Genomic DNA, 57,671 nt, shown 5'->3' on the forward strand with positions numbered 1-57,671 from the left:
CCTTCCTGTCTCATCCGAAAGGATCTGCCTGTACGAATACAGGCTTTTTTTCTGCAGATTCTCAATGCCTGCGCACGCTGTTCAGTGTCTATGAAAAACGGATTCCCCACCCTAATCGGCAGAGAATCCGCTATTTATACTTCCTTGCTGTTTCCTTCTTCCTGCATAAGAACCAGCTGTACTTTATGGATTCGCTTGTACTTTACTTCCTTTACCTGGAATTTGATATTGTTCCAGATAACCTCACGTTCCTCTCCGTCCTCTGGTATCTGTCCTATCAGATCCAGCAGAAATCCGGATATGGTTTCATGATTGTCATTTTCAAGCTGCAGTCCAAGCTCTTCATTGATATCATCTATCGGCATGCTGCCGTCCAGCACGTACGTATGCTCATCAAGCTTTTCAATCTGCGGTTCATCATCCTCATCGTACTCATCCTCGATATCTCCCATAATTTCCTCAACAAGGTCCTCCATGGTTACGATACCGCTGAAGCCTCCATATTCATCAATCAAAATGGCGATATGCTGATGCTTGCTCTGCATCTCCCGAAACAGATCGTCAATGTTTTTGCTTTCCAGCACAAAGAACGGCTTGCGCAGAATGCGCGATATATCCACGTGCTCGAAACCGTTTTTCCTTGCCTCGACTACAAAATCCTTGATGTTCAGGATGCCGATGATATTGTCGATGGAATCCCGGTAAACCGGAATACGGCTGTAGCGCATTTCCATCAGCTCATCCAGATATTCACTCTGAGGATCATCAATATCGATACAGAATACATCCGGTCTCGGAGTCATCACCTCTTCTGCCAGAATATCGTCGAAGGCGAATACGCTGTCGATCATATCAGCTTCATCCTCATCGAAGACACCGCTCTCCTGCCCGCTTTCCACCATGGAACGAATTTCCTCACGGGAAAGAGATTCTTCAACATTTTCATCCTTCATGCCGAACAGACGGAGTACAAACCGTGTTGACCAGGATAAAATTTTGATGAAGGGCGATGCGATTTTTGAAATAATGAGAATCGGCTTTGCGCAGAACATGGAATAGGCTTCCGCATTCTGCAGAGCGATCCGCTTGGGAACAAGCTCTCCGAAAATCAATGTCACGAAGGATAACAGGATGGTAACCACCACCATGGAGATCGTTTCTCCATAAGGGATGGCCCAGGCCTCCAGAACAGCACCAAGGCGTACGGATATACCGGTTGCGGCACTGGCGGAGTTGAAGAAGCCGGCAAGAGTGATTGCCACCTGAATGGTGGATAAGAAGCTGGTAGGCTCCTGAAGAAGCTTTTCCACAAGCATTGCCTTGCGGTTTCCCTCCTCCACCTTGCGATGAATCCTGTTTTTGTTAACGGATACGATGGCCATTTCACTCGCCGCGAAATAGGCGTTGATCAGTGTCAGTATGACAATCAGCAGCAGCTGCAGTGTAATGGAAGATTGCGCGGGGTCTGCGTCCATAAAATAATATCTCTCCTTTTCTGTTATGAATTTGATTGCTATTGTATCAGAGGTTGTGGCATATGTAAAGAGCCAGCACCAGATGGAATTGTAAATTTTTTATAAATCCGGAATACCTGAACACAGGCTTGTCCTTTTCTGCAGGCACGGCGGAAGGAATCAAAAGCTCTCTGCGATATCTTTACTCAGCCCTTCAACAATCTGAACTGCCAGTTCAACAGCATGCTCATAGTCCTGATAAGCCAGAATCCCATAGGAGGAATGTGCATAGCGAACCGGTACACCGATGACGATTGTTGGAATGCCGAATTGTGCCGTATGTGTAATACCGCCATTGGTACCTCCCCCTTTTCGTACACTCTCCTGAACCGGAATGTCATTTGCATGGGCAAGCTCTAAAGCAAAGCGTTGAAATCTTGGGGATGTAATCATGGAACGGTCGAAATGCCGCAGCATCGGTCCCTTTTTCAAGGCACTTTGAATCATATATTCCTCTTCGAAGCTGTCATCTGCAGGGCATCCTTCAAAACAAATCACAACATCCGGCTTCACGTTGTTCATCACACAGGTCATACCGCGTTCGCCAACCTCCTCCTGGGAGGACAGGGTTGCACTGACGGTATTCGTGAGTGTACGTCCATGCAGTCGACAGAGTGTTTCCACAACGGCGGCACATCCGATACGATTATCAAATGCCTTTCCCATAAACGTTTGATGCTCTTCGTCATAGGTACAGGTAACATCAGGAACGATCGGTGCACCAATACCGATGCGGAAGGATTCCTGTACCTCCTGTGCACTCGTCGCACCGACATCAATCAATACATCGGCAAAATCCAGAGCCTTTCCCTGCTCGGAAGCATTCATAAAGTGTACCGGCTTGCTGCAGACAATCCCCGGAATCAGTTTGCCGTCTCTGTTTTTAATGAGCACCTTATTCGCAATGATGTTCTTCACATCCCAGCCGCCCAGCGGCAGAAACCGCAGGAGCCCGTTGCTTTTCACCGCCTGAACGATGAACCCTACCTCATCACTGTGCGCATCCAGCATGATGTTTACACCACCCTGACTGTTTCCCTTCAAATTCATATACAGATTGCGCATATGGTCCTCTTTACATGTACAGATTTCACGTACCTCTTCCTGCGCATACGCAACTACAGCATCTTCAAAACCGCTGGGTCCAAAGGCATCCGAAAATTTTCTGATTCTATCAATTTGTTTCATATCGTATTCTCATCCTCTTTTCTATTCCCTATTATAGCAGAGAATGCGAAAGAGTTCATCCGGAACTCCTATTCTTCTTCAGCTTCTTCTGTCTCCAGACCAAATGATTTCGGATAGAAAGGCAGCTGCAGAGCCTTGCAGACAGCCATCGCCCATTCCCGGAACCACCAGCCGTTCGCGGTTATAACATTCCCGTCCTGCACATAGCCGTGAAGCTCGGGATGCTTTTTCTGCTCCTTCATATCAAGCAATCCCTTCATCTGCTCAGCACTGAGCTCCACCGAGGTACAGGCACCGCCTGCCATGAAGCATTCCCGATCAACGGAAGCAACATAGCGCCGTTCCTTCATAATGCCGGCATTCACCAGAATCATGGGAGCACAGGAAATCGCCGCAATCAGCTTCCCTGCTTTATCAAAGGAGCGAATCAAAGATAACAGCTCCTCGTCTGCCAGAATCCAGTCACTGCTGTCATCCTTTGCTCCGATACCGGTTAAAACCAGCACATCATAATCCTCCGCACAAATCGTTCCCCAGGTATATTCGCCAAGAGCGAGGAAGCCCTCCTCCGCACGCACCGGTTTCAATGTCTTGGCTATGTAGTCGATCTGACAATCGGCCAAAGCAAGGGATTCCAGCAAAACACTAAATTCGAAATTACAAAAACCGTCGTATAAACAAACTGCTGCTTTCATATACAGTCCTCCTATAAAAAAACCTTCTGCACCTATTCAAACAGGATTCGAAGGCTCTATAAATTCACACGAAAAAAGCTATGGAAAAAATTTGGCAACGTCATGTGAAAAAGAGTCTGTAATCCATTGGTGAACAGGCGTACATCTGTATGTCTGATTCAAAAATCCGTCTGGATTATTTGCTCACTTCACATCACCTCTTGCGTTCATTATACAGAAGGAGAACGCAAATCGCAAGCGCTCACAGTAAAACACCGCTCAGCGCCAATGAAACAAATCACATAGAATGCATTGCACGCAACGTGTTGCTTCATCCATCGAACAGCGTCAACTGCATGGTAATCCGCGGCGATACTGTCTATTCGTTGATTGATTTTCCAAGCTCTTAGTATAACGCATCCGCTGCATATCGTACGTCAAAACGAACGTCAGCATGTTCCTGAAAATAAAAAAACCCCGATATCTACGGGGTTACCTGTTATCATGGCGCCTTAAACAGGACTTGAACCTGTGACCTGCCGGTTAACAGCCGGATGCTCTACCAACTGAGCTATTAAGGCGTTTCTTAAGTGCTTAAATATAATATCATAAGATTTTGTGTTTGGCAAGAAAAAATAGCAAATTTTTTAGGATTTTTTTAGGATTTTTTATGGTTTTATTTCTGTCCACAGCCATGCGGATGAAAGCGGAAGCCCTGCCATGGCAAGTTATCCTGAATTTAGATTATATTTATAACCGAATGATTCCGGCTACTGTATCCGCATCCTCCTATGAAAAGCAATTTAGAGAAGCAGCTTCCAAAGGATTCAGCGTTCTTCAAATAGCAAAAAACAGCGGTTTCCCGCTGTTAATATCCACCGTCACTGGTTTCTTTCTGCATCAGCTTCACACCGGCACTTGTACCGATACGATCTGCTCCGGCTTCCACCATTTTCTCCATATCCTCATAGCAGCGTACTCCTCCGGCTGCTTTCACCAGACAACGCCCCTTCACGGTATCCTTCATCAGCTTGACATCCTCAGGTGTGGCTCCGCTTGTTGAGAATCCGGTTGATGTTTTAACAAATGCAGCACCGGCTTCCACACAAAGCTCGCATGCTTTTACGATTTCTTCCTTTGTCAGCAGACAGTTTTCCAGAATGACCTTGACACAGTTACCTTCAGCTGCTTCCACAACAGCTTTTACATCAGCGCGTACCGCATCGTAATGTCCGGCCTTCATTTCTCCGATATTCAAAACCATATCGATTTCCTTAGCACCGTCTGCAATAGCAGCAGCTGTTTCAAAAGCCTTGGCTTTGGTACTCATAGCTCCCAGCGGGAAGCCTACCACGGTACAAACCTTAACGTCTGTTCCCTTCAGCAGCTCTGCACATGCTGATACCCAGTAGCTGTTAACACATACGCTTGCAAAATCATATTCCTTCGCTTCTGCACACAGTGTTTCAATTTTGTCATACGTAGCATCTGCTTTCAGCAGTGTATGATCGATATACTTGTTCATTTCCATAAAATAACCTCCTGCATTATCTTTCCAATGTACTTTTAGTATATCATGGAACCCATAGAATATGAAGTTCATTTCTCTTCATCACTAGTTACAATTCCTGGTCTTCCTGAATGCCTTCATGATATCTGCGCATCCAATAGACGCGAACAAAGGGGTCCTTCAGAAAATACTGCAGCAGACGATACAGCAAAAGGTAGCGCAGCAGCTCCGTTACAATAAGGATTCCCCAGGAAAGCAGCTGATAGTTCTGCGTCTGAAACACATCGGCAAGCTGTGGAAGGGTGAAAAGCAGCCGCAGCAGCTCCGTCCCCCACATAACGGGTATAATCCATCGGCTCCATGGCTTATAGAGAAACAGTGATACCGCCGGAAGAGACCAGATCAAGGCGGAAAACAGGGAAGCCAGCAGCAAGGTTCGCTGCATAAACTGCATCCCTTCATGATCGCTGCTGTAATATCGGAAAACAAACATGAGAAGATACAGCAGAACCAGCATACCATACTGATATAGAAGCAAGGCAACAGAGCAGGCGCGGATACGGTTTCTTGCCCGTATATCCAGCCGGTGATCATGCTGTATATGCTCCTTCTGTGAAAAATTGACCGTGTTCATCGCTTCTTCCTGCATTTCATTGTCCGCTGCCGTGCTATGCGGTTTCCATATGTAGATTATCTGCGGATTTCTTTGCAGGCTCCACGACATGTACAATGCCAAAGCTGTTTTCCCCGCCACCATAAGGGCAAATACGATTCGCAGAAGGTAATTCTCCTTTGCGATATCAATTCGAAACAGCGCAGGCAGCTCATACAGCGTATAGAGATTTGCAAGAGACAGCACCTGAAATAACAGCCTCCCCAGTCTGCGACAGCTCCACAGCATACGAATCACCGCAAGCCATACCAGCAATGCGACACTGTGAAACAGGAAATTGCGCAGAAAAGCTATATGAACATCCTCCAGCATCAGCTTCAGCAGAAAATAGGAAAACACCATATAAGCAATTAAAAATATAGAAAACAGCACCAGTAGCATTCGCAGACGGCGAACACAGGCTCTGCGCCGCTTTTTACGTTCCCGCAGATTTTCTTCTCTCATCGATATCATCACCTGTCCTTATTATACAGGAAAAGCATATCATTTGCACAGCACGTAAGCAATGTGCCGTACACAAGCTCTAAAGGGATGAAAAGGCTGCTGTCATCTATACCAATATAACCTTTTGTGTAATCTTTCAAAATATAAAAAAAAGCAGGATATCCCTGCAAAGCAATCGGGATGCACCTGCTGTTTGTTTTCAACATATAGCCAGATTTCGTAAACGTATTTTTGTATCGTAAGAGCTTATTTTTTAAACGGGAAGTCCTCGATATCCGAAGGATTCACAAAGGTTGGATTCGGTTTGTCAAAATAATTGGATGTATCCAGATCCCAGGCATTATGGGTGTCCCCTTCTCCAAAATCCTTCATTTCCGTGTGTGTCGTTAGAATATGCAGCAGATTCCGTAAGGTATCCATCGCTTTTTTCGCACTGTCCAGCAGATAGGAAAAGGCTTCATCCGCCCCATCATCCTGAATATAGCGGATCAGCTCCTCATATATATGAATCTGTTCTTCCTCATACTGCATATCCCGCATCACTGCAGCAGTTAAATCATTGTTCACATGGTGCTGTTCCTCTTCTGATTCCGACTGACAGCTACAGTGCTCCTCCTGCGTATGGCACGGCTTGATAAATTCAAAAACAGGTGTATCATCGTTGGATTCGTCATAATAACGGTCATCCTCCCCATGCATTTGATGAATAATACAGCTGAGTACCTCCATATCACTGATCTGTCGTGCACCCAGTCGCATAAAAATATCATGGAAGGTCGGATTGTTGATCATGAAGCTCTGTCGTATATAGACTGCCGCCTGCTTCAAACCGCTGCTGCAGCCCTTCAGCTGGCGATCCAGCAAAAGGTAGTATTTCATATCCGGTCGCGTAATCCGCACCTCAAAGGGCAGTTTTGTGTCATAAATAAACATATGCATACCTCCAATTTCTACCGTTAGTATGGAAGCTTTTCCCTGGATTATGCTATAATATGAAGTATAAAAAGGAAGGTACGTTTATGAAAGAAATCAAATTGCATACAAAGCTAACCAAAAAGATCACAGTGGAAGAAAGCATGCTGGCCTCCCATGTTGGCAGCGGAATTGTAGATGTCTATGCGACACCGATGATGATTGCGCTTATGGAGAATACCGCTGCAGCCTGTCTGAATCAGTTTCTGGAGGAAGGAGAAACCAGCGTCGGCGTTATGATGCGGACAACTCACGATGCAGCAACTCCTGCTGGTATGACGGTAACGGCTGAAGTGGAAATCACAGCTGTAGACCGCAAAAAGGTTTCCTTTCACATCATTGCTAGAGATGAGAGGGATTTGATCGGTACAGCAGACCACGATCGCTTCATAGTAAAAAAAGAAGCCTTTGAAGCAAAGGCGCTAAGCAAGCTGGAGAATTCATAAATACATGTGCAGCCGCCGTTCAAGATTCTTTCCCGTTTGTGGGTAAGCTTAAAACAGGGAGACTTCAACTCGATTGTATTCATCAATAGAAGTTGAAGTCTCCCTTTTGCATACCCCCTAACGTAAGGAGGACCCCCGTTAAAGCAGCTGCTTTTTCTATATCTGCCTGCCGTTGTGATGATGGTATTGACACAGGCAGCCCCTTCCTGAACAGCAAACCCTGTGAACGGGATACAGAACCATATGTACATGTATGAATAAGCGAATGCAGATGATTTTGAAGGCACTGTTTTGGGCTTTCGCTTATCGTCAGTAAACGCCGGACAATTTCTTCCTGCATGCCTCAGTGCACATACAAGTCTGTATCAGCCAATTGCTCTAAGATAGAGAAGCTTCCACCGTTTCCTGAGAGGAGATGAATGCAGCAGCTTTCCTGCCTGCTTTTGCGCGTAGCCGTAAACAAGCTCTGCCTCCTGCCTTGTCATCACATGCGGAGAATATAAGGCTTTTTCACACAGGGCGTGTATCGTCTGCGGCAGGCTTTCATCCTCCATAAAGCTGAGCAGATAACGATAGCTGTAATAAACCGCCTTTTTTGCATCCCGCTGCAGACACTGTCTTTCTCTGTAGGCAATACGCAGTCGTCGTTGAAGCACACAAATCAACACCGGCAAAGCTATCAGTAAGGCTGCAAGACCGGCCTTGGCAAAGCCTGCAGGCGTATCGCCTTGCTCTTTTTCGATTTGTTGATTCTTTGCAGCGTTCCCCGTCTTCCTGTCTGTCTGCTCTTTTGGTGTTTCCGTCTTTGCTGTCGTCGTACCACCCTGCTCCTGTCCCTGCACAGTTGTTTGGGAGGACGGCTTGCTTTCACTCTCAAAGCCCGGTGTCACCTCAACCGGAATCCACCCTTTTTCCGAATCGAAGATTTCCACCCATGCATGTGCACTTTCATCCGGTACCTCCATACTGCCGCCACTCATAGCTTGGGCCTGAAAGGAAAAGCCTTCCGCATAACGTGCAGGTATCCCCATATAACGAAACAGCATAACTGCCGTGGTTGCATAATGCACGCAATAGCCCTTCTTATTCTCAGTCAGAAAAAATTCTACAAAATCCCGGTCATCCGGGGTTCTTCCAGGCTTCAGTGTATAGCTGGTCGTTTCTCTTAAGTATTCCTGAATGGTTGTCTGAATATCATATGTCAGATGTTCACCCGTTAGGGAGGTCAGCTTTTTAAAAGGCTTACGTTCATCAAACAGCCTTTTTAGATTGGCAGGAATCTGGAGATAGTGCTCCTTGACAAAGGCGGGATATGCATCTGCTTTCACAGTGGAATCACCATTTATGGTCGTACTGGATAATGCATAGGCAGTATAACGCATGGTATCATCATGCTCCAGACGATAAGCGTCATACCACGGTGTTGTTTCCGGCAAAGCATCTTTCATAAGATACGGTGTCAGAGCATAGCGTTTGGATGCGCGATGATCCTCTATCTCCAGATGCATCAAAGCCCCTGTTTTTTGCAAAATCTGTGTAAAGGCGGGATTTTTCTTATCAAGCCACATATCCACATCCTTCCAGTCATAGGATTTCAGAGCTGCATAGCTGGATTCCGGCAGCGACTGCCAGCGATTATCCTCATACAGCGCGCCGCTGTAGCTTTTCAGGTAGATGGTACCGCGTGCATCCTCAGATCGCACAACCAGCTGCGTTGCACCGGTGTAATACCGATTTGACGCCTTCCCCAGATCCACCTCTCCCTCATCTTCCCCGGCATGGGTTAGGAAATAGGCAAGCTCATCCACACGCTGCAGCAGCCGCTCACGAAGCGAACCGCTGGTGCTTCGCATTTCATAGGTATCCGGCAGCGAGGTAAAAAAGGTAAGCAGCACGCAGATCACGCTTAATCCGAAAGCACTCAGCCGTACATATCCCCCATGTCCGTTTGTCACTCCTTTTCGCGAGAGAAGCAGCATAAACCAGAATATGATAAGCGAAACGGCAAACAGCCAGGGAATCGGTGTCTGATAAAGCAGTGTAAAAAACACCGGGAGAAAGGAGAGCATAAATAACGCAAAATAACGACGCGTATTCCAGAAGGTCAGCATACCGCAAAACAGCCATATGCTCGCATACAGCAGCAGCCAGGTCAGCGAAAGCCGGTACAGCATGGCAGTATCGGTTACATCGTAGGGATAGAACACATAGCCGCTGGCATCGTGATACACCTCAGTAATAGTATTATAGGCGATATGAGCCCCCTCCTGCAGCAGTGAAAAGCTGAGTACCCCAAGCAGAAGCATGCCTCCTGCCAGTATCAGTATCACCTTTTTCCTGCGGCGAAGCAGCAGACGGTTATACACAACTACAGCAAAAAGCAGAATCGGTATGTACAGCATCCAGAGAACTGCATCCCAAAAAGGAAATGCGAACAGAAATACACCGAGAGAGGAAAGCATTCCCATCAAAAGCAACAGCGCGGGTATCACTTGTTTTTTCATATACCGGCCTCCTGTTCGAAAAGAGCCGCAAATGCCTCGTCCAGATACAGGGCATCCTGCGAATCGCGGGATACTTCACAAAAGCGCGGCATGGATAGCAGTTTTCGTAAAAAGCCTTCCATATCCTGAGGACCTTGCAGCTCTGCCGTCTGTCTTCCTCCTGCTGTCCGCCAGCGAATACGAACAAGATCCTGCGGACTTGCTTTCCGACAGATTCCACAGGCGATTGCCAGAAGGCGCTCACAGATTTCCTGCTCCTGTGGAAAACAAAGATGAAGCAGTACAACGGCAGATTCCTCCTTCTGAAATTCACGTACCATCGTTTTCTGCAACCGATAGCTTGCCTTATAGTGAATCCGGCGCACAGGCTCTCCCTCATGGTGCTCCTTCAGCTCATAATCACTGCTGAAAACACCGGTGAGACTCTGGCGGGCTTCCTGCAGAAGGTTTGTATACTGCACTTGCGTAACCATACAGGGCTGTGGGAAACAAAAGGTCGTTACCTCCTTGTCCCATGATTGGGTTTTGCGAAATAGTCCGAGAAGATCCCTGGTCTGGATGGAGGTCAGCTGCAGCTCATACTTTCCGCTCCCCAGCTTCGGTATTTGCAATTTCTGTTCCCTGTGCTTCACTTCCAGAGAAATCGTTTCGCTGCTTTCATAAAAGCAATTCTTCCACGATCCCTGTATTCGAATACCACTGCATACAAGCAGGGGAAGACTGGTTGGCATATGAATTACACAGCCCTTTTTACTCGTTTTCAGCTGCAGCTTCAGGAACCGGTTTCCGGCGATAAACAGAAGCAGGCTGAGTAGAGGAAGCATAAGCAGCACACGCAGCAGGAGATAATACAGATACCCGTCAATGCTTATCCATGCCAGAGCATCCAGAAGCAGCAGAAGCAGATAGGCGAGCCAGGAACGGATCATAGCCCCTTCCTTCTTGTGTGCGGTGGCTGTATATGGTGCAGGAGCTGTGTCAGCGCATCCTTTGCCGCTGCGGCATCTATGCTGTGTGATGGCTGCATGAGAATACGATGGGCGATGGTATCCACAAAGACATTCTGAATATACTCCGGTACCACATAATCACGCCCCTGCAAAAGAGCACAGGCCTTGGACATGTCAAGCAGAGCTACCCCTGCTCTTGGACTCGCTCCCCGATAAATGCGCTGATTGTTTCTTGTCGCCTGCAGCAGCTGAATGATGTAATGATAAAGGGAATCGTGTACAAACACCTCCCTGCAGGCCTTCTGCATTTCCAGAATCTGTGTGCGCTGCGCGACACACTGCACACGGTAGCTTTGCGGATTCTGCTTACGCTTGAGGATTTCAATTTCATCATGCTCCTGCGGATAACCGATTCCCAGGCGGATCATGAAACGGTCCAGCTGACTCTCCGGAAGCTGCTGTGTTCCTGCAGAGCCGAAAGGATTTTGTGTTGCAATCACCAGAAACGGCTGTTCCAGCGTCATGGTTATCCCGTCCACGCTGACACTGCCCTCTTCCATTACCTCCAGTAAGGCTGCCTGTGTACGGGAGGAGGTACGATTGATTTCATCAGCAAGAAACAGATTGGTAAAAACTGCCCCCTTGCGTATCTGTGTCTTACCCGTCTGCGGATCAATCACACTAAAGCCGGTAACATCTGCCGGTAATACATCCACTGTAAATTGCATTCTCCGGCAATCCAGCTGCATCGCATCCGCAAACGCCCGTGCGATTGTTGTTTTCCCCACCCCCGGCATATCCTCCATCAGAATATGACCATTGGCCAGTATTGCCATCAGGATTTTTTCCAGCAGCTCATCCTTTCCGATCACTGCCTTTTTCACTTCCTGTAATATTCGTTCACTCGTTCTCATCCGTTCTCCCTTCAAGTATTCAGCCATCCTGCTTTTACCTATTAAAAACACATAACTACCTTTATTGTATACAATGATGTGCACTTTAGGTCAACAAAAGATTTCTTAACTTTTTATGAAGATTGCACTTTCACTGTCCCCTGCTTCAGGGATTTAACGAAAAAAAAAGCAGCCAAGGCATTTCCATCAGGTTCCGGCTGCAAAGTTAAAGCTATTTGAATTCCCGACGCATGCACACAAGGTCTTCCTCCTGCATTCCCAGCTGACGCAGAGTGACTTCCTTTTTGTTTGGACAGGCTAACGGCTGAATCATATAGGAGCAAAGCGTACAATATCCGGATGATTCGCTACGACGGATACATGCATACCCGCATTTGCGAATACAGTTCTCATCCACCCACAGTGCCAGCTGATCCAGCGCATTGGTCGCTATGAGATTGGCTTGTTCCTGCGGTATACCCGCATCGAGGAGATAGCGGAACAGGATATCCGCATAGGTCAGAATATATTCCATGAGAAAAAAGTTTTCCGCATTGTTTTTCTGCATACGCTTCGGCCACAGAGGAAGCTTGATATGATTTCTGATATAGCGTTCCTCCTCCACATGCTTGCGCGGATTTTTCAGGCATTCATGCGGACATTCGGCACATTTATATAAAAATTCCCCCATTGTTTTCAACAGCTGAAATTTAAATGTGGCAAAATCTACCGTCACTTTAAATTCCTGCTCGATTTTAGGAAACGCATCCGCACACATAGTCAGTGCAGCATCCACGGTTTCCGCTTCAAATACACCCAGCTTTGTGATTGGCTGCGGCAAAAACATCATCAGATCCCTGCTGTTCACATATTTCATTTTTCATCACCATGCCTTATGGTACACTATTTTCAGACAAAAAGAAATACAGTTGAAATATTTTCCCTTACTTTATCGTATACCGGATAGAAGGAGGCGAAGATCATGAAATCTATGTTCCTCATATTTTATATGCTTTTAAATTCCATGGGCGGCTATCTTTTTCAACAGACAGCAGTAGAGACTGCCTACCCGGATATCGCCAGAAGGTGCCCGGATCTTACATTGCATGATACCAATGATCTCGTAGACGGAAGTGGCTGGATATCCTTTTTAAAGGGACTGGATACTGTTTCTTTATCAACGATACGCATAAAGGATGCCAGGGATTCCACGCAGGATTTTCTGATAAGCTATGATGCATTAGGAAAAAGCTATACGCTGACAAGGCAGGATGACAGCGAACATGCCGTCACCTACAGCCATTTGATTCGCATGGACGGACAGCGCATAGCGGATATGCAGCTTGACGATATGTGCATCTGTTTTGCGAATAATCCAGCAGAATACTGGTACTGGTATCTTTGTGATGATGTAAATATAAAGCCGCAGGACATCTTTCGGGAGCCGAATACAACAAAAGCGCAGTTATTGTTTACCGTGAAAAAGACCTGAGAACAAGCAATCTGCATCGTATAGGCATCCTCATTCAGATACAAGCATGCCGTGTATAATAAAAAAGGATTCCGACCGTTAGGATTGGAATCCTTCAATATGTTATCATGGTGGAGCGTATCGGGATCGAACCGATGACCCCCTGCGTGCAAAGCAGGTGCTCTCCCAGCTGAGCTAACACCCCATGTATATTGAAATTCGATGGTGGGCCTGAATGGACTTGAACCAACGACCTCACCCTTATCAGGGGTGCGCTCTAACCACCTGAGCTACAGGCCCGTTTCCATCGAATGCTCATATATAATACCACTACTTTTTTCGTGTGTCAACAAGGTTTTTATCATTTTTTCGCAAGCTATTAAGAGATTTTATATGGTAAAGACACAAAGCTGATAATTTTACGAAGCCGCAAGTTCTTATACGACTTCACTATATGAATATCATTATGTATACTCTCGGTTATTGTTTTTTATGTCTGTATCACAAACTGCGTCTAAAGATCTGCGATAAAACATTAACAGCACAGGGTAGCCGGATCAATACGTAAAGTCTGAACACACTCATATTTCCTCTTTCTGAATTATCTCGATTTCTCAAACATGATAATTCAACGCACGTGAAGTGAAAAACTTACCTGTTACAGCACTGCTCGCATGGTATATTCGTATGCCGGCAACAGGAGCTTTTGCAATCGAAGCTCCATTCCCTTTATATAAAACTCTTTACGTATTTCACTGATGATTTCTATTCCGTTATCTGCATTGGGAATAGCATAAATGAAATCAGTTATCGCATCCATATGCCTCTGTATCTGTGGAACGACACGCTTTACTGCATTATGAATATCTTTATCTTCAAGCTTCAATAGCGCACCGAACTGCAGTACCTTCCCGTCGATATTATATCCGGTGACTGTGCTGATTGCACTGCTGAGAATCCTATCTTCATTCTTCAACATGTCGTTTATTTTCTCATCGGAAATCTTCGTGGAAAAAGAAGCACCGTTATCAAATACAGGCGCCAGCGCTAAACTGCCATCGGAATATCGCAGGATACCCCAGTTTCCGCTATTGCGATCATTATTATTTATCAGCCCGTCGATCATGACACAATCCCAGAACCTCTCTGACATTCCATCAATCATATACAATAGGGAATTATAGTTCAGATGTGCCTTTACCGCGTGAAGACTTGTACTGCCAACACTGTTGCTATCTGTTACTGTATCTTCCAGAATTGCCTCCAGTTCTTTATTGTAATAGTTTTTGATTTCTCTGAATTCCTGTAATCGAACATGTGAATCCGTAAAATCTTTACATGCAACAACCAGTTTGTTATCCTTTGTCCCTAATTTGGTTTCATGTACAGGATAGCCGAGAATCTGATAAATATGACTGCCTATATACTCAGATAACGGAGAGGTTGTATAAGAAATTTCCGTTTTTCTCATTCCCTTTGTAGATTTAGGAAATTTCAGAATCCAGTCCTCCCCCTGATAAATGATTCCAAGCTTACTGCCAGCCATCCCACCATAGGCTTTGTTATTTTCCTGACACTCGTTAAAATCAATCAAATACATGTGTTTATCCTCCACGATATCTTTGACATAGGATATCCCTCTGTTTGCTGGTCATTTCTTTATTGATAACAAATTCTTTTGTAATATTCTCAATGAATCCACATCTGTCAAAGTATGACCAGTCTTCCTTCCGATCCATTTCCTCCAGCTCATCCACCAGCTCCTGAATCATGGAAGGCAAGGCAAAATCAATTTTGACTGAATCGTTGATCCAGTGATAGCTTTTATCCATTTGATCACACCCTTTTACCAACTGTATTATAGCATGCATTGTTTTCACAACGCCATACGATCATTCAGAAACGCAAAAAGTCGGTTTGTATTCCTGTAATCAGTCAAACACTCATAAAAGATCCAACCATGTATCTTCCAGTTTATCCTAACAGAGAACTGACCTTTCTAACGTAAACCTGCGATACCGATATCACCTGCCTGACTGTCATTTTCGTACAACAAATCAAGCCTGGAAGGAAGCAAAAGCTGGTCATCACGCTTTGCTATGCTTCATATTATTTATTTCAATTAGTATTTTAAAATCTTTTTATGAGCTTTGGTCAACGCAGTGAACAGTATATGCCTGAAACACGAAATGTAAACACGGATAACACGAAAATCAGAATAAAACAAAAAACAGGTTATACATCTCTCAAAGCCTTTAATTAAAGTCTTTTTTAACCGTTCGGCGAAATGTAAATAACCTGATCATGTTATATGGTGGAGCGTATCGGGATCGAACCGATGACCCCCTGCGTGCAAGGCAGGTGCTCTCCCAGCTGAGCTAACACCCCATGTATATTGAAATTCGATGGTGGGCCTGAATGGACTTGAACCAACGACCTCACCCTTATCAGGGGTGCGCTCTAACCACCTGAGCTACAGGCCCATTTCCATCGAATGCCTGTAAATAATACCACAAGCAAAACATGATGTCAACATATTTTTAATTTTTTTATCACAAAAAGCCGTCAAGCCGGAGTGCTCTCTGTTTTCCACAAGCCACATCGGTGAGATCAAAGCCGGATTTGTGCTATGATATGGTACATAACAATGATTACAGGAGGAACCAGCATGGACTATACAGAAGCATTTGAGCAGATTGATATTTTCAGAATCCATTTAATCGAGGAAGAAAAAAGTACATTGACCGTACAAAAATACATCCGGGATATTACCAGACTCTTTGCCTACCTTTCTTCCGAAAAGACTCTGACGAAGCAGTGTATTATAAAGTATAAGGAGGAGCTGATGAAATCCTATACCTCAGTAAGCATCAACAGCATGCTTGTTGCAATTAACTGTTTTTTCACCTTTATCAATCAGCCCGGATATCGGGTAAAGCTATTGAAAATACAGAAAAGAACCTGTATTGAGAAAGAGAGAGAGCTGACTAAGAAAGACTATGCCAGACTTTTAAAAGCAGCGCAGGATACCCATAATGAGCGTATGTATCTGCTGCTTCAAACCATATGCGCGACCGGAATCCGTGTATCCGAGCATCGATTCATTACTGTGGAAGCTGTAAAAAGCAGAAAGGCAGCCGTGCAGAATAAAGGTAAGCTCCGCTATATATTCTTTCCATCCAGACTGCGTAAACAGCTGCTGGCATACTGTAAAAGAAAAAAGATAACATCCGGCAGTGTTTTCGTCACGAATTCCGGAAGACCGCTGGATCGCAGCAATATCTGGAAAGCGATGAAAAAGCTGTGTCTCCATGCCAATGTCAGCAGCAACAAGGTTTTTCCGCATAATCTGCGGCATTTGTTCGCCTTCACCTTCTACAGTATGGAAAAGGATGTGGTTCGACTGGCGGATATCCTCGGGCACTCCTCCATTGAGACCACCAGGGTGTATACGATGACCAGCTTTCAGGAATATGAGAAGACACTGTCCCGCATGAATCTGGTACGCCTCTGTTGAAAAATACCACATAATATCCATTATGTGGTAGCACTGCTGTTCTGCTTACAGGTATATTTTACCATATATTCTTACATAACTGAGGAAGATATCATCAGCTATTCATCTTTCTTTTCTTAAACAGAAAATTTGCCCAGCTAACCGTTTCCCTGCCTTTGATTGCAGTCCTGCCTCCTGCACACTAAAAATGTCCTGTACTACATAATGGATATTATGTGGTACAGGGCTTTTCTGTTCACGATGTGTAACTTGATTTTTGCACAGGAAAGGAAGCACATGAGAAAAACATTTTTTTATCTGACCAAAATTATCCTTTGTACAGGACTATTTCTGCTTGTGATACATTGCCTATTCATGCGGCAAACACAGGATCTTTGCTCAGCCATTACAGTTTTCATGGAACCGCAGGGCAGACAGGAGCGTTGTCTGCTGCAGATTGAAGTACGAGGCAGCGGTACTCTGTTCGACGGCAAAGTGCACCATCGAAACAGCAGTGAACGATATGCGCTCTTTAAAGGAAAGCGAAGAACCTTTCACCTTTATGCAGATCAGAAGAACTATGCCATACAAATCCGGTTGAATAACAAAGATATAACCGATAGCATTCACAACGGGAACATCCCTATCAGGAGCTCATCCAAGGTTCAGCAGCTCATTCTGTATGTTTCATAGGATAAGCATGCAGAGTTTTCTGTACAGGCTGTAATCAAGGCAAAGTCGGCTATAAACGCATCCTACAAGCACATACGGCGCTCCTTTGCCCTGTCCTGCAGATTACGGCTGCTATGAAGCAGTCATTCTATTCGCCATGCTGTACACCCGCCTATACAGCAGCTTTTAAATCACATTCTCATTCGGTTATCGGTATTCTCACGACAGGAAATTGAAATATTCCAGTATACTGTCATACAGCGTCTGCGCCACCTTTTGCTGATATTCATCGGTAATAAGCTTCGCACGATCCTCTGCATTCGATAGAAACCCGCACTCTACAAGAGAACCGATCTTCTGCGCATTATTCAGAATATAATAATCTCCCGGCTTGCTTGTCATCTTCGTCTGCGTCAGTGCGCGGAAATGCTTCTGCACAATGTCCGCAAATACCTTGGATACCTCATTCTTGGGAGCATAAAAGGCCTGGGCACCCTTTACACTTGTGTTAGGATAGGAATTCAAATGGATGCTGATGAACAAATCCGTCTTGTCCTGATTGATCAGCTCGATACGCTTTTTCATATCCTCGCGCTTGCGGTTGGAAGCACCTTCGCTTGCCAGATCATAGGCACCGTCACGGGTCATCGTCACATGGGCACCACCTTCCTCCAGCAGCTTCTTCAGCTTCTGTGCAATTTTCAGATTGATTTCCTGTTCCTTCGCTTCGTTGCTGCGGGCACCGTCATCCTTTCCCCCATGTCCGGGATCCAATACGATTTCCACACCATCCAGTGCATGGAAGGCACGTTTGGCCGAAACGGAGGTAATGTGCGACAGACAGAAGGATGCTGCCAGTATGGTGCACAGCAGTCCTGCACCCAGCAGGTATTTTTTTCTTTTCATCATCTTCACCTTTTCAAGTATATGTAATGTTAATCACAAAAATATCACTGTAGTGAAATATTTCTGTAATTCGCACCGGCACAGAAAGGCGATTGACCCGATACCACGGACATTTGCGGCATACGCTGTAAAGGAGGTGATACTATCACTACAGGATATGTCATGGTTGAAACCATGGAGGAAAGCGCACAGCCCATTCCCAATGCGCAGATCAGTGTTTTTCGCCGGGATGAGCGCGGATCTGTATTTATCAAGGAATACAGAACGAATGAATCCGGCAGAACACAGCGTATTGAATTGGATGCTCCGGATAGCTCGCATTCAACAGACATTCACTCACTGACTCGCCCGTATGGTCAGTATGATATTCACGTTGCCAAAGAAGGTTTTGATACAGAAATACGTAACGGTGTACAGATATTTGCAGAAACCGATTCAACGCTGACCGTTGTCATGCAAAATTCCGGAGTCCGGGGTGCGGTCAATTCCCTTGATATCGGTGAGCATCAGCTTCATGAGGGAGGAGGATGTCGCTCATGCTAGAAGAAATCATTCTTCCAACCACGATTACCGTGCATCTGGGAAGACCGACAGCCAGTGCACAAAATGTTACCATTGGCTTTGTCGATTATATCAAGAATGTCGCATCCAGTGAAATTTACCCGACTTGGCCGTATGAAGCTTTACGGGCAAATATCTGGTGTCAAATGTCCCTTGCCTTAAACCGTATTTATACAGAATGGTATCGAAGCAGAGGATATTCTTATGATATTACCAATTCCACAGCCTTTGATCAGGCATTTGTTCCTGGTCGTAATATCTATGATAGTATAGCTGCGGTTGTGGATGAGGTTATAGGAGATTATCTGAAAAAGCCGTTTTATCGGGAGCCGTACTATGCGGAATACTGCGATGGAAAAAGGGCGCAGTGTCCGGGGCTGAAGCAATGGGGAACGTTGGATTTGGCAAATCGCGGATACGATTCCTATGGCATCATCCGATATTATTACGGTGATCAGATGCAGTTTCTGGAAACGGATAACTGGCAGCCCTACACGCCATCCTATCCGGGCTATGCTCTGCGCCTTGGAAGCAGCGGTCAGCCGGTGTTTATCATTCAGGAGCTTTTGAACGGAATCGCTGTCAATTATCCCAACATTCCGCTGATCTATCCGCCGGATGCTATATTCGGACCACAGACAGAGAGTGCGGTAAGAGCCTTTCAGCGGCAGTTTGATCTTACCGTGGATGGGATTGTCGGGCAGTCCACCTGGTATCAGATTTCCCGAATCTATGTCGCAGTCCGCAAGCTGGCGGAGTTGGGAAGTCTTGGCAGACTGGAGGGGTATTTCACCGGCCTATGGACCGGAAGGGTGCTGCGTCAGGGGGATGTCGGCATCGAAGTGCAACAGCTGCAGTATTTCCTTTCCATTATTTCAGAAAGCTATCCATCCATTCCCTCTGTCACCATTGACAGCCGCTTCGGGCCTGGCTTAGATCGGTCTGTACGTGCCTTTCAGCGGGAATTCGGACTGGCAGTAGATGGACTCGTCGGACGTTATACATGGAATTCCATCTATGAAACCTATGCAGCAATCGTAGGTTGATAAAGCCATTCCCGTAAAAGGAATGGCTTTCCCGTAATTTGTATCATTAGATTGTTCCGGATACAGCATGCAGCCTTTAAATAAGTGCTGCATGAACAAAGCGAAAGATGAATATTTCGTATCATACCAGTATTTGCACACTGCTAAAAATCGCAGAACACAAACCTCCATGTCCGTACTGAGTGACCTGTATCGAAATTATGAAAAAGCTGAAGCAGAGGAGATGGAGCGATACATGGGTTGATTTTACATCTCATGTACGTGAAAGGTATTTACAGAATACTACACGTATGATTTTACCATGCCTCTTACGCAGATCAGGGTACGCATATAAAAAGCTGAAAAACCGGAAGTAGTAAATTCCTATGATCCGACTGCTTCCGCCTTGCTTTTACAGCCATGTCCATAATCGCTTCAGAATTCGCTTACACTTTAAGAGTCCTTTTGTTTAAGAAGTCTTTCCAGAAGAAAAGGAACAGCCCGTTGTCGGCTATCCCTATATATCGTTTTATGATTGCTTTAGAATTCTTTGTTTTTCATAACACGACAGCTGATGCGGTAGGATATCGCAAGCAGTACTACCGAGAATATCCCTGCAGCACATCCGATCTGCATCATATTCAGTGTACTCATAGATGCCAGAACAGCATCCAGATCTACCTGCAGTATTTCAAGAAGCTTTATGACTCCCATACTTCCCAGCACGGCAACACCAACGGTAAGCAGCAATGCCACTCTACCCCGTTCTCCACCGAATTTCAGCTGTACAGGAATCATGACAGCCGCAAACAGAAGAACGATGCAAATATATAGCAGATCAATCGGTAGCCAGTCCATGACGCTTATCTGCGGATTCCGAATAGTAATGAGAATTCCCGACAGTACAACCGAAAGCAGCCATGCACCGCCTCCCATAAGGATTGAGAATATATATTTCTCCTTCACATAGGACGTTCTGGAAAAAGGCATGGAAAACAGAAAGGCATAGCCGTTGTCATATTCGTCATAGCTGATCGTACTCAGCACAAACATAGAAGCGATCATTGTGAAATAGCTGACAACGAAGGTTGATTCAAATTCAGCAAACAACATGGCTGCCGCTATAAATATCATGATAAAGAAGAAATTCTTCTGATTTTTCATCAGCTTGAAGTCCTTAATCAATAAACCTTTCATATCTGTTCACCTCGTATCATCATCATAATCACATCATCAATGGACCCTTTTTCCACAGCAAGCTGCGGATAGTTTTCCATATAAAACTGTTTTTGGCTGGTCAGTACAGCATAGCCATAGGGTTCCTTGCGCCGGCGAAGCAAATAGCGCTTATCCAAATCCGCATACTGGCGTTCATCCATCTTCAGCAAAGCGTAATCACTCAGCAACACATCTGTATCCTCATGCATAACAATCTTTCCCTCATGAATCATATACAGATCATCACACAGTCCCTCCAAATCGGAAGAGATATGGGAGCTAACCAGCATACAGGCATCCTCATGCTGTTCCATATACTCCCGAAGCAAATCCAGCAGTTCATCCCTTGCGACCACATCCAGACCGGCTGTCGGTTCATCAAGAATAAGCACCTTCGCATGATGGGAAAGAGCAATCAATGCCTTCAGCTTGGCCTTCATTCCGGTTGAAAAATCCCGAATCTGTTTATCCATCGGCAACGCAAATCTCTGGCACTGTCGCAGAAATTCCGCTTTTTCAAATTTCGTGTACATATTGTCCATTACGGGAAGGATATCCTTGATATTCAGATATCCACTGAAGCCGGAATCAGATAATACGACACCCACATATTCTTTTTCCTCCGGTGTCAGCTCCTGTACAGGCTTTCCCAATACCTCAATTTCCCCGCCATCAATAGAAATCAATCCCAGAATGGCTTTAAAGGTTGTGCTTTTACCAGCACCATTTTGCCCGATCAGCGCACTGAGCTGTCCGCTTTTCAGCTCCAGCGAGCAGTGCAGAGAAAAGGCACCGTAGTTTTTCACAACATTTTGCAGTTTCAGCATATTCATTCCTCCAATAGCAGATGGAACAGTTCCAGCAGGTCGCTGTCCTCCATCCCGCAGCTTCTGCCTTTTTGAATGGCCTTGTCCAAATCGGCTTCGATTTCCTTCTTATGTTCCTCCATCACCAGGGCCCTGTTCAGTCCGGCTACATAGGTGCCCTTGCCATGAACAGTAACCGCAAATCCTTCAGCCTCCAGATTATCGTACGCTTTCTTGACTGTCAGAGCGGATATTTTCAGTTCCTTGGATAGAGAACGAACAGATGGCAGAATATCGCCTTCCTCCAGCTCCTCGCTCAGGATCATAGCCTTTATTTGCTCTACTACCTGTTCATAAATCGGAGTCATAGAAGAGTTGTTAATAATGATTTTCATAAGATACCTCCTCTGTTCACAAACAGTATATAACAGTGTATAACTGTTGTCAACTGTTATACACTGTTTATCATAAAAACTTTAAGTTAGGCTATCCTCACATTTTGATAATAGAAGCTATCTACACCGTAGATAAAACAGAGGATATAAGCTTGAGGTTCCACCTGCTTCAGATGGTCAGAGAAAACGGTAAAAAGATTGCAACAACAAATCAGCTGAAAAACGGGTGATTTGTTGTATTGCATGTTTTAAATCAGTGCATATGCCGGAAAAACTGAGGTATTTTACTCCGATATCTATAGGAATTGCTTTTATGGGGTGCATATCTCATAGACCCGCGATAACAGTAAGCCTCATTACCAGTACGATACCCTTTATGTATGTATCACTTCCAACCAACATTCCATCATCCGTGCTTCCATCTGATAATCCATGGCTCAGTGTATTCTACCGATCGTGTGCTTTTTTATCTTTTGTATGATTAGAAAAAGCAACACCATAAAAAAAGGGATCCGAGGGACACTATGATAGAGAAATGCTGCGTGCATGCCTGATATGTAGAAAAGACAGACCACATACAGTATACACCGCATATGGTCTGTCTTTGCATTTTCCTGAATCTTTAACCGGATATGTTGCAGCACAGAGGATACCACCTTTAGCAGTGAAACATAGACAATGCCGCGAACACAGTCTTAAGCTGTATGTCTGCCTTGTTTTTCCTGAGATGAATCTGCCTGTAGTCAGACAAGCTGTGCCGGGCGATTGCCTCTTATTTCCACCTCCGGATTCAGGCTTATGCATAAAGCCTTGCGAGAGCTTCATACACGTTTATCGCATCCAGAATGTGATATGGCTTTGTTGTAGCAGAACCAGCCGCATGAGCGCTGACAAACAACCACGTTTCCTCATGGATACGTGCCTGTGTGGCAAGACATAGACCGGCTTTCTTTGTATATCCGGTCTTCCCGCCCAAAATATCATCCTGTGACAACTCGTTTTGATCCATGGTCATCCGCATAGTGGAATAGATGGTCATTCCTTCCGGATGCATATTGCTGGGAGCCATAACGTAGTTGGTTGCATGAAAAGCCTCTGCAAATTTAGGAAGCTTTAATGCCTCGTCCAGTATCCATGCAATATCACGGACGCTGCTCACATGCCCGGCTTCATCAAGTCCTGTACAGTTTTGAAATCTGGTTTGCTTCAGCTTCAGTTTTTCAGCCTGCGCATTCATTTCGGCAACAAATGCGTCCTCACTGCCATACAGCGAAATGGCCAGGGTCATACATGCATCAGCGCCGCTTGGCAGTAATGCTCCATAAATCAAATCCTCATAGGTTACCTCCTCATCCGGTAAAAAACCGGCCATTGACGCCTGCTCCTTTTCCAGCTGCGGGAATATGGAGGCTGGAATACGTACGGTTTTCTGCAAATCATCAATATGCTGTAATGCCGTATATACTGTCATAAGCTTGGTTAAGGATGCCGGAGCAATCGCTTCTTCTTCCCTTTCCTTCAGCATCACCTTGTTATCCTTTTGCCGGATAAGGATATAATTCTTACTGTATAATTCGCTGCTTATCTTGATCGGCTGCTCTTCTGTGTTTCTGATTTGGAGATTCACCTTATCCTCCTTGGAAATCATCGGTCGTAAATAACAGACAAGACCTGTAAGCAGTACACCAGCCAGCAGCAGTTTTTTAAATCGTTTCATCGTATCAGCTCCTTCATGACTCTATTGAACCATGAATTGCACAGATAGTTGAAAACACAGACTTAGCACTTACTTAATTATCACTTAACTCCTTGCGTTGCTTGTTTGTTCACTTTGCATACGCCGAAAGGCTTCAAGAAAAGGCACATGCTGAAGTTGATTAGAATGAGGTCAAAAGCAAGTACTTCCATATAAAAAAATTACAAGCGCGGTAAACATAAACATCGCATCACCCACACACAGCGGACTCCTTTTTCAGTCTGAAATCCATGTTTTCCGTAAATTGAAACAGCATAATCAGCCAGCGAATTCTGTTTCGTTTATCAAATAGTCTTCGCCAATCTTATCCGCAGCAAAAACGCATTCACTGCATAACAGCTTTCTCGTCGAAGAAAAAAAACACCCGCAGGTGCTTTCATCATAAACCAAGAGCATTGGTTACAGTTTGTAGCCTTGTACATTCTCTGCCTCCAGATGCAGCACATCAATCATGCTGACTGCAGCTCTGTATCCGTTGCGGGCATGGGAAGCTTTATATAGAAAACTGTTTCCTCCATATTACTGTCCGCATAGATGCTGCCTCCGTGGGCCTCGACGATTTCCTTTGCGATTGCAAGACCAAGACCGGCTCCACCGGATGCTGTGGATCTGGCTTTATCCAGTCGGAAGAATTTTTCGAAAATCATCTCCAGCTTCTGTTCTGGAATTTCATCCCCCTGATTGTGGAATTCCAGCAGGATATGCTCTGCTTCCTGTTTGACTGCTACCCGTATCACGGTATTGGGATAGCTATAGGAAATAGCGTTTTTCAATACATTATTGAAAGCTCTGGCAAGCTTATCCGCATCACCGTAACAAACAGAGCCCTCTGCAATATCCAGCTTCAGCTCCTTATGCTGTGCAAGCAGAGTCGGATAGAACTGCTCCTTTAGCTGTTCCAGCAGAAAATCCAACGCAATCCTCCCTCTTGAAACAACGATATTATGAAGATTAAAGCGCGTTATATCAAAAAATTCATCAATCAGCTGTTCCAGTCGTTCCGCCTTATCAAGGGTGATACGGATGTAGGTATCCCGCTGTGCTTTTGGAACATCCGATACATCGTTCAATAGGTTCAGATACCCGATGACTGAAGCCAGCGGTGTCTTCATGTCATGGGCCAGATACGATATCAAATCATGCTTCTGACGTGTCTGCTTCTCCAGCATTGCCAGCTGCTTCTGCTCCTTTGCTCGAATCTGCAGCAGAAGTGCCTCTATATTACCAAAGCCCTCCGGAAGATAAAAATCGCGATCCTCCAAAAACTGATGCAGGGCCGTTTCCATCGCCTTTTCTATCTCAGCCCTGTGCTTCATAGCGACACGGCTGCTTTGTGTCCGCACGCAGACAATACAAATTACAACAACCAGTGCCGTCAGCAAAAAAAGCAGCTGCTTGATTCGATACCAGTTGGGAGAAAGATACTGATGCAGGATACCTGTCGTATCCGTATATTCTTCCATATAGAAAAACTGTTCGGACAAAAATTCCCGCAGCATACCGTTGCCCAGCAGATCCGCAGCGAGATAAACTCCAGCGACCACTGCGATTGCTGCAAGCAGTATCCATACAGTGCGTTTCATAGTGTTTCTCCCAGCTTATAGCCCACACCCCAGACATTTTGTATATAGCGCGGGTGTTCTCCGCGATCCTTCATCTTTTCACGGATATGCCGGATATGTACCATCAGGGTATTGTTGCTGGATGAGAGATATTCCTCCTGCCAGATTGCGGTGTACAACTCCCTTGCACTGACAACCTTTCCCTGACGCTCACACAGATACCATAAAAGACGAAATTCAATCGGTGTAAGATTCAGGTCTTTCTCATTCAACCTGCATATATGCTGTTCCTGATTCATGACAAGCCCCAGATAACTTAGCTCCTTTGCCTTCTGCTGAACATTATAGCGCTTGTATCTTCTAAGCTGCGCCTTGACGCGGGCAATCAGCTCCAGCGGCTGAAACGGCTTGGTCATATAATCATCAGCCCCGATCATCAATCCATTGATTTTATCAATATCCTGCTCCTTCGCTGTCAGCATGATAATGGGCCATGTGTAGTTCTGACGAATGGTCCTACAAATGCTAAAGCCATCCATATCCGGAAGCATGACATCCAATATGGCCAGATCGTAGGAACGTGTCCGTATATTCTGCAGAGCCTGTGTCCCTGTATAGCATACATTCACCTTATAATTTTCATTTTTTAAATAAATTTCCACAAGCCCGGCAATTTCCTTTTCATCATCCACTACCAGTATATTCATGTCCATTCCTCCTGTACTTCATCTGTCAATCATACTGCTTGCGTTATCCATGCATGATGCTTTCCGCAATCCTTCACACACATTATACCAGAGCCTGTGGAAAGACTTCCTTACATTTCACTTAATTCCAGGAAACAGTATATGCAAACCGTCAATATCATCCACAGAGGCTGAAATTTCACAATATCTTCCAGATTCTGCAGGTATTCTTCAAATAAAAGAGCACATGAAAAGCCGTATCCAGTACGGCCTTTACAGATGACCAAGGATACGGCTTTTTCATGTAGGATGCTGTATAATTGTCTTTCTCCATACCGCCTTTTTCTTGCAAAGCAATTATGAACGTTGTAATACTGTCAGTTACGGTTTTTATGAAAGAGCAATTGCTGGTTAATAGGATGCAGTATACGTAAAGGTAAAGTCATCTCCATCCTTAATTTTCAGACTGCTTGCAGCATCACAGCTTCCGGCAGCCTTGCAGGATTCGTTATTCTCGGATTCATACAGCCACCATGGCCCCTTATTAAAGTCCTTGGTTTCCACACCCTTCATAGCCATAATGGTTTTTCCATATTGACCGTCTTCCATTTTCACATCCAGATCCTTCGCCTTCTCCAGAAAGTCCGCAAGTGTTTCCACCTTTCCCTCTACACTTACATTTCCGTTAAACAGCTCCTTTTTGTTAACCTCGTCCTGAATCGTGATTTTCAGCGTTGTTTTTTCCGTGTTGTCACTTACAGGCTCCTTCTTTTCACTTTCCTTTGAAGAGCATCCGCCAACAAGCAGCATGGCAGATACCAATAAAATTTTACATAGCTTTCCCATTTTGCAATCTCCTTTCCATATGGTTTAAAACCGCTGCTATCGGTTTATAACAGATGGCACAAAGCGCCATGGACATAAAGCCCTGGATCAAAGAGGTCTTTAATCCCATAAGAACATATATCACTGTTATTTTTTCCGAAATCAGCATAAAGGGCAGCTGTACCAGCTGGCCTGTCAGAAATGACAGAAAGCCGCAGGTGAATACCAGTGCGAGGAAATGTCTGTTCAGGAATTTCCTGCTGCAGCCGATAAACAGACTGTACAGCGGATAAATCAGACAGTACATCATCGACCATGGGGCTACCCCCTGGGTACTCAGATTGAGTATGGTAAACACCACTGCTCCCAGAACAGCCTGCCTTGTCTGAAATGTCATCGCAAATACCACAATGGTAAATGTAATGCATTCCAGATATAGAATGAATGAAAATGATGTAAACACGACAGCTTCAATCGAAGCGATAACGGCTATGAAGCAAAGCTCTCTTGCCTTCATACATAGGACCTGCTAATAAATTCTCTTTCCCTTATACCGTCCTGTGCATTCTCATACAGGCACATCATGAAAAAGGTATTGGATAGCAGATTCATAAAATCAAACAGGATGGCTTCTACCGGCTTTCCCTCACACTGAATCTGATGCATGATGCGGATAACAGCCTTGACTTCTGCACGCAGCACATGCAGATGGCTGGCACCAATACAGCCGTCGGGCAGGACAAAACGATCCATCTCAATATGGTAACGGGCATAGAAGGTATTCAGCTTTTTCAGTTCAGCCTCCCCTATGGCACACGCTCCCCGGATGGATCCATTGGCGTGATAGATCATTTCCATCAGTTGAAGGAGGTCCTCCTGCGGAATATGACGGATGTGGCGTCTTGCCACGGATAGCATGGATGCCAGACGATCCGTTGCTATCTCATAATCGCACAGGTGACTTTTTTCCTTCAGAAAAGGATATGCACAATATTCAACACTCATTTTTTCACCCTCACTTTCTTAACGACAGCGGGCAGAAAACATATAAAAAAACTATATTCTCCACACCCAGCAGAAAACTCTGTTTGCATAACAGGCAAGTCTCCCGGCTTAATTTCATCCTACTCTTCACCTTCTCATACCAGATTGGTACAATGGTTTCTGAATTTCGTCCATATCACGGTTGCTGGGGCAGCTGAAGATGTTCGCTTCCATTCCTTGTTCGGTATTTTCATACACCTGTTATGCTTTTTTTCATTCATTCGCTCTTAATTATAAAGGCAACGCGTTCTTCTGTCTATAGTAAATACTGCTTTCCATCTTCCCATTGTTGTCATATCTGTCAGCTGCCTGAGGATTCGGCAGGTAAGAAAAAACATCCCTGTTTAAGAGATGCGATTTCATCTATTCCTCATCAGCGTAAATCCTGTAACTATGCATGCCCTTTTTGGAGTTATACATGGAGGTGTCGACCTTTTGAAACAGTTCCTGATAGGTACTGCCGTGCTCCGGAAAATAAGTGACACCAATGCTGAGCGTGATGCGCTGTGTAAAGGGAAACTGCCTTTGTTCATCCTCCCAGTGCTCACGAAATTGTGCGAGAATGTGTTCCAGCATGCAGTTATCCAAATGTCGGGGGCAGTAAACAAGAAATTCATCCCCGCCAATCCTTGACACGATATCCTTTGAAAAGGTTTTTTGCAAAGCCTGTGCAAGCGTAATTAGAATCCGGTCTCCCACAGGATGACCATATGTGTCATTATAAAATTTAAAGTGGTCAACATCCATCATTAGAATTGTTCCCTGCTTACCGTTACGCAGTTGTTCTTCAATCTGTTTTTCACAGTAATAGCGATTTGTAAGCTTCGTTAAATAATCATGATGGGAGTAATATAGGACTGCCTTGTTGCTTTCCTGCAATTCTCTTGTTTTCTGTGCGATTTTCTCGCGCAGCTGCTCATTGCTCTGTTCAATCAGGCGCTTAGGAAAAAATTCATCGCTGCACTGGTTGATATCCGGTACAGACTGATGTACATGGAGAAGCTCCCAGCCGGACGGCGTATACTGCAAAATAATCGTAAAACGAAAGTGCAGCTCATAATTGATTCGATCTCTTGCATCCTCATTCACATCGAGTTCTCCGTATACCATATATACATTGTCACTTAACTGTCTGGCCTGGTATGCTTCCTGCTCGATGACAAAGGTACCGTTCCACTGTTTTTCTTCTCTCTCCAGTAATACAGCAAATTCCTGTAACGAGTGTGAAACCTCGTGCTTACCGGTTCCTATCACACTGATTTGCGGACTGAAATATCCGCCGGGTATCTCATAGGAGCGTTCCTCCAGATACTGGTGCCAGAGATGATGGCAGAACTGCTTTGCATCCGCTGTATTATTCATAATATCATCCTTCTTTATTTGGTTATCTTTATTATACACATTTTCCCTATATCCGTCTCCATATTACAAAGGTAAACTTTTATAAAATAATGGAATCCTTATCACCACAGGGTCAACCGTATTCGAGAATGTCCATATATAGCATCAGGAAAGGTAAAAGGACGGATGAAGCCAAATCTTTGCCCCCTTTATTTTCGTGTGATACCTGAAAGCACTCAGGGAACCTGCAGACTATTCAGCGCTTACGGATGTCCCTTGGGAACAAGCAGGTATGACAGCATCATACTGATCATCACTTATTTGAAAAACAAATACTGCCCATTCAGAATAAATTACAGCAAAAGGCAAGGTTTTTTTCAATTCATTATATCAGTATACCGTCACAATGATCCAGCTCGTGCTGAATAATCTGTGCACAAAAGCCCTCATAGGTTTTAATTTTCTTTTTCCCACAGCAATCCATGTAGGATACCTTGATTTTCTCATATCGTAAGGTTTTCTTCTGTGTACTATGGCAGAGACATCCTTCCTCGGCAGTATAGCGCTTATCTCCGGTTTTTATTATCACAGGATTCAGCATTGATACATAGCTTCCGCCATCCTGAAATACGATGATACGTTTCAGAACACCTATCATATTTGCTGCCATCCCGACACAATGATCCGCATGTGCCTGCAATGTATCCTGCAGATCCTGAACCGTCTGCAGATCATCCAGCGTAGCAGCCTCACAACGACGGCTGAGCAAAAATGTATCCTTCACAATTTCCTTGATCATATAGTTTCCTCCGATTTCATTTCAGTTTTTCATCCGTATGTATTATCGCAGAAACAGCACACATTGGCAAATGCATCACAGGTAAATGCAACAAAAAATAGCTGCATCTTTCAACATTTGCATAGGAAAGTGAATAGGTCTTGTTTCCTGGTAGAAAAAACACTAAGATAGAGTGTAGATACAAGGGAGGCGGCAGTATGCAGAATATGCAGCATTATTATGATTTTTCCGGACAGAAATTCGGATATCCTCTGAGCTTGAGCATTAACAGTTTTAAGCGACAGGTTTTCTCCAGACAATCGAGTCTGGAAATTTCGTATGTATTAAAGGGTGCCTACGAAGCAGTTACAGAGCATTTTACTGCAGGTATTAAGGAACATGAACTGGTGATTGTTGCGCCAAACGATATTCACATGATCCGACAGATGGATAATGATAAAAGCGTTATCCTTACTTTGCATATTGATTTTTCCCGATTCTCTGCAGGCATGTGCGGAAACATAGAGGAAGCCTTTGAATCCATGATCTGTACACGATCGAAAAATTACCGGCTGCTGTGCAGGCTGCGAAACAAAATAGGAGAACTGGTCCGGATGCTGCTACGGGGAGAAAGCAGTATGTTTCAGATGAACGCCATCATGATGGAGCTTGTCTACATTGCCAGCAATCATCGGCAGTATCCGGTAGAGCGGCTTCCTCTGCAATCTGTCCATCATGAAAACTATATGAAGGCGATTCAATACATTGACTGCCATTTTTCAAGTGAACTGCATTTGGAGGATGTCGCTAAAACACTGTCCTTCAGTGTTTCCTACACATCAAAGCTGTTTAAAAAATATACCGGTATCTCCTTTGTCAAATATCTCGCATATGTCAGAATCCGGACTTCTTTGGAGGCCTTGCTGGAGGGTAAGGATTCCATAGAGCAGATCGCGGCTGACTGCGGAATGCCGAATTCCAAATCCTATACTGCCGCATTCCGTGAATTATACGGCATTGTACCAAGTGACTATCGCAAGAAATTCACACAAAACATTAAAATGAATGAAAATCATAAAGAACAGAGTATGAGCTTTGATATTGAACAAAAAGAACTACTGGAGCATCTTATAGCAGATACACAGGAGGTTTTATATGAAAATGACGGTATAAAAATCACGCAGCAGGAAGGTCATATCCAATGCCGAATTCAGCATGAGCTGATTACAAAAACAACAATAACACAGACAGATGAGGAGCTTGTAATGGAGTTTATTCGCAAATAGCTTTCCAGCAGCCTCCTTTTTTTGTCTTTTTCTAACTCATCAAATGTAAAAACACAACAAAATATGCCGGATATCATCAATGCATGGCAGCGATTACTATTCTGATTCGTGATAAAATATCAGTAAAGGAGATGTTAAAATGAACACCTATCATCATTTATTTTCACCAATTAAAGTAGGGCATACAACCATCAAAAATCGTGTGTTTATGCCTCCGATTTCTACAAATCTGGCAGATAAGGGCTATATTACGGATGAGCTTATACAGCATTATGAGGCCAGAGCCAAGGGAGGTGTCGGCCTGATTGTTACCGAGGTGACAACTGTGGAGCCTACCTACATCTATCTGCCCGGGGATATGTCGATTCACGATGATTCCTTTATCCCCGGGTGGAAGAAGCTTACAGATGCAGTGCATCAGTATGGTGCCAAGATCCTTCCACAGCTGTTTCACCCTGCCTATATGGCATTCCCTATTCCAGGCACACCACGTCTGATTGCCCCTTCCAATGTGGGACCTTCCTATGCAAAAGAAGCTCCCCGTCCGGTTACAATTGAAGAGCTGAAGGTTATCATACGCCAATTTGGAGAAGCAGCCCTTCGTGTTAAGCAGGCAGGGGGTGACGGTGTGGAAATTCACGCTGCACATGCTCATGGTCTTCTTGGCGGTTTTCTGACACCGCTTTACAACAAACGCTGTGATGAATATGGGGGAGATATCAATGGAAGATTGAAGCTTACACTGGAGGTTGTTGAAGAAGTTCGGAGTGTATGCGGCCCTGATTTCATCATCGATGTGAGAATCTCGGGAGATGAATATAGTGATGGCGGATTGAACCTCGATGATATGATTTATGTTTCCAAGCAGCTGGAGACACATGGGGCAGATATGCTGCATGTATCCGGCGGTACTACCATTAAGCGCGGCAGTGCAATTCCTGCGGCAGGGACAAAGCCTGGAGCGCATGCTCATCTGTCTCAGGAAATAAAAAAACACGTAAATATTCCAGTCGCAACAGTAGGTCGGATTACAGAACCCTGGATTGCGGATGAGCTCATAGCCAATGGAAAAGCAGATATATGCATGATCGGTCGTGCCAACCTGTGTGATCCTGATTTTGCCAATAAAGCAAAATGCGGAAAGGACGATGATATCCGTCCGTGCATTGGCTGTCTGCGCTGTTTAAATGGAATTATGTTTGGCAAACGGGTAGCCTGTACGGTAAATCCATCCTTTGAGCTGGAAAATGAAGACACGCTTAAGCCTGCCGAGGTTAAGAAAAAAATTCTGGTCATTGGCGGAGGGCCTGCTGGTATGGAGGCAGCTTTTGTGGCGAAAAGAAAAGGTCATCATGTCATTCTGTGTGAACAAAGTGATGCGCTGGGAGGATTGATGAAGCTGGCAGCAGTACCTATTGCCAAGCAGGATCTCAGCAGAGTTATTAAATATATGGCACGCCGCCTTATGCAGGCAGGTGTCGAAGTACGCCTGAATTGCAAAGTTGAGAAAGCAATGCTGCAAGGAGAATTTGCTGATTATGAGGTGATTGCCTCCAATGGTGCCGTTCCATCAATTATAAAAGCCTTTACCGGGTTCAAGCAGTGGGCTACCGCCGATGATATTCTGGCAGGAAACGCATTCCCCGGTAAAAACATTGTCATCCTGGGAGGCGGCTCTGTAGGATGTGAAACCGCTGATTATCTTGCTCCCCTAGTTTATGACCGCTATCCAAGAGATCGGGTGATAACTGTTTTGGAAATGACGAAAGATATCATGGCAGCTGAGTCCGGTCCCGGCCGCAGTCTGCTCGTACAGCGTATGCTGAAAAAGCATGTAAATCTGATTTGTGAAGCCACGGTGGAAAAGGTTGAAAAGGATAAAATTTATTATACAAAAAACGGTAGGACGGAATGCATAGATGATGTTGATACACTGATTTTTGCAGTTGGCTACCATAGTGATCCAACCTTGAAGCTTCTGTTAGAGGAATGCGGTATGACCTATCACATGATTGGAGATGCAAATCATACAGGGACCATCAAGGATGCTATTCATGATGGCTATGAAACAGCACGCAGCATCTGACATCAAGGAATATCAGTAGCCTGAATAGCTTTGAGACATTGGAGTTGCTTCTGACATCGTTTATAGTTTGTTATTTTCGATACGTACAAAAGACTGCCCGCACCAAATCAATTCTGATTTCTGTGTACAGTCTTTTTTCTACCTGTATCCACGCTAAATTTTTTTATTTCCACTTATGCATTTGTAATCAGGAAACCTTTTCATTGAATAATTGTTTATATATCCATTCTGAATGAAATCATTTTCAAATCCTTTGCCTCTTTTACTCCAGCATATTCCAGCTGACTGCGAACCTCTTCCAGTACAAGATAGAACAGATATTTCATCTCACTCACATATAACTGCTCATCCCTTGTTTTCATGGCATATCGAAGCACATCAAAGGTATGACAAAATATCGACTGATATCTCTCTTTATCCAAATGGCAAATATACGGATAAATCCATAGAATATGCTGTTTTAGCTCTTCAAAAATGCTCTTTAGGCTTTCCTGCTTATTTACATCCATGATAGAATCACAATACTCACAAATTAGTCTCCCCCAATTTATACTTGTGATTTCTGTATTCGATAATGCTTTTTGGAGTTGTTCATGGCGCTGCACCATACTTGTAAAAGACATAGTGGTAAATGTCTGGCAAGTTAACTGTAAAATCTGAAGACACTGCATACCTTCAATCACACGTTCTCTGACACCGTTGTCTTCCAGCATCTCATGAATTCTGTTTTCCTCACATTGAATTACTTTCATTCCCTTACCGCCAATAGGCTGTATAACACCGGTCGCCTGAAGAATTGACATAGCCCGTCGCAGAGTCGGTTCACTCACCTGATAAATCTCGCAAAGATCCAAAACCCGTGGAAGGCGACTCTCTACCGGATATATCTGGTAAATGATATCCTTCAATAAACTGCTTGCAATATTATAAATCTGCCGTGGCCGTCCACGATATATATTCCAGCGAAAGCTTACCTTACGCTCAGGTTTTCGCTGTGGAAGCTTAGCATAGCACTCCTGTGTTTTTCTGGAATCATCCACAAAGTATTTTTTCGTTATTTCATATATATCCTGATGAGTCAGCTGCTTTTGATGTATTGCATCAATAAATGCGTGTACCTTCGTAGTATCACTATGCGCACGAATTCCCTGCAACACCATAGAATCCTTTATTTTTTCATAAAAAGACAGTCTTCCAAATATTGCGACCTCCATATAAAGACAGCAAACCAGCGGATTTCCAAATACAGAGAGGACCGTTTCCACAAACGCCACGACTGTACGCTCACCCTGCATCTGATCAATACTTTTATGAATTGCGGCATATTGTTCCTCTGTAAGCAAACACAAAGCCTGGGTAAACAAATCAGGAAGCAAAATATTGCGTATCTCACACAAATCCTGTACTGCATATTTTCTTTCCAGAAAAAACTGAATGCAGTTCTCTCTACACTCCTCTTCGTTAAGTCCCAGTGTAAGACGTGAATGCCTGCCACGTGACATCTCTATGTAGTGATGTTCCTCCAGGAGCTTAAAGGCATGAATGACGGGACGCCTGGAAACCTGAAATCGTTCAGCAAACTGTGAAATAGTTGGGAGCTTTTCTCCCTGACGGAAAATCCCAAAGCGGATTGCTTCTTCAATATAATTATAGATCCACTCATGCAGACTCATTTCTTCTTTCATCCAATCATCCTCCTTAACGCTTATTCATCCCTATCTTATCACACCATTTACCTTGCAACAAATGCTTTTATGAAAAAATCAGCTGTTTAGCACTCGGCATGTATACCTTGCAGCTCCTTCAGTTACAAGGATACGAATTTTAAAAAATGAATATATGTTTATGACTCCGTTCGCAGGTGAGTAATGATATCATTCTTACAAACACTCATATAAAAAAACTATGGAGATATTTATCAAGACTTACTTTGCAGACTCCTCAACACCTCTTGATTCCTAGAAATTTTCTGAAATTTTATAGGCTCCTTTGCAGGCTTATGATATCCCTGCAATTGCCTGTTATTAGAATTTAATCAAAAATTCCTGCTCGATAACCATTATGATGAATTTGCACTCTCAACCGATATATGCTCAATCTGTGAAGGAAAAGCAGAAGAAATAAGAATCTGCTGCAGAGATTATTTGTGCTTCAGTGTATAAAGTTCCTGCCTCTGCACATGTTTGCTGAAAAGAGATTATATAAGCATGTCTGAAACCGCTCATTTATCTTTTAGAAACAGCTCAACGTGATTTCTTTTTAAAACAGCAGCTGCCATTTCAGTTCTTTCTTACTTCTGGGTGGCAAAGTGGATGTTTCAAATTCATTGATGCATTAGAGTTGAATTATCCTTTATTTCTTACCGTTGAGTAATCCCCTTAGTCCCAACTAATATTTTTTAGATTCTCCGCCTGAATTTCAATGATATCACGAATGTGTATCACCTTATCCACAATCTGAATAATGTGCAAATATTCAGGATCAAATTTAGACACCAACCCTTCCACTTCTACATATTCCTGCTGATCATAATAAACAATTTTAACCATTTGTCCCTTTTGAATCTGCTGTAATTTACGATCCAATACCTCACAGGCATCCGAAGAAAGCTGCTTTTTGTCAACTACCACGCGTTCCTTACATTTCAAGTAATCACGAAAGCCTTTCAAAGAATCAAAGGGCAAGAATAATTTCGCACGACTCGTATGATTCTGTTTATTCTGCATTGTGACCACCTACAAGCTTATTGCGAGATATTGCAGTTGCCTTATTCAGGAGATTCATCCCCTTTATCACAGCATTTTTTCCGAATTTGTGTTTGATATTAAGTAAAGTAAGCTGTAGTTTCTTCTCTTTTTCCAGAGCATTGAAATCTGTGAATAAATCATATGTCTCATACATCTCATCAACTACATTTCCAAAGCTGATAGACAGCATATGTACCAGCTCCTGACGATTTACTGTTTCCCTATACAGTTCAATAAATGCATTACGCAGATATGCATACGAGTTAGTTACATTGGATAATTTTCTGGAGCCTCCGGTTGCCTTTACATTTCTTGCTGAGTAACCGATATACAGACCGATATGATCCGTTACCCGGTGAGATTCCACAAGATTCTGTACATTTAGCTCAACCATCTCCTTCAGGACCAGCAATGCCTCTTCATAATTATAATCCTCAAATAAAATCTGACTGTTTGACAATGAGTTGCTTTTTGATTTATATGCCTTTATTTCCTTGATGGTCGTCGGTTCCCTGCCCCATGCATGATCGATCAGATATTCTGCATTCACACCAAACTCCCGATAGAGAATTCGCTCATCCATATGTGCAATATCATACATATCAGCCACACTGTACTTTTCCAGCCTCTTGGAAATTCCACGTCCAACCTGCCAAAAGTCAGATACAGGCTTATGATGCCAAAGCGTCTCTCTATACAATTGCTCGTCAAGTATCCCCATGTTATCCTTCGCATGCTTAGCAGTTATATCCAATGCAATTTTAGCAAGGTAAAGATTTGTACCAATACCTACTGTTGCCGTAATACCGGTTGTTGTGTAGATATCCTGCAATATCATACGGGCAAGCTCCTTTGCACTGACACTGTACATCTGCAGATATTCGCTAACATCCAGAAATGCTTCATCTATAGAATACACATGAATATCCTCTCTGGATATATATTTTAAGTATATCCCATAAATATCAGCAGAATACTGCATATACAAATTCATTCGCGGCATGGCAGTGATATAGGAGATATTATCCGGTATTTCAAAAATTCTGCACCGGTTATGAACTCCCTGTTCTTTCATTTTCGGTGATACTGCCAGACAGAGCGCACCTTTACCTCTAGAGGGGTCTGCGACAACCAGATTAACTGCAAACGGATCGAGCTTGCGCTCCACACATTCAACAGAAGCAAAGAATGTTTTTAAATCAATGCATAGATAAGCCTTCATCATATCTCCACCTCTTCTTCATCTGCGATTATACTACCATAAGTTGCATTTATCAATATCAAATGCAACTTTTTAATGCAAATTTTTCATTTTTCAAGAATTTAATGAAAGTTCTTGCAACTTTTGTTATTCTAATTTATAATGATGAAAAGAGGTGAGTCATTATGCAGTTAAAAGATTTATTAAATGAATATAAATGCCGGATGAGTGTTACCAATGACTATATAGCAGAGCATGTCGGCGTCAATAAATCAACGGTTTCACGGTGGATGAAGGGTGAGACTAAGGTCATGAAGCCTGCTGTTATTGAAAAGCTTTCTTATCTGCTGGGTACAGATGTAGAATCCTTATTAAAGAATTCTGACAGATTTGAAAAGCCGCTGCTTGGAACAGCAAAGGCCGGATATGGATTATTTGCAGAAGAAAATTTGGCAGGCTATGAGGAGGTATCAAAGAGCGATTACTATCGGGGCGATTATTTTCTTCGCGTCTGCGGTGACTCCATGACAGGTGCTCATATACATGATCAGGATCTTATCTATGTAAAGCAGTGTGATGATGTAAAAAGTGGTACTATCGCTGTTATCCTGATTGGAAATACAGAGGTGACCGTAAAACGCATTATAAAAAAAGAACCTTTCCTCATTCTGGAGGCAGCCAATCCCACTGTGCCTGCCCGCTACTTTACGCAGGAGGAAGTGAGAGATCTCCCTGTAAAAATTATTGGAAAAGTTCTTTACAGCCGCTCTGATATCGCCTGATTGAAAAGTATTTCAATGCATTCTTAAGGCAGTGTGGTTTTTTCTGCCTTATCTTCGTTTATATATCAAATCTGTAATGCCGTTATACGATTTAGAGGCAGCAAGCTTTAATTTCAAAATTGTTTTTCGCCCTTGAAATAATGGTATACCGCTGCCTAATATAATCGGAATCACAGAGATATGATAAGTATCAATTATATTCTGTTCAATTAAGGGCTGAATAATATCTGCGCCACCGCATATCCAAATATCTTTTCCTTCCTGCCTTTTCATATGCAGTATACTTTCACATATGTCTCCCTGAATGAAATGGATATTTTTCTTACCAATCAATTTCCTATGTGTAAATATATAGCTTTCCAAATGTTCATAAAGCCAACGTTCTGGTGAAAGCTCCGTAATTATTTGATGATAGGTATTCCAGCCCATTATCACGGTATCCACATCCTGTATGAATTCCTGATAAGACACCATATCATCCTGTTCAGTTTCCTGTCCCTGCAGCCAGTCAACAGATCCATCCTTTTTTGCTATATATCCATCAAGACTCATCGCTATAAACAAGGTTACATTTCTCATAGTATCTCTTCTCCTTTGCATCAGCATAACATAATACTATCATTCTGTAACAGGAGTATGCCCTTTTGATAATCAATTATACAAGAGATATGTTTATCCAATAGCTGCCTCGTAATGGAAAAGAGTGCATTACAATGCCAGCGATTTGCTACAGCTGCACTTCAGGATGTCGTTTCTGAATATACAGAAAAGCAAAAACAGACAGAATGGCGTCATCATCCACTCTATCTGTTTGCTATAATCTGTAATGTAATTCACACATTCACTTGGTGTGTATCAGCTTTCATTAAGGAAATAATGTCCATAAGCATCTGCCGCGATAATAGCCGCATACACCTTATCCGGAGTGACCTCAAACGGCATGTTATGCAGTGTATCATTTTCCGCACATGCTGCCTTCGCTACTGCCATTATTTTCTCTTTTGTGATTTCAGCAGCACCAAGCTCCTCCAGTGTAACAGGTAATCCAAGCTCAATACAGAATTCTATGATTTCCTGCAGCTCAGCAGCTTCAACATTTTCTAAAACCAGCTGTGCAATGGTGCCAAATGCAACCTTCTCGCCATGATACATATGGTGGCATTCCTCCAATACAGTCAGACCATTATGAATCGCATGAGCTCCTGCAAGACCAGCGCTCTCGAAGCCAATGCCGCTAAGCAGCGTATTAGCCTCTATAATCTTTTCAACAGCAGGAGTACACACGCCCGCTTCCAAAGCAAGCTTCGCCTTCACACCTTCCTCCATTAAAGTTTCAAAGCACAGCTTTGCAAGTGCCATAGCAGCTCCGGTAACCTTACCGCCTGCGCAGCTCACCGCATCACTCTGCTCACATGCCCGCGCTTCAAAATAGGTTGCAAGAGCATCACCCATCCCAGCTACAGTAAGTCTTACAGGAGATTTTGCAATGATATCTGTATCCATCAGGACCAGATTCGGATTAGCAGGTAAAAAGAGATATTCTTCAAAAACCCCTTCATCTGTATAGATTACGGAAAGGGCACTGCATGGAGCATCTGTTGACGCTATGGTTGGACAAATCAAAACAGCAGTTTTTTCATAATGTGCAACCGCCTTGGCTGTATCAAAGATTTTTCCTCCACCGATACCTATCACAAGATTACATGTGTTTTTCTTCATAACTCCACGTAACCGCTCTATTTCATGTTTTGAACATTCTCCATGAAAATAATCAAAAATAAACGTACAGCCTGTTCCAGCAAAGCTATTTTCAATATCCTTTCCAATTCTGCGATATCCGCCCTCACTGATCAAAATCAGTGCTTTCGTTCCATACCCTTCTGCGTATACTCCCAGTTTTTTCATTTCACCAGCACCCTGTACATATTTTCCAGGGCTAATTAAAACCTTTGCCATGTTACCACCATCCTTTTCTATGGCAATTCATTTCTTTATATATTGTAAGATAGCGTTTTCACAAAGTCAATGAATCTTCTGTAAAAAACATTGGCCCTATCTATTTTCACAAGATATGCTGATCGAACAGGTATTCCAGTCTCATTATAAAAATCAGACAGTTTCATATAAAAGCAATATGTAAATGATGTCTTGCATCTTCATTTGTCATTATCCGTAAATGAACATCAATGTAATACGGTTAAGCAACTTGTCTCATAGTAAATCATCAAGCCACAGATGATATCGTCTTAAAATTACGAGAAGGCACAGCTATATGAAATCATGCTATAAGATGTTATCTGCTTCAAAAACAGAATAACCCTATTGACTCTACCATTAGGGGAGACTATATAATGAGTATTGATATTTATCATGAACTAGCAAAGGAGTTATAAATGAAAAAACAAGACAGCATAGTGATTCGAGGACTGAATCAAAATAACCTGAAGCATGTATCTCTTACCATACCTAAAGACAAAATTGTTGTATTCACGGGAGTATCCGGCTCTGGAAAATCCAGCATTGTATTTGATACAATTGCTGCAGAGAGTCAACGCCAGATGAACGAGACTTATACTGCTTTCATACGAGGACGCCTTCCTAAATTCGAAAAGCCTAAAGTAGATCACATCGATCATTTGAGTGCCTCAGTTATTATCGATCAAAGCAGACTACAGGGGAATGCCAGATCAACCGTTGGCACCATCAGTGATCTTTACTCTGCTATGCGACTGCTATTCTCGCGAATAGGCTCCCCCTATATAGGAAGCGCCTCCTGTTTCTCCTTCAACGATCCAAGTGGAATGTGTCCGGAGTGCTCAGGGCTTGGAAAAGTTATTGAACTGGATATATGTAAAGCACTAGATCCCGAGAAATCATGGAAGGAGGGAATGGTCGATCTTCCTGCCTTCCATCCTGGTAACTGGTATTATCGACAGTACACAGAATCCGGTTTGTTTGATCTTGAAAAGCCGCTTAAAAATTATAGCGAACAGGAATACAATCTTCTTTTATACGGAGCCTACAAACGTGGAGACAAACGGTTGAATAAACGTGTTGAAGGTATTCACAATCATTTTTCAAGACTTCTTATCAACCGGGACCATTCGGGCTCCTCTGAGGTTTCAAAAAAACGTTTAGAAGAGATGATACAGGAAAAAGAATGCCCACTTTGTCATGGTAAGCGATTAAATGAGCATGGTTTGTCCTGTAAAATCAACGGATTTACAATTGCTGATCTTTGTGACATGGAGTTTCTGAAGTTACGGGATGTTATCAGTGGAATAAAGGATGCAAGAGTAACCACAATTATAGAGGCTCTAACAGCATCTCTGAGCCGTATGATTGATATCGGGCTTCCGTATCTGAGCATGAACAGAGAATCCTCCACACTATCAGGGGGTGAAGCACAGAGACTGAAGCTGGTCCGTTATATGGGGAGCTCCTTGACAGGTTTAACCTATATATTTGATGAACCAAGCACAGGCATGCATCCAAGAGATGTATACAGAATGACAGATTTGCTTCGCAAGCTGAGAGACAGAGGAAATACAGTTCTGGTAGTAGAACACGATAAGGATGTCATCAGAATAGCAGATGAAATAATAGATGTAGGCCCACTGGCAGGAAGAAATGGCGGGAGGATTATGTTTCAGGGAAGCTATGAGCAGCTTTTATGTTCAGATACACGAACCGGTCATGCAATGCGTGAGCAAATCAGGATAAAAAATCAGCCCAGAATCCCAACTGAATATCTTTCCATAAATAACGCATCACTACACAATCTGAAGCATGTCTCTGTGGATATTCCTCTGCATATTCTTACAGTGGTGAGCGGCGTGGCAGGTTCAGGAAAAAGCTCTCTTATCCGTGATGTCTTTGCAAAGCAATACGAAGACCGTGTAGTCCTCGTGGATCAGACGCCAATAACTGCAACCGGCCGGTCTACACCTGCAACCTTCCTGGATTTCAGTAATGATATCAGAAAGCTGATGGCAAATGAACATCACATTGTTGTCGGTATGTTTTCCTTCAACAGCAAAGGAGCATGTCCGCATTGCCATGGAAAGGGAATTGTTGTTACAGAGCTCGTATTTATGGACCCTGTAACAACCGTATGCGAAATGTGCGAAGGAAAACGCTACAGCGAGGAGGCATTATCTTATGAGTACCGTGGACATAACATAGCCGACATTATGGAATTAACCGTTGAAGATGCATTGGAATTCTTCAATGACAAGCCAAAGATTTTCAGAAAACTGCTCACCCTGCACGAGGTAGGTTTATCCTATCTGTCACTCGGACAACCACTATCAACACTTTCCGGTGGTGAGCGTCAGAGAATTAAGCTTGCAAAGCATCTTAAAAATAAAGGAAATATTTTTATACTGGATGAGCCAACTACTGGTCTTCATGCATCCGATATCAAAAGTATCATGAAACTGCTGGAAGGCTTTGTAGAACGAGGTAATACAGTTATCATTATCGAGCATAATCTGGATGTGATGAAGCAGGCAGATTATATCATAGATATCGGACCGGATGGCGGTACTGCAGGTGGAGAGGTTGTTTTCATGGGGACACCAAAGCAAATGCTTGAACAGGCTGACACTATAACTGCACACTATTTAAGAAAATCCTGTTATGGAGTAACACAGCAATAGCCTTTCGATTGTACAAAGCAAGAGTAAGCGTCAAACACGGTAAAATAGAGAAAACAATCTTCTTTTTCAGAAACCCCTTTTGCATTGATTACATACAAACAGCCATAAGCATGGAGAAACCTCTTGGTAACCAAGCAGAATACCTATGATACTTAAGAAAAGCGACATAACATAGACTGGAGGTGAAGAATATGCTGAAGATGCTGGAAGATACTGGGATTACAGGTCCTACCGGGCCTACAGGTCCCACTGGACCGACAGGTCCGCGAGGTATTACAGGAAGCACAGGAGCAAACGGCGCTACAGGTATCAGTGGTGCGACGGGGCCTACTGGTGCTAATGGAAGTACAGGTCCTACCGGAGCACGAGGTGCAACAGGACCAAATGGTGCAACGGGCGAAACAGGACCGAAAGGCACAACCGGTGCGACAGGGTTAACAGGAGCGACAGGAATCAGCGGTGCGACGGGGCCTACTGGCGCGAACGGAACAGCAGGACCAACAGGTTCCAGAGGCAATACAGGACCAACAGGAGCAACTGGAAATACCGGTATACAGGGAGCTACCGGAGCTACGGGAGAGAATGGAGCAACGGGGGCTACAGGGGCAAGTGGTGAACCTGGTTTACCAGGAGCGAGCGGACCTACAGGTGCAACCGGAAACACAGGACCGACTGGAAGTGATGGAGCGACAGGTGCAACCGGGGAAACCGGGGCAGCAGGCAGCACAGGCGCGACAGGCGCAACGGGCGCGGATGGCGTTAGCGGGCCCACAGGGGCAACCGGCAATACAGGTCCTACTGGGGCCATTGGTGTTACAGGACCGATTGGAGCAACCGGACAAAACGGAGAAGCAGGACCGACAGGTCCTGCTGGCAATACCGGAGTTACGGGTGCAACCGGGGATACAGGTCCTACGGGAAATACCGGAGCAACTGGCAATGATGGAAATACTGGAGCAACCGGAGCGACTGGTAATACAGGAGCTGATGGCATACAGGGAGCTACAGGTCCCATCGGGCCCACAGGTTCAACCGGAGCAACTGGAATAACCGGAGCGACCGGGATAAGTGGTATAACAGGCGCAGACGGAGCTACAGGTCCTACCGGGGCCACAGGCAGCACAGGCGCGAACGGCATTACAGGACCGACAGGTGCAACCGGCAGCACGGGAGCTACAGGACTTTCCGGCATACAGGGTGCCACAGGAGCGACCGGTAATACAGGAACCAATGGAAGCACGGGACCGACTGGTCCAACGGGAGCTACAGGCTCTATCGGTAATACCGGGGCAACTGGTACTAACGGAGTCACAGGCGCAACCGGACCACAGGGTAATACCGGTGTAACCGGAGCCAATGGAATTACCGGACCAACAGGAGCAACCGGCAGCACGGGAGCGACCGCAACAGCGCAAAATGGACAATTTTCTGTCAATGCATCGTCCATATCCAGCAACTCTCTCATTACATTTTCTACTGCATTTATCAACGGAACAACTATTTCAGCAGCAAGTACAACTGCAATCAATCTGAGTGCCGGACATGTCTATCAGGTTTCTTTTTTGGTAAAAGCATCTGTAACTGTAGCAGGTGCAATCGGTGTTACACCTCAGCTAAACGGTGTTTCCCAAACAGGCTTTGCGACAAGTGCCAACGCTACATTAACGGCACCAACAGTTAGTGTCAGCGGAACATTTCTTGTAAATACGCTGATTAGTGCAGATGTTCAGGTCTCTTTCCTTTATACATCTTCACTGCTTGCAAACTCTCCATCTGGTGTCTTCAGTATATTACAGATACAGTAGCTTTACCGAATTCATTTCTATTATAAAACTCCCGGATACTGTGCATGTTGACAGCAGTCCGGGAGTATTTATACAGTAAATAAATTTACAATGAAAACAGGTGTGCCAAAATCGCGATAACCTCGCCCAGCATGGTTGACATAATCAGCATGGGTAGTCCAGATTTCTTGTCCTCCTTGGATACGATGATAATCATGGGAAGAGCCAGTATTCCGCCAATCAGCCCTCCCTTTATCCACCATACCACATGAAACAACTCTGTATTCAATATGATAAACGGCAAGGTGAAATAAAATACAAATGTCGATGCTATTGAATACTTATCCAGCTTCATTTTCACCATGGGCAGAATATCTACTGCCCCGACTGCAATACCTAACATACAGGTTATAAAAAATTTGTCCATACATCCTCCTTATTTTCCTACATCTTATTAGACGGTAAATTTCTTTTATTGTGACAGTCTTTCATCAATTTATTTCACCGGCTTCAGAATTTTCATTTTACTTATTCAGCAATTATGAAAAAGGATGAAAAAGTCAGAATCTTTCACACAGGAAAAGGTTCCTGTTCTATTGTGTTTTCAATAGATCAGAAACCTTTTTCCTGCCCTACTTATGGTTTCAGACAAATCAAATTGCTGCTCTTTACTTATCTCTCACTGCTTTGAGAAGCTCATCCTTTTTCTCCAGAATATAGGCAGCCGCTGTACATGCAGGACAATCGCAGTATAGCGCTCCCTGCTGTTTGATTTCCTTTGCATGCTCCGCTACCTGAACTGCCTTCTCTTCACCAAATATCTGCTTTCCCTGATTTGATTCTGCCAGCGCAATCAAATCCTGAATAGTGACAATATCTTCCTCCAGTTCTTTCATATACGCCTGAGTTACCTCCTCAATGCGCTGTGTGCCTACCGCATCAAGCCATGTCTGAGCCGCAGCCCTTGCTTCTGCACTGCAAGTAACAGAATTCATAAGCTCCTTTGTTTTTTCTGTGATAGCATCCATCAATTCTTGTTTCATAACAATACCCTCTTTCCTATGTATACCTTCATTATACATGCTTCCTTTGCGAATGTCATTTTCTAAGTTTAAAAATCTAATTATTCTGTCAGGCTTCTTCTATAAGAATACCTCACCATATATAGAACCCGCCACTTATCAAATAAGGCCAAAGTCATTGTTCTGCATATAAATTAACCGTTGTAATGAGAACACACACATTGGCATGAAAACTTACGTGCTCCTGCGAACTTCCACAGATAGCATCCCTGTAAGGTCCCTTCATTTTTTCAATTCTAATTCTACATCACTAACATGAAACGATAGTAATCTAACCATATCGATCTGTATTCAATAGTTCGCATTCTAAAAAAATTATGTTATAATACTTCCATGTCAAATTTTAAACTCAGGCTTTTAATCTATTTCGCAACGATTTCTGCGAGTACGCTGTTAATTTCAAATTTAGCAGCAGTAAAGCTATGGAATTTTTTTGGTATTGCAGTTGATGGAGGTGTCGTAGTATTTCCGATCACTTATATTATCGGAGATTTGATTGTTGAATTTTATGGAAAAAAGATTGCCAAAAATATTATTCTAGCTGGTTTCTTTATTAATATACTTGCGATTATCGTGTTTTATATAGTAATCGCGCTTCCTCCTTATGAAGGATGGACAATGCAAACTGCTATGGCAAGTGTTTTGGGATTTACTCCCCGCATTATTATCGGTTCGCTGACAGCATATGTTTGTTCAAATTTCCTGAACAATTATATATTTACAAGATTAAAAAACGGAAACGGATTATTCGCTTCCAGCTTTATCGCGCGTGCGCTGGGCTCTTCAGCCTTTGCGCATATTATTGATTGTGTCATATTTGAGACAATTGCATTTATCGGCGTCCTTACTTTTCAGGAGTTTCTTGCACAGGCAGTATTCGCCTATGTTCTGGGAATCGGCTTTGAAATTGTATTCTCACCGATAGAAGCATTCATAGCAAACTTATTAAGAGGTAAGATGACAGATGACAAACTATAAAAATAACAATACATTCAGCTTTGAAATAATAAAGCGGATACCAGGCAAGCTTGGCCGTGCCGGTATTATTCATACACCCCATGGGGATATCAAGACACCGGCATTTATGAGTGTTGGTACAAAGGGTGAAGTGAAATTTGTATCTATGGAGGATTTGTACCTGATACAGGCGCAGGCTATGCTGAGTAACGGATACCACTTGCGTAATGCCTCCTTTGAAATTGCTGAAAACGGCGGACTTGCGTCATGGTCCGGCTGGAACGGACCTACACTGACAGATTCCGGAGGTTTTCAGGTTATGTCTCTGGGATCCGGTATGGGAAAAGTAGTCAGTATGAAGCGGGAAAATGATGTCATAAATACAGATCCCAAAGATCGACTCGCACATGTTACAGAGGATGGTGTCAGATTCCATGACCCGTTTACAGATCAGGAGGATTTTATCGGACCTGAGGAATCCATGCAAATTCAATGCCGAATCGGTGCTGATATTCATATGGCCTACGATGAGCTGACATCCCTTGCGGACAGTTATGAATATAATGTTGAGGCTTTGGCCCGTACAGAGCGCTGGGCAATCCGTAGTATAAATGAACACAAAAAGCACTGTGATGATCTTGGATATCATCAGTCACTTTATGGTGTTCTACAGGGTGGACGCTGGGAGGACCTGCGCCGCTCAACCGCTAAAAGATTTGCCGAGATGGATTTTGATGGCTATGGTCTTGGCGGTGCTTTTCTAAAGGAAAGCCTTGGTGACATATTGCGCTGGTGCTGTGAAGAGCTTCCGGAAACCAAGCCGCGGCATCTGCTTGGTCTTTCCCATCCTGACGATATTCTGATTGGTACAGAAATGGGTGCAGATACCTTTGATTGTGTTGCGCCAACCCGTGAAGCAAGGCATGGAAAGCTGTATACAAAGCATGGCCCTATCAAGCTGTCAAAATTTACAGACAGTCCGCTTCTGCTGGATGAGAACTGTGACTGCCCAACCTGTCAAGCAGGATGGACGCGCGGAGAGCTTCGTGCATTGTGGAAATCCGGAAGCACAGAGGGTAAGCACAAATATTTCAACCTTGCTACTCTTCATAATCTACGCTTTATTATTCGCCTTACAGAGAATACAAGGCAGGCAATTCTGGAGGATCGGTTTGCGGAATTCAAGGAAGCTTTCTTAAAATGCTATTATCCGCAAAGCGAAAAATAAACGAAAAGGACTATATGCGAATCATTATTAGACCGTATATAATCCTTTTTTTCTGTGCAGAAAACCCAATCATGCAGGCGTCTGTATTACTACTTGCACTACTCATAAAGCCACATATTGTTTCTGCAATTCATGTATACAGCATGCTTGTAAGCTTACTCCCAATATAACAATAGCTTTATTAATAAATGCTTGATTGTATCCGTCATCACCTCATCTATATACAGAAAGCTTTCCTGAACCTTACGCATACATAAACACATGTGTGCAGGCTTAAAGCAGTAGCAGCCAGTTAGACCATAGCATAGTTTATCTCACCAAAGCAATTACTTTAGGTGAACCTACTGTAAGTTCTATAAGGGCATACAGCATTGGTAGTATATAATCCAGCTACACTGTCATTTCGCAGTCTCCAGAGGAAATCTATCAATCACAGAGCTGTACCTTTTTTCGGAATAAACAGCCTCTTCATATCTGCCCCCTCCAGTGTAAGCAATTTGATTTTCACATCAATTCCTCCTGCATAGCCAGTTAAGCTGCCGTTTGTGCCAACTACACGATGACATGGGATGATAATGGATATCGGGTTATGACCAACAGCACCGCCGACTGCCTGTGCAGACATCTTCGGCTTACCTGTGACAACTGCCATTTTTCTTGCAATATCCCCATAGGTCACCACCTCTCCGTACGGAATCTGACATAAAAGCTTCCACACATTCTGTCGAAATTCTCCACCTTTTGGTAAAAGCGGAAGATTCTCAATCAAAGGTCTTTCACCCGCAAAATATTTATCCAGCCAAGCTTTAGCGGATAGGAAAATAGGAATATTCTCCCTCGTGAAGCATTTTTCAGTCAGTGTGCCGCCATAATATTTCTGACCCTCTAACCATAAACCAATTATGTTATCACCATCTGAAGCCAATGTTATTTTTCCAACGGGTGAAAAATAAGTCGCTTTGTAAAGCATAAGAGTCCTCCCTTCTTATAATTACCACACCATTCACAGACAGGCATATGCGAAAAGCACATTTTTATATGTGTGAATCCATTCCCCTATATAACTGCTTTCATTGTATCGCCACATAAATATCAATTTCTGTATCCGCATCAGCATAACCGTGAAACCGCTCATCATACAGCTCAAAAGAATCTCTGGAAGCAAGCACCTCTTTTGTTGAAAGAATCCATGTTCCCCAGATATAATTAATTGTCTGTGACAGCTTTTGTAAACCACCATGATGGGTAAATACTGCATAACGTCCTTTTTGAATCTTACGGCGCACAAAAGTGTCCGAAATCATGTCTGCGGCATTCATCTCGAACCCCAATACCTCATGAAACTGCATATCCTCATGAATCATGTAATGGGTCAGATTGTCACAGGATTCATAAACGCCAAATCTTCTGCGATTTCTATATTGCTCCGGAAGCAGCTTGTAAAATGCTTCCCAATGCTCCTTCAGCTCATCCTGATGCAGTGATACCTTGTTACGGATACCTGCAATTTCAATTTCAGGAAGCTCAACAAGTTTTGGATGAACATTTATATGCTCTATCAGATGTGTTATTTTTTCATCATTCAGACGCTGCTTTCCTGAGGCAAATGTATGAATACGATTGCTTCGATATGTTGATGGATTCACTTTATATACACTTTTAAATGCACGGCTGAAAGCTTCAGCTGATTCAAAATTATTATCAAGCGCAATCGTAATAATCTTTTCATCTGTGTAAAGAAGCTTTTGCGCAGCATTTGCCAATCTGCGCTTCTTAATATAATTCCCTATACTCTCTCCTAATACCGCAATAAACTGACGATTCAAATGATAATAGGAATAACCGGTAACCTTAGAGACCTCTTCTACACTCAACCCTTCATTTAAATGCTGCTCTATATAAATCACTGCCTGCTCCAGCACTTTTTTATAGTCCATAAGCTGCTCCTTTACAGAGGAATCCATTCCAATATATCCTTCTTATCTGTTTCAACAGCAAGAGCAATGTCCCTTTGCTCCTCCTGTATATCATCTAAAGAATAGCATCTCCAAGTATTTCTTGCAAGACCACCCCAGCATAATTCGATAGTATTGTCAAAAGGGGACAAGATCATACTTTTAGTTGTGCCAAAGCTTTCCCTGTAGTGATGAAAACACAACCCCTCAGGATAATCGGATAACAGCATTTCCTTTAAGGTATTTCGTGTGATATCCGTTTTATTGGATAATTTCTCTTCGATATATTGATACCGTTGCACGCTGTGCTTAAAGGCACCAGATTCCAAATGCTTATCATCGTCTAAAACCGCATGATTTGTTGTGAATAGCAGTGCTTCCTCAGTCGTGATGCAGCGAATCGCCTTCTTACCGGCATAGGTTTGAATCAGAGCGGCGTGTTCTTCCTTGTCAAAAATAATCATATTCATGTGAAAGGCAATTGGCATATCCTTAATATACGATAATGCTTCCTGCACATTACGGCAGTTTTCCAAAAGAGCTCTAACAACGATCCAGTATTGCAGTCCCTCTATACAGGGCGTTTTCATATATGGTAAATCCACAACTGGTATTCCACAGGAGGTCATGGTGACAGCAAGACCATATTCATTTATGCCATCATCTCGCCCGGCGCCCAGAATAGAGGTTCCCATATGCGTGTGTTTTCCCGTAACAGAGGTTTTTATCAAAGTGAAATCCTCGATTTCATCGGAGAACTCAAAATTGCGTGCAAGTAGAGGCTTTTTTTCCTTTGTGATTGAGGAACATACCGCGATTTGTGAACAATTCGGTACCAGATGTGTCATATGATAGAAATATAAATCCTTGGGCTCAACATGAAGTGCATCTGCAATTCCTTTCAATTCATCACATAATCCCGGACACCAGATATCCAATAGACTATTTATTTTTTCTAATCTATTCTGATTCATTTTGTTATTGTGAGATACACACTTTCTCCGCCAAACAGTGTCTTTAGAAATTACATCTCCAAGACGATATCCGATTTCATAGCTTGAACCGGTTAGATATAAGGTGCGTGCTGTTGCTTTTGTATACTTCATAGAATCCCTTCCTTTTCAGAACTTTCTTATAGGAATAGTTTAGCAGTATTCTTATTTTTATGCATGATATTTTATGCTATTCTTCGTTTAAAGGTATTTCTTGATTTGTGATGATTAGCAACTGCGTTTTTTAATATGGAACGAGCTAATGATGAGACTACAGCATAATTGAATCTTATACCACAGGATACGCAAAACTCTGCGCAGGCATGCTATCTAACTAGAACCTCCATATCACGCACACACATGCAAACAACAAAAAACCCCATAAAAATGGGGCTTTGTGAGCACACGCAAGTGTACGTGAGCATAGAAAACAAGTGCTTTCTATCTCTTTGAGAACTGAGGAGCACGACGTGCCGCTTTCAGACCGTATTTCTTACGCTCTTTCATACGGGAATCACGTGTTACAAATCCTGCTGCTTTCAGTGCAGGACGATAATCAGCACTAGCTTCCATTAAAGCACGTGTGATACCGTGACGCATTGCACCAGCCTGACCTGTATAACCTCCACCTTGAACGTTGATTTTAATATCAAACTGACCTAAAGTTTCTGTTAATTCAAGTGGTGAACGAACAACCATACGTAAAGTTTCCAGTGGCAAATACTCGTCTAATGTTTTCCCATTAACAGAGATGTTACCACTACCCGGAGTCATAAAGACACGAGCAACAGAAGTTTTACGGCGTCCTGTACCATTGTAAGTTACTGTATTTTTCTTAGCTGCCATTTCTTATTCCTCCTAACCTTTGATTTTCAGCTCTACTGGTTTCTGAGCTGTGTGTGGATGTTCACTACCTTCGTAAACAAACAGGTGTCTACGCATTTTGTCACCCAGTTTTGTGTGAGGTAACATACCGTAAATAGCTCTTTCGACCCATTCAACCGTATAGTTGTCCTTCATGACACGTGCAGTACGTGTACGAAGTCCTCCTGCATAACCAGAGTGGTTGTAGTATTTTTTAGTGTCCAGCTTGTTTCCTGTAAGCTCGATTTTGTCAGCGTTTGTTACGATAACGAAATCACCACAGTCCACGTTTGGTGTGTAAGTAGGTTTGTGTTTTCCTCTTAATACTGATGCTACTTCTGTAGCTAAACGACCTAATGTCTTACCTGTTCCGTCAACAACGTACCAAGTACGTTCAACTTCAGCAGGTTTTGCAAATGTTGTTTGGCGCATGTTGATATCCTCCTATGTAGTTTCCGGGGCTACAAGGGCATAAGTGCCTAACTAATAGTTTATATTCAAACCGGCTGTAAGTCAACATTTATTTTTCTTTTTTTATCAAAAAATCCATCCTGTACTGCGAAATGTAAATGGAGTTATCAAAACAATGCTATACCTATCATAAATCCAATCCAGCAAGCATAGAAAATGACAGCCAATGCTAGCTTTCTACATTTTGACAATTACTTAGAATAGTAATATTCAAAGCTGTGTATTCTCCAATATACTTAATCGTCTTTTTCATACGTTTCGCAGATTGACAAATCCCTGAGTTCTTCAGTCTTTTTTTCTTATCCTAAAGCTATTTCCTTCAAAGAAAGAAATCATTGTATTTACTCATGTGGTTATACACCGTTGCCGATCTTTGTAAAGCTGCGATATTCCTGATAAAAAAACAGAAGCCCACCTAAGTTAGCGTTCTTCTGTTTCTTATGTTAATTAAGCCTCATCCAGTATCTGCACACAGATTCCCAGCGTACCCGGACCGGTATGCACGCCCAGTACAGGAGATACCTGTTTCATGATAAATACATCAGTACCCGGAAGCTTTTTCATAATGCAGTCACGAATCTCCTCTGCCATCTCCTGTGCATCCCCGTGCATAATAGCAACATTGTATCGCTTATGTCCCTGCGCAAAATCCAAAGCAAGCTCCTTTGTCTTGGTGATTGACTGCTTTCTTCCGCGAACCTTTGCGACCGTATAATAAATTCCCTCATCATTACAGGAGATGATCGGCTTCAGATTCAAGGCATTTCCAAACAGCGATGCGACCAGACCGATTCTTCCACCCTTTTGCAGGTATTCCAGAGTCTTCACTACAAAGAAAACTTTGCATTGATCAATACCGCGCATCAGCTTGGCCTTTATTTCATCAAAGGACAATCCGTCCTCAATATAGCGGGCTGCCTGAATGGCATGAAATCCGCCGCCAATCGATATGTTTTTCGTATCCATGATGAATACTTCCATATCCTCCAGCTGATCCGCAATCAGATGAATCATATTATTCGTTCCGCTCAGACCGCTGGACAGTGTGATTGCAATTACCTTTTGAAAGCCGTCCGCACGAATCTGGTCAAAAATCTCTGTTATACGCTCTCCGCTTGGCAGTGAGGTCTTCGGAACCTCCCTTTCCAAGCCCTGATATACCTGCTCCGGTGTAATATCAACACCATCGAGGTATTCCGCATCCTTATATACTACCTTTAACGGGATGACATACATATGGTACTGCTCTACAAATGTCTGCGGGACATCACAGCAGGTATCGACGAGGACAGCAATTTTTTCTTTGTTCATAGGGTTACCTCCGTTTTCTAAAGAATAAAACTAAGCATTCAGATTACATTTACAGTATAACATAATTAAAGTAATTGTACAATCTAGTTTAAATAACTATACTACTGTTTTCGCAATACCGTAAAGCCTTCAAAAAAAAGGTATCCCGTTTTCATGAGATACCTGATTTTTCTAAATCAATCCAATTCAAACTGTCCTGTGTATAACTGATAATACCTTCCCTTATCCTCCAGCAGTTCATCATGACTTCCACGCTCAATGATTTCTCCATGATCCAGAACCATAATTGCATTGGAATTACGCACAGTGGACAGGCGGTGTGCAATCACAAAAACCGTTCGATTTTCCATCAGCCGGTCCATCCCCTTTTCAATCAGCTTCTCTGTACGTGTATCGATCGAGCTGGTTGCCTCATCCAGAATCAGAACCGGCGGATTAGCGATTGCCGCTCTTGCGATAGCAAGCAGCTGCCGCTGTCCCTGAGAAAGATTGGCTCCATCCCCGCTCAGCATCGTGTCATAGCCGTTTGGAAGACGCTTAATGAAGCTGTGTGCATTGGCAAGCTTTGCCGCGTTGATCACATCATCCATATCCGCATGCAAATTACCATAGCGAATATTATCCGATATCGTACCGGTAAATAAATGTGTATCCTGCAATACGATGGAAATGGAACGACGCAGATCATCCTTGTGTATCAGCTTGACATCGATACCGTCATAGGTGATGCTGCCGCTTTCGATGTCGTAAAACCGATTAATCAGATTGGTGATTGTCGTTTTTCCTGCACCGGTACTGCCGACAAATGCAATCTTCTGCCCCGGCTTTGCATACAGATTGATTCCCTTCAGAATTGTGACCCCTGGTTCATAGCCGAAAACGACATCATGAAAGCGCACATCCCCGCGCAGCTCCACAAGCTCTACACTGCCGTCCTCATGCGGATGCCGCCATGCCCAGTGCCCGGTATATTCCTGACATTCCTGCAGTCTGCCGGTTTCCAGCTTCCGAACACGGGTCAGGGTAACACGCCCCTCATCCACCTCTTCACATTCCTCCATCATATCAAAGATACGCTCCGCACCAGCCATTGCGGCCAATATGAAGTTCAGCTGCTGCGTAAACTGATTGATGGGCAGCGCTGTCTGACGTACATACACCAGATAAGAGGCAAGTGCCCCGAGTCCGATTTCTCCGCCAATCGCAAAGAATCCACCGATACATGCGACAATGGCATAGTTGAAATAGGAAATACTGACTACCGTTGGAATCGTTCTGCCGGAATATGTCAGAGCCTCGGTACTCGCCCTGCGCAGACGTTCATTCCGACGTTCAAATTCCTCATAATTTTTCTGTTCATGGTTAAATACCTTAACCACCTTGACACCGTCAACCATCTCCTCAATAAAGCCGTTCAGCTTTCCCATGGCGGCCTGTTGATGAGAAAAATAATATTTACTCTTTTTACTGAAATATTGAATCATGAGATACATGATAATCATAAAGAATATCACAATCAACGACAGCTTCCAATTCAACAGAAAAATAGCAAGCAGTGTTCCGGTAATCATCACAAAGCTTTGAATCAGATTATCAAAGCAGTTGTTCAAGGCATCCTGTACCGTATCCAGATCATTGGTGAAATGACTCATGACATCCCCGTGTGTGTTGGTATCAAAGAAGCGAAGAGGGAGCTTCTGCATCTTGGAAAACAGATCCTCCCGAATTTCCTTAACGATGCTTTGCGCCGTATGTGTCATCAGCTGCTTGTATACCGCCGTACAAAGAACTCCCCCCGCATACATAAGCCCCATGAACAGGACTGCACGCACCAGTCCGTTATAGTCATGCGGAAGAATGTAATTATCAATTATCGGGTTCAGCAGATAGGTTCCATACAGGTTCGCTCCGGCACTGGCAATGACAAGTACTCCGACAAGCAGCAGTGCAAATTTATGATTTCCCAGATAACGCAGAAAGGTTCGTATGGTTTTCTTCATATCCTTCGGCTTTTTGCCTGTAATCTGTCTTGCCATTATAAACCAGCTCCTTCCTGTTGGGAATAGTAAATATCCTGATAGATCGGATCCGACGCAAGCAGGGTGTCATGCGTACCGATCGCATGTATTTTCCCATCGTCCAGAATAACAATCTGATCAGCGTGCTGAACAGAGGTAACACGCTGTGCGATAATGATTTTCGTTGTATCCTTCAGGGATGCCAGACCTTCGCGGATACTCGCCTCCGTGGCGGTATCAACTGCACTGGTGGAATCATCAAAAATCAGCACTCTGGGACGCTTCAGCAATGCCCGTGCAATGCAAAGACGCTGCTTCTGTCCGCCGGAGACATTGACGCCTCCCTGTCCGAGATCGGTATCATACCCCTTGGGAAAGCTGCTGATAAACTCATCCACGCATGCAATATGACATGCCCGTGCAATATCTGCATCACTGGCATGGGCGTCACCCCATAACAGATTTTCACGTATTGTTCCGCTAAACAGCGTATTCTTCTGCAACACCATCCCCACGGCATCACGCAGATGCTCCACCGGATACTCGCGTACATTTTTTCCATCAATACGAATTTCTCCGTCACTGACATCATAAAGCCTTGGAATCAGCTGCACAAGTGTGGTTTTCGCAGAACCTGTTCCTCCCAGAATGCCAACCGTGCTGCCCTTTTCGATGTGCAGCGTTATATCACGCAGCACAAATTCCTCTGCCTCCGCCTTGTATTTGAAATATACATGATCAAACACGATATCACCGCAGCTCACGGATGCCTCCGCCTGCGGCAGATCACGGATATCCACCTCCTCATCCAGCACCTCAAGAATACGCTCACCGCTGGCGATGGATCTTGTCAGCATCAAAAAAACATTGCTGATCATCATCAGAGAATTCAGAATCTGCAATACATAGCTCAGAAATCCGGTCAGCTCTCCCACCTTCATCGTACCGGCGAAGATCATATTCCCGCCAAACCAGATAATGCAAACAACGGTGGTATACATAACCAGCTGAAACAGCGGCAGATTCCATACAGAGGTACGAAATGCCCGCTCACTTGCAGAGCGCAGATTGTCATTGACCTCATCGAATTTCTCTTCCTCATAGGTCCCGCGAACATAGGACTTCACAACGCGGATTGCATTCAGATTTTCCTGTACGATGGTATTTACCTTATCGATGGATGCCTGCATCAGCCGATACAGCGGTCCCACCCTTCGCACAATTACAAACAGCGCTATTCCTAAAACGGGAATCGCAATCAAAAAGACGACGGTAAGCTGGGCATTGATGGTGAAGGTCAGCACCAGTGCGGTCAGCAGCATAACAGGGGATCGTACGATCGGACGAACTCCGTTACTGATTGCTGTCTGCAAAATCGTCACATCACTCGTCAGTCTGGTTATCAGCGAGGATGTGGAAAAATGATCCGTATTCGCAAAGGAAAAGCTCTGCACCTTCGCAAACTCATCCTTTCTCAGCTCTGCACCAAAGCCCTGTCCGGCGGTTGCGGCATATCGGGCATACAGTATTCCAAGCACCAGAGCAATCAATGCACAGGCAATCATCTGCGCTCCCTTGATAAGGATGTAATCCTTATCCGCATTCGCAACACCGATATCAATGATATCCGCCATGATGATCGGTATAATCAATTCAAATACTGTTTCCGCAACAACGCAGAAGCAGCTGATTGCCAGATATTTTTTATATCGGCTCATATAGGGCCACATTCGTTTCAACATCTGTTTTCCTCCTTTTTTCCTTCCTTCATGATCAATCCAGCTGTTTACCAGTCAGATTATGATACATTCTACCCAGATATTCCCGGAACTGTTCCTTTTCCTGTTCACTGAAGCCCTGTAAGGACTCGGCTTCCACCTGTCGGCAGTGTCTTTCCCAAGCGGCAAGTGCCTGTTCCCCCTTTGGCAGAATCTGC

General features: G+C 43.7%; 53 protein-coding genes, 5 tRNA genes and 1 riboswitch (1 of these 59 running past the window's edge). Of the genes, 13 read left to right on the plus strand and 45 right to left on the minus strand.

The window, feature by feature from the left end:
* Positions 1–134: 134 nt before the first annotated feature.
* The 7 genes from G4D54_18650 to G4D54_18680 all read right to left on the minus strand — a co-directional run bounded on the left by G4D54_18650 (position 135) and on the right by G4D54_18680 (position 6,936).
* Positions 135–1,475, minus strand: a complete 1,341-nt coding sequence (locus tag G4D54_18650; GenBank protein ID QJA04300.1) for an HlyC/CorC family transporter — start codon at positions 1,473–1,475, stop codon at positions 135–137.
* 159 nt (positions 1,476–1,634) lie between these two features.
* Entirely contained in the window at positions 1,635–2,702 is a 1,068-nt protein-coding gene (locus G4D54_18655; protein ID QJA04301.1) for a M42 family peptidase, read from the minus strand.
* A gap of 68 nt (positions 2,703–2,770) precedes the next feature.
* Positions 2,771–3,397 carry a DJ-1/PfpI family protein gene (locus tag G4D54_18660; protein QJA04302.1) on the minus strand — a complete coding sequence of 209 codons (627 nt, stop codon included), beginning with the start codon at positions 3,395–3,397 and terminating at the stop codon, positions 2,771–2,773.
* 484 nt (positions 3,398–3,881) lie between these two features.
* Positions 3,882–3,957, minus strand: a tRNA-Asn gene (locus G4D54_18665).
* A 287-nt stretch (positions 3,958–4,244) separates the two neighbouring features.
* Positions 4,245–4,907, minus strand: coding sequence for a deoxyribose-phosphate aldolase (gene deoC / locus G4D54_18670; GenBank protein ID QJA04303.1), 663 nt, complete (start codon positions 4,905–4,907; stop codon positions 4,245–4,247).
* 88 nt (positions 4,908–4,995) lie between these two features.
* On the minus strand, positions 4,996–6,012 hold the full coding sequence (locus G4D54_18675) for a hypothetical protein (protein QJA04304.1): 1,017 nt from the start codon (positions 6,010–6,012) through the stop codon (positions 4,996–4,998).
* Between the two features lie 237 nt (positions 6,013–6,249).
* On the minus strand, positions 6,250–6,936 hold the full coding sequence (locus G4D54_18680) for a hypothetical protein (protein ID QJA04305.1): 687 nt from the start codon (positions 6,934–6,936) through the stop codon (positions 6,250–6,252).
* An 86-nt stretch (positions 6,937–7,022) separates the two neighbouring features.
* Here G4D54_18680 and G4D54_18685 point away from each other — a divergent pair, with 86 nt between their 5' ends.
* A complete protein-coding gene (locus G4D54_18685) occupies positions 7,023–7,421 on the plus strand; it encodes a thioesterase family protein (protein QJA04306.1) in 399 nt (132 codons plus the stop codon).
* 365 nt (positions 7,422–7,786) lie between these two features.
* Here G4D54_18685 and G4D54_18690 read toward each other — a convergent pair whose 3' ends face one another.
* The 4 genes from G4D54_18690 to G4D54_18705 all read right to left on the minus strand — a co-directional run bounded on the left by G4D54_18690 (position 7,787) and on the right by G4D54_18705 (position 12,618).
* Positions 7,787–9,925 (minus strand): transglutaminase, encoded by a 2,139-nt coding sequence (locus G4D54_18690; GenBank protein ID QJA04307.1) that lies wholly within the window; start codon positions 9,923–9,925, stop codon positions 7,787–7,789.
* Positions 9,922–10,854 (minus strand): DUF58 domain-containing protein, encoded by a 933-nt coding sequence (locus G4D54_18695; GenBank protein ID QJA04308.1) that lies wholly within the window; start codon positions 10,852–10,854, stop codon positions 9,922–9,924. The genes G4D54_18690 and G4D54_18695 overlap by 4 nt, the downstream gene beginning before the upstream one ends.
* On the minus strand, positions 10,851–11,789 hold the full coding sequence (locus G4D54_18700; protein QJA05238.1) for a MoxR family ATPase: 939 nt from the start codon (positions 11,787–11,789) through the stop codon (positions 10,851–10,853). Before G4D54_18700 ends, G4D54_18695 begins: the two co-directional genes overlap by 4 nt.
* 211 nt (positions 11,790–12,000) lie before the next feature.
* Complete coding sequence (locus G4D54_18705) at positions 12,001–12,618, minus strand: hypothetical protein (protein ID QJA05239.1); 618 nt, start codon at positions 12,616–12,618, stop codon at positions 12,001–12,003.
* A gap of 132 nt (positions 12,619–12,750) precedes the next feature.
* Here G4D54_18705 and G4D54_18710 point away from each other — a divergent pair, with 132 nt between their 5' ends.
* Positions 12,751–13,260 carry a hypothetical protein gene (locus G4D54_18710; protein ID QJA04309.1) on the plus strand — a complete coding sequence of 170 codons (510 nt, stop codon included), beginning with the start codon at positions 12,751–12,753 and terminating at the stop codon, positions 13,258–13,260.
* A gap of 108 nt (positions 13,261–13,368) precedes the next feature.
* On the opposite strand, the gene G4D54_18715 is transcribed toward G4D54_18710, so the two are convergent.
* From G4D54_18715 to G4D54_18740, 6 genes are all read right to left on the minus strand, one after another.
* Positions 13,369–13,444 (minus strand) — tRNA-Ala (locus tag G4D54_18715).
* 18 nt (positions 13,445–13,462) lie between these two features.
* A tRNA-Ile gene (locus tag G4D54_18720) sits at positions 13,463–13,539 on the minus strand.
* A gap of 358 nt (positions 13,540–13,897) precedes the next feature.
* Entirely contained in the window at positions 13,898–14,839 is a 942-nt protein-coding gene (locus tag G4D54_18725; protein ID QJA04310.1) for a CtkA family protein, read from the minus strand.
* A 4-nt stretch (positions 14,840–14,843) separates the two neighbouring features.
* Positions 14,844–15,071, minus strand: a complete 228-nt coding sequence (locus G4D54_18730) for a hypothetical protein (GenBank protein QJA04311.1) — start codon at positions 15,069–15,071, stop codon at positions 14,844–14,846.
* Between the two features lie 480 nt (positions 15,072–15,551).
* Positions 15,552–15,627, minus strand: a tRNA-Ala gene (locus G4D54_18735).
* 18 nt (positions 15,628–15,645) lie between these two features.
* Positions 15,646–15,722: transfer RNA gene (locus G4D54_18740), tRNA-Ile, on the minus strand.
* A 185-nt stretch (positions 15,723–15,907) separates the two neighbouring features.
* Between G4D54_18740 and G4D54_18745 the strand changes: the two genes are divergently transcribed.
* Both G4D54_18745 and G4D54_18750 read left to right on the plus strand, forming a co-directional pair.
* Positions 15,908–16,756, plus strand: coding sequence for a tyrosine-type recombinase/integrase (locus G4D54_18745; GenBank protein ID QJA04312.1), 849 nt, complete (start codon positions 15,908–15,910; stop codon positions 16,754–16,756).
* A gap of 276 nt (positions 16,757–17,032) precedes the next feature.
* Positions 17,033–17,428 (plus strand): hypothetical protein, encoded by a 396-nt coding sequence (locus tag G4D54_18750; protein ID QJA04313.1) that lies wholly within the window; start codon positions 17,033–17,035, stop codon positions 17,426–17,428.
* Positions 17,429–17,626: 198 nt separating this feature from the next.
* Here G4D54_18750 and G4D54_18755 read toward each other — a convergent pair whose 3' ends face one another.
* The gene (locus G4D54_18755; GenBank protein ID QJA04314.1) at positions 17,627–18,316 is read right to left on the minus strand and encodes an N-acetylmuramoyl-L-alanine amidase; all 690 of its coding nucleotides are present in this window, start codon (positions 18,314–18,316) and stop codon (positions 17,627–17,629) included.
* A 159-nt stretch (positions 18,317–18,475) separates the two neighbouring features.
* Here G4D54_18755 and G4D54_18760 point away from each other — a divergent pair, with 159 nt between their 5' ends.
* Entirely contained in the window at positions 18,476–18,856 is a 381-nt protein-coding gene (locus tag G4D54_18760; protein ID QJA04315.1) for a carboxypeptidase regulatory-like domain-containing protein, read from the plus strand.
* Entirely contained in the window at positions 18,850–19,920 is a 1,071-nt protein-coding gene (locus G4D54_18765) for a spore cortex-lytic protein (protein ID QJA04316.1), read from the plus strand. The genes G4D54_18760 and G4D54_18765 overlap by 7 nt, the downstream gene beginning before the upstream one ends.
* A 519-nt stretch (positions 19,921–20,439) precedes the next feature.
* Here G4D54_18765 and G4D54_18770 read toward each other — a convergent pair.
* From G4D54_18770 to G4D54_18820, 11 genes are all read right to left on the minus strand, one after another.
* Positions 20,440–21,096 carry an ABC-2 transporter permease gene (locus G4D54_18770; protein QJA04317.1) on the minus strand — a complete coding sequence of 219 codons (657 nt, stop codon included), beginning with the start codon at positions 21,094–21,096 and terminating at the stop codon, positions 20,440–20,442.
* Positions 21,093–21,944, minus strand: a complete 852-nt coding sequence (locus tag G4D54_18775) for an ABC transporter ATP-binding protein (GenBank protein ID QJA04318.1) — start codon at positions 21,942–21,944, stop codon at positions 21,093–21,095. The genes G4D54_18770 and G4D54_18775 overlap by 4 nt, the downstream gene beginning before the upstream one ends.
* A 2-nt stretch (positions 21,945–21,946) precedes the next feature.
* Positions 21,947–22,318 (minus strand): GntR family transcriptional regulator, encoded by a 372-nt coding sequence (locus G4D54_18780; protein QJA04319.1) that lies wholly within the window; start codon positions 22,316–22,318, stop codon positions 21,947–21,949.
* A gap of 796 nt (positions 22,319–23,114) precedes the next feature.
* On the minus strand, positions 23,115–24,035 hold the full coding sequence (locus G4D54_18785) for a D-alanyl-D-alanine carboxypeptidase (GenBank protein QJA04320.1): 921 nt from the start codon (positions 24,033–24,035) through the stop codon (positions 23,115–23,117).
* Between the two features lie 488 nt (positions 24,036–24,523).
* On the minus strand, positions 24,524–25,657 hold the full coding sequence (locus G4D54_18790; GenBank protein QJA04321.1) for a HAMP domain-containing histidine kinase: 1,134 nt from the start codon (positions 25,655–25,657) through the stop codon (positions 24,524–24,526).
* A complete protein-coding gene (gene vanR / locus G4D54_18795) occupies positions 25,654–26,349 on the minus strand; it encodes a VanR-ABDEGLN family response regulator transcription factor (protein ID QJA04322.1) in 696 nt (231 codons plus the stop codon). The genes G4D54_18790 and vanR overlap by 4 nt, the downstream gene beginning before the upstream one ends.
* A gap of 384 nt (positions 26,350–26,733) precedes the next feature.
* A complete protein-coding gene (locus tag G4D54_18800; protein QJA04323.1) occupies positions 26,734–27,168 on the minus strand; it encodes a DUF4430 domain-containing protein in 435 nt (144 codons plus the stop codon).
* Positions 27,152–27,664 carry a cytochrome B gene (locus G4D54_18805; GenBank protein QJA04324.1) on the minus strand — a complete coding sequence of 171 codons (513 nt, stop codon included), beginning with the start codon at positions 27,662–27,664 and terminating at the stop codon, positions 27,152–27,154. Before G4D54_18805 ends, G4D54_18800 begins: the two co-directional genes overlap by 17 nt.
* On the minus strand, positions 27,661–28,152 hold the full coding sequence (locus G4D54_18810) for an ATP:cob(I)alamin adenosyltransferase (protein QJA04325.1): 492 nt from the start codon (positions 28,150–28,152) through the stop codon (positions 27,661–27,663). Before G4D54_18810 ends, G4D54_18805 begins: the two co-directional genes overlap by 4 nt.
* A 75-nt stretch (positions 28,153–28,227) precedes the next feature.
* Positions 28,228–28,408, minus strand: a riboswitch (cobalamin riboswitch).
* A 146-nt stretch (positions 28,409–28,554) separates the two neighbouring features.
* The gene (locus G4D54_18815) at positions 28,555–29,553 is read right to left on the minus strand and encodes a diguanylate cyclase (protein ID QJA04326.1); all 999 of its coding nucleotides are present in this window, start codon (positions 29,551–29,553) and stop codon (positions 28,555–28,557) included.
* 364 nt (positions 29,554–29,917) lie between these two features.
* A complete protein-coding gene (locus G4D54_18820; GenBank protein QJA04327.1) occupies positions 29,918–30,331 on the minus strand; it encodes a peptide deformylase in 414 nt (137 codons plus the stop codon).
* 197 nt (positions 30,332–30,528) lie between these two features.
* On the opposite strand from G4D54_18820, the gene G4D54_18825 reads away from it, so the two are divergent.
* The gene (locus G4D54_18825; protein ID QJA04328.1) at positions 30,529–31,596 is read left to right on the plus strand and encodes a helix-turn-helix transcriptional regulator; all 1,068 of its coding nucleotides are present in this window, start codon (positions 30,529–30,531) and stop codon (positions 31,594–31,596) included.
* Between the two features lie 139 nt (positions 31,597–31,735).
* Positions 31,736–33,682 carry an FAD-dependent oxidoreductase gene (locus G4D54_18830; protein ID QJA04329.1) on the plus strand — a complete coding sequence of 649 codons (1,947 nt, stop codon included), beginning with the start codon at positions 31,736–31,738 and terminating at the stop codon, positions 33,680–33,682.
* Between the two features lie 215 nt (positions 33,683–33,897).
* Here G4D54_18830 and G4D54_18835 read toward each other — a convergent pair whose 3' ends face one another.
* From G4D54_18835 to G4D54_18845, 3 genes are all read right to left on the minus strand, one after another.
* Positions 33,898–35,367: a GntR family transcriptional regulator gene (locus tag G4D54_18835; GenBank protein QJA04330.1), complete on the minus strand. Its 1,470-nt coding sequence runs from the start codon at positions 35,365–35,367 to the stop codon at positions 33,898–33,900.
* A 693-nt stretch (positions 35,368–36,060) separates the two neighbouring features.
* The gene (locus tag G4D54_18840; GenBank protein ID QJA04331.1) at positions 36,061–36,408 is read right to left on the minus strand and encodes a YolD-like family protein; all 348 of its coding nucleotides are present in this window, start codon (positions 36,406–36,408) and stop codon (positions 36,061–36,063) included.
* Complete coding sequence (locus G4D54_18845) at positions 36,398–37,654, minus strand: DNA repair protein (protein ID QJA04332.1); 1,257 nt, start codon at positions 37,652–37,654, stop codon at positions 36,398–36,400. The genes G4D54_18840 and G4D54_18845 overlap by 11 nt, the downstream gene beginning before the upstream one ends.
* 161 nt (positions 37,655–37,815) lie before the next feature.
* Between G4D54_18845 and G4D54_18850 the strand changes: the two genes are divergently transcribed.
* A complete protein-coding gene (locus tag G4D54_18850; GenBank protein ID QJA04333.1) occupies positions 37,816–38,412 on the plus strand; it encodes a helix-turn-helix domain-containing protein in 597 nt (198 codons plus the stop codon).
* Between the two features lie 48 nt (positions 38,413–38,460).
* Here the strand turns inward: G4D54_18850 and G4D54_18855 are convergent, their stop codons facing one another.
* Entirely contained in the window at positions 38,461–38,991 is a 531-nt protein-coding gene (locus G4D54_18855) for a dihydrofolate reductase (GenBank protein ID QJA04334.1), read from the minus strand.
* A gap of 276 nt (positions 38,992–39,267) precedes the next feature.
* On the minus strand, positions 39,268–40,368 hold the full coding sequence (locus G4D54_18860; protein QJA04335.1) for a glycerol dehydrogenase: 1,101 nt from the start codon (positions 40,366–40,368) through the stop codon (positions 39,268–39,270).
* Between the two features lie 437 nt (positions 40,369–40,805).
* Between G4D54_18860 and G4D54_18865 the strand changes: the two genes are divergently transcribed.
* Positions 40,806–43,073 (plus strand): excinuclease ABC subunit UvrA, encoded by a 2,268-nt coding sequence (locus G4D54_18865; GenBank protein QJA04336.1) that lies wholly within the window; start codon positions 40,806–40,808, stop codon positions 43,071–43,073.
* A gap of 191 nt (positions 43,074–43,264) precedes the next feature.
* Positions 43,265–44,878, plus strand: coding sequence for a collagen-like protein (locus tag G4D54_18870; GenBank protein QJA04337.1), 1,614 nt, complete (start codon positions 43,265–43,267; stop codon positions 44,876–44,878).
* Between the two features lie 85 nt (positions 44,879–44,963).
* On the opposite strand, the gene G4D54_18875 is transcribed toward G4D54_18870, so the two are convergent.
* Positions 44,964–45,284 carry a hypothetical protein gene (locus G4D54_18875; protein QJA04338.1) on the minus strand — a complete coding sequence of 107 codons (321 nt, stop codon included), beginning with the start codon at positions 45,282–45,284 and terminating at the stop codon, positions 44,964–44,966.
* Between the two features lie 241 nt (positions 45,285–45,525).
* A complete protein-coding gene (locus tag G4D54_18880; GenBank protein ID QJA04339.1) occupies positions 45,526–45,900 on the minus strand; it encodes a molecular chaperone Hsp90 in 375 nt (124 codons plus the stop codon).
* Between the two features lie 372 nt (positions 45,901–46,272).
* Here G4D54_18880 and G4D54_18885 point away from each other — a divergent pair, with 372 nt between their 5' ends.
* A complete protein-coding gene (locus G4D54_18885) occupies positions 46,273–46,917 on the plus strand; it encodes a queuosine precursor transporter (GenBank protein QJA04340.1) in 645 nt (214 codons plus the stop codon).
* Positions 46,904–48,124, plus strand: coding sequence for a tRNA guanosine(34) transglycosylase Tgt (gene tgt / locus G4D54_18890; protein QJA04341.1), 1,221 nt, complete (start codon positions 46,904–46,906; stop codon positions 48,122–48,124). The genes G4D54_18885 and tgt overlap by 14 nt, the downstream gene beginning before the upstream one ends.
* A gap of 430 nt (positions 48,125–48,554) precedes the next feature.
* Here the strand turns inward: tgt and G4D54_18895 are convergent, their stop codons facing one another.
* The 9 genes from G4D54_18895 to G4D54_18935 form a co-directional block, all read right to left on the minus strand.
* Positions 48,555–49,094, minus strand: a complete 540-nt coding sequence (locus G4D54_18895) for a methylated-DNA--[protein]-cysteine S-methyltransferase (GenBank protein ID QJA04342.1) — start codon at positions 49,092–49,094, stop codon at positions 48,555–48,557.
* A gap of 100 nt (positions 49,095–49,194) precedes the next feature.
* Complete coding sequence (locus tag G4D54_18900; protein QJA04343.1) at positions 49,195–50,088, minus strand: AraC family transcriptional regulator; 894 nt, start codon at positions 50,086–50,088, stop codon at positions 49,195–49,197.
* A complete protein-coding gene (locus G4D54_18905) occupies positions 50,073–51,185 on the minus strand; it encodes an acyl-CoA--6-aminopenicillanic acid acyl-transferase (GenBank protein QJA04344.1) in 1,113 nt (370 codons plus the stop codon). The genes G4D54_18900 and G4D54_18905 overlap by 16 nt, the downstream gene beginning before the upstream one ends.
* Positions 51,186–51,512: 327 nt before the next feature.
* Positions 51,513–51,917: a 30S ribosomal protein S9 gene (gene rpsI / locus G4D54_18910; GenBank protein QJA04345.1), complete on the minus strand. Its 405-nt coding sequence runs from the start codon at positions 51,915–51,917 to the stop codon at positions 51,513–51,515.
* A 12-nt stretch (positions 51,918–51,929) separates the two neighbouring features.
* Positions 51,930–52,367 carry a 50S ribosomal protein L13 gene (gene rplM, locus G4D54_18915; protein QJA04346.1) on the minus strand — a complete coding sequence of 146 codons (438 nt, stop codon included), beginning with the start codon at positions 52,365–52,367 and terminating at the stop codon, positions 51,930–51,932.
* Between the two features lie 486 nt (positions 52,368–52,853).
* Positions 52,854–53,717, minus strand: coding sequence for a DegV family protein (locus G4D54_18920; protein ID QJA04347.1), 864 nt, complete (start codon positions 53,715–53,717; stop codon positions 52,854–52,856).
* A 176-nt stretch (positions 53,718–53,893) separates the two neighbouring features.
* Positions 53,894–55,753 (minus strand): ABC transporter ATP-binding protein, encoded by a 1,860-nt coding sequence (locus G4D54_18925; protein ID QJA04348.1) that lies wholly within the window; start codon positions 55,751–55,753, stop codon positions 53,894–53,896.
* Positions 55,753–57,477, minus strand: coding sequence for an ABC transporter ATP-binding protein (locus G4D54_18930; protein QJA04349.1), 1,725 nt, complete (start codon positions 57,475–57,477; stop codon positions 55,753–55,755). The genes G4D54_18925 and G4D54_18930 overlap by 1 nt, the downstream gene beginning before the upstream one ends.
* 31 nt (positions 57,478–57,508) lie before the next feature.
* On the minus strand, positions 57,509–57,671 hold the final stretch of the coding sequence (locus G4D54_18935) for a winged helix-turn-helix transcriptional regulator (GenBank protein QJA04350.1). Its footprint extends 266 nt past the window's final position; only the last 163 of its 429 coding nucleotides appear in the window; the start codon falls outside the window, past its right edge — the gene reads right to left on this strand; its stop codon occupies positions 57,509–57,511.

This window comes from [Clostridium] innocuum, assembly GCA_012317185.1.
Lineage (GTDB): Bacteria > Bacillota_I > Bacilli_A > Erysipelotrichales > Erysipelotrichaceae > Clostridium_AQ > Clostridium_AQ innocuum.

What these genes read in the sequence shown, in the direction of transcription:
- G4D54_18920 (QJA04347.1), bottom strand. Translation starts at nt 53,717, where the DNA reads ATGAACAAAGAAAAAATTGCTGTCCTCGTCGATACCTGCTGTGATGTC.
- G4D54_18830 (QJA04329.1), top strand. Translation starts at nt 31,736, where the DNA reads ATGAACACCTATCATCATTTATTTTCACCAATTAAAGTAGGGCATACA.
- G4D54_18710 (QJA04309.1), top strand. Translation starts at nt 12,751, where the DNA reads ATGAAATCTATGTTCCTCATATTTTATATGCTTTTAAATTCCATGGGC.
- G4D54_18705 (QJA05239.1), bottom strand. Translation starts at nt 12,618, where the DNA reads ATGATGTTTTTGCCGCAGCCAATCACAAAGCTGGGTGTATTTGAAGCG.
- G4D54_18780 (QJA04319.1), bottom strand. Translation starts at nt 22,318, where the DNA reads ATGAAAATCATTATTAACAACTCTTCTATGACTCCGATTTATGAACAG.
- G4D54_18770 (QJA04317.1), bottom strand. Translation starts at nt 21,096, where the DNA reads ATGAAAGGTTTATTGATTAAGGACTTCAAGCTGATGAAAAATCAGAAG.
- G4D54_18825 (QJA04328.1), top strand. Translation starts at nt 30,529, where the DNA reads ATGCAGAATATGCAGCATTATTATGATTTTTCCGGACAGAAATTCGGA.
- G4D54_18725 (QJA04310.1), bottom strand. Translation starts at nt 14,839, where the DNA reads ATGTATTTGATTGATTTTAACGAGTGTCAGGAAAATAACAAAGCCTAT.
- G4D54_18655 (QJA04301.1), bottom strand. Translation starts at nt 2,702, where the DNA reads ATGAAACAAATTGATAGAATCAGAAAATTTTCGGATGCCTTTGGACCC.
- G4D54_18820 (QJA04327.1), bottom strand. Translation starts at nt 30,331, where the DNA reads ATGATCAAGGAAATTGTGAAGGATACATTTTTGCTCAGCCGTCGTTGT.
- G4D54_18660 (QJA04302.1), bottom strand. Translation starts at nt 3,397, where the DNA reads ATGAAAGCAGCAGTTTGTTTATACGACGGTTTTTGTAATTTCGAATTT.
- G4D54_18755 (QJA04314.1), bottom strand. Translation starts at nt 18,316, where the DNA reads ATGATGAAAAGAAAAAAATACCTGCTGGGTGCAGGACTGCTGTGCACC.
- G4D54_18900 (QJA04343.1), bottom strand. Translation starts at nt 50,088, where the DNA reads ATGGATTCCTCTGTAAAGGAGCAGCTTATGGACTATAAAAAAGTGCTG.
- G4D54_18885 (QJA04340.1), top strand. Translation starts at nt 46,273, where the DNA reads ATGTCAAATTTTAAACTCAGGCTTTTAATCTATTTCGCAACGATTTCT.
- G4D54_18810 (QJA04325.1), bottom strand. Translation starts at nt 28,152, where the DNA reads ATGAGTGTTGAATATTGTGCATATCCTTTTCTGAAGGAAAAAAGTCAC.
- G4D54_18925 (QJA04348.1), bottom strand. Translation starts at nt 55,753, where the DNA reads ATGGCAAGACAGATTACAGGCAAAAAGCCGAAGGATATGAAGAAAACC.
- G4D54_18685 (QJA04306.1), top strand. Translation starts at nt 7,023, where the DNA reads ATGAAAGAAATCAAATTGCATACAAAGCTAACCAAAAAGATCACAGTG.
- vanR (QJA04322.1), bottom strand. Translation starts at nt 26,349, where the DNA reads ATGGACATGAATATACTGGTAGTGGATGATGAAAAGGAAATTGCCGGG.
- G4D54_18860 (QJA04335.1), bottom strand. Translation starts at nt 40,368, where the DNA reads ATGGCAAAGGTTTTAATTAGCCCTGGAAAATATGTACAGGGTGCTGGT.
- rpsI (QJA04345.1), bottom strand. Translation starts at nt 51,917, where the DNA reads ATGGCAGCTAAGAAAAATACAGTAACTTACAATGGTACAGGACGCCGT.
- G4D54_18870 (QJA04337.1), top strand. Translation starts at nt 43,265, where the DNA reads ATGCTGAAGATGCTGGAAGATACTGGGATTACAGGTCCTACCGGGCCT.
- G4D54_18895 (QJA04342.1), bottom strand. Translation starts at nt 49,094, where the DNA reads ATGCTTTACAAAGCGACTTATTTTTCACCCGTTGGAAAAATAACATTG.
- G4D54_18650 (QJA04300.1), bottom strand. Translation starts at nt 1,475, where the DNA reads ATGGACGCAGACCCCGCGCAATCTTCCATTACACTGCAGCTGCTGCTG.
- G4D54_18845 (QJA04332.1), bottom strand. Translation starts at nt 37,654, where the DNA reads ATGATGAAGGCTTATCTATGCATTGATTTAAAAACATTCTTTGCTTCT.
- G4D54_18840 (QJA04331.1), bottom strand. Translation starts at nt 36,408, where the DNA reads ATGCAGAATAAACAGAATCATACGAGTCGTGCGAAATTATTCTTGCCC.
- G4D54_18745 (QJA04312.1), top strand. Translation starts at nt 15,908, where the DNA reads ATGGACTATACAGAAGCATTTGAGCAGATTGATATTTTCAGAATCCAT.
- deoC (QJA04303.1), bottom strand. Translation starts at nt 4,907, where the DNA reads ATGGAAATGAACAAGTATATCGATCATACACTGCTGAAAGCAGATGCT.
- G4D54_18905 (QJA04344.1), bottom strand. Translation starts at nt 51,185, where the DNA reads ATGAAGTATACAAAAGCAACAGCACGCACCTTATATCTAACCGGTTCA.
- G4D54_18875 (QJA04338.1), bottom strand. Translation starts at nt 45,284, where the DNA reads ATGGACAAATTTTTTATAACCTGTATGTTAGGTATTGCAGTCGGGGCA.
- G4D54_18730 (QJA04311.1), bottom strand. Translation starts at nt 15,071, where the DNA reads ATGGATAAAAGCTATCACTGGATCAACGATTCAGTCAAAATTGATTTT.
- G4D54_18700 (QJA05238.1), bottom strand. Translation starts at nt 11,789, where the DNA reads ATGAGAACGAGTGAACGAATATTACAGGAAGTGAAAAAGGCAGTGATC.
- G4D54_18815 (QJA04326.1), bottom strand. Translation starts at nt 29,553, where the DNA reads ATGAATAATACAGCGGATGCAAAGCAGTTCTGCCATCATCTCTGGCAC.
- G4D54_18785 (QJA04320.1), bottom strand. Translation starts at nt 24,035, where the DNA reads ATGAAACGATTTAAAAAACTGCTGCTGGCTGGTGTACTGCTTACAGGT.
- G4D54_18690 (QJA04307.1), bottom strand. Translation starts at nt 9,925, where the DNA reads ATGAAAAAACAAGTGATACCCGCGCTGTTGCTTTTGATGGGAATGCTT.
- tgt (QJA04341.1), top strand. Translation starts at nt 46,904, where the DNA reads ATGACAAACTATAAAAATAACAATACATTCAGCTTTGAAATAATAAAG.
- G4D54_18790 (QJA04321.1), bottom strand. Translation starts at nt 25,657, where the DNA reads ATGAAACGCACTGTATGGATACTGCTTGCAGCAATCGCAGTGGTCGCT.
- G4D54_18800 (QJA04323.1), bottom strand. Translation starts at nt 27,168, where the DNA reads ATGGGAAAGCTATGTAAAATTTTATTGGTATCTGCCATGCTGCTTGTT.
- G4D54_18675 (QJA04304.1), bottom strand. Translation starts at nt 6,012, where the DNA reads ATGATATCGATGAGAGAAGAAAATCTGCGGGAACGTAAAAAGCGGCGC.
- G4D54_18850 (QJA04333.1), top strand. Translation starts at nt 37,816, where the DNA reads ATGCAGTTAAAAGATTTATTAAATGAATATAAATGCCGGATGAGTGTT.
- G4D54_18680 (QJA04305.1), bottom strand. Translation starts at nt 6,936, where the DNA reads ATGTTTATTTATGACACAAAACTGCCCTTTGAGGTGCGGATTACGCGA.
- G4D54_18775 (QJA04318.1), bottom strand. Translation starts at nt 21,944, where the DNA reads ATGCTGAAACTGCAAAATGTTGTGAAAAACTACGGTGCCTTTTCTCTG.
- rplM (QJA04346.1), bottom strand. Translation starts at nt 52,367, where the DNA reads ATGCGCCAAACAACATTTGCAAAACCTGCTGAAGTTGAACGTACTTGG.
- G4D54_18930 (QJA04349.1), bottom strand. Translation starts at nt 57,477, where the DNA reads ATGTTGAAACGAATGTGGCCCTATATGAGCCGATATAAAAAATATCTG.
- G4D54_18855 (QJA04334.1), bottom strand. Translation starts at nt 38,991, where the DNA reads ATGAGAAATGTAACCTTGTTTATAGCGATGAGTCTTGATGGATATATA.
- G4D54_18865 (QJA04336.1), top strand. Translation starts at nt 40,806, where the DNA reads ATGAAAAAACAAGACAGCATAGTGATTCGAGGACTGAATCAAAATAAC.
- G4D54_18805 (QJA04324.1), bottom strand. Translation starts at nt 27,664, where the DNA reads ATGAAGGCAAGAGAGCTTTGCTTCATAGCCGTTATCGCTTCGATTGAA.
- G4D54_18835 (QJA04330.1), bottom strand. Translation starts at nt 35,367, where the DNA reads ATGAAAGAAGAAATGAGTCTGCATGAGTGGATCTATAATTATATTGAA.
- G4D54_18695 (QJA04308.1), bottom strand. Translation starts at nt 10,854, where the DNA reads ATGATCCGTTCCTGGCTCGCCTATCTGCTTCTGCTGCTTCTGGATGCT.
- G4D54_18880 (QJA04339.1), bottom strand. Translation starts at nt 45,900, where the DNA reads ATGAAACAAGAATTGATGGATGCTATCACAGAAAAAACAAAGGAGCTT.
- G4D54_18765 (QJA04316.1), top strand. Translation starts at nt 18,850, where the DNA reads ATGCTAGAAGAAATCATTCTTCCAACCACGATTACCGTGCATCTGGGA.
- G4D54_18760 (QJA04315.1), top strand. Translation starts at nt 18,476, where the DNA reads ATGGTTGAAACCATGGAGGAAAGCGCACAGCCCATTCCCAATGCGCAG.
- G4D54_18750 (QJA04313.1), top strand. Translation starts at nt 17,033, where the DNA reads ATGAGAAAAACATTTTTTTATCTGACCAAAATTATCCTTTGTACAGGA.